This window comes from Flavobacterium frigidimaris (assembly GCF_002217275.1).
Lineage (GTDB): Bacteria > Bacteroidota > Bacteroidia > Flavobacteriales > Flavobacteriaceae > Flavobacterium > Flavobacterium aquidurense.
In genome coordinates this window covers 1-57,671 of sequence record NZ_MUGV01000018.1, presented here as the reverse complement: position 1 = coordinate 57,671, position 57,671 = coordinate 1, and the positions used below count along the sequence as shown (strand labels likewise).

The window sequence follows — 57,671 nt, the reverse complement described above, 5'->3', positions numbered from 1 at the left end:
CAGAGTAATTTCTTGGAGACTCTGTTCTTGGACTAGACATCGTTCTGTTTGTGCTCATTCTGTTTTCAGAATTTCCTCTCGGGTTATTCATATTATTTTCAGAATAATTTCTTGGAGCATCTGTTCTGGGAGTCGCAACTGTTCTGTTGGTATTCATTCTGTTTTCAGCATTTCCTCTTGAATTATTACCATTATTATCTGGATAATCACGTCTTGATTCTGCAGTTCTTTGCGTATTTTCAACTCTTGAAGGCGTACTCACTCTGTTTTGATTATCTCTCGATGGAACAGGATTTGTATTATAACTTCTGTCAGAATTTACTCTGTTTTGACTATTATCTCTGTTTGTGTTTCTTGAATCGTTACCAGAAACTCTGTCTGTGTTAGATCTGTTGTTATTGTAAACATTTGAGTTTCTACTCGTTTCTCTGCTTGCTACACGTCTTTGGTCTAATTCGTATCTATTGTTTACGTTTGAATGTCTTTGCGCAAAACTATTGTTAGGACGCATTCTTTCATATCCGTAAGTACGTCTTGATTCGTATAAAGCTGGAGCTCTGTAGCTTCTTCTGGTGTTTACATAATTGTAATGATTATTTACATTTATGCATACGTTGATGTTGTTTCTGTATCTGTAAATTGGATAAGGTCTCCATGCAGAATAATAGGTTGGGTAATAACCCCAGTTCCAGGTAGAAATATAAGGTCTGTAATTGGTTACCCAAAATGAAGTATAAATTACCGGAGCAACACTGTAAACAGGCTCATAAATATAGTTTGCGCCATATAAATAACTGTTACCAACAACCTGAACGTTTACCTGATTGTAATTATCTCTTTCTACATCAATTGTAGCAATATCCTGATACACATCACGATCAAGAACGGCCTGAATAATTACTACGTGCGTTCTGGATTCTACAGATTCTATTACTCGAAGATAATCAACCTGATCATCACCGTTTAAATCAAGATTTGATATTTGATATTTTGGATCATTTAAACGTCTTTCGAAATCCTGAAGATTAGCCGATTCTCCAAAAATGGATGCAACCGCTCTTAAATCTAAATTATCGCTGATATCTGAATTTTTCGCATATACAGTGGTTTGGCTTTGTACAGAACAAGAGCTAAGACCTATTGCTAGTAACACTAAAAAAAGTACTTTGGCTTTCATGGCAAATCATATTAAGATTAATATTCAGGGATATCCAATTACTGTGCCAGAAAAAAAAACAAAAGGTATTTCAGATGTTATAAATAATTGTATTTTAGCAACAACTAAATCTTAACCTATATGAAAAAATTATTGTTGTTTTGTTGTGCTTTTGTTTTATTTATGTCTTTTAAAACATTGACTGATAAGGATAATAAGGTGTTTTATGGTGGTTTTACATCAATGCAGGTAGACACATTATTTCAAGATAAAATTAGTATTAGAGCTATAGTTGTTGACAAAAATAAGATTTGGTACGGAGGAGACAATTCCAGATTTGGATATTATGATTTAGATAAAAAAGAAAAATTTGAAGAACATATTTATCGTGATACCTTGAAATTAGAATTTAGAAGTATTGCCCAAACTTCAAAAGATGTCTTTTTATTAAGTGTTGGTAATCCTGCATTGCTTTATTCTGTTTCGAAAAAAGATCATAAAATGAAATTGGTTTATAAAGAAGTTAATCCAAAAGTTTTTTATGATAGTATGCAATTTTGGAACGATAAGGAAGGAATTGCGATTGGTGATCCAACAGAAGATACTTTTTCAATTATTGTTACGCGTGATGGAGGAGAAACCTGGACAAAAATTTTATCGGATAAATTACCAACAAATGCTCAGGGTGAAGCAGCTTTTGCAGCAAGTAATACAAATATCGTAATCAATGGAGAGGAAACGTGGCTAGTTTCAGGAGGAAAAAAAGCCCGTGTTTTTTATTCGCCGGATAAAGCTAAAACCTGGAAAGTAGTTGAAACTCCTATTGTTCAGGGAAAAACAATGACTGGTATTTTTACAGCTGATTTTTATGATTCTAAGCACGGATTCATTGCTGGTGGCGACTACGAACTTCCAAATAAAAAATCAGGAAATAAAGCCTTTACTACAGATGGCGGAAAAAGTTGGTTATTAATAGGTCAGAATATGGGATTTGGATATGCTTCATGTGTGCAGTATGTTCCGGGAGGAAATGGTAAAGAAATCATTTGTGTAGGCTCAGAAGGAATACAGTATTCGCAAAATGGTGGCGAAAACTGGACGCAATTGTCTACTGATTCACAGTTTTTTACAATTCGTTTTATCAATAGAAATACGGCTATTGCTGCGGGTCACAATAAAGTAGTAAGACTTCGTTTTAAATAACATAAAATAATAAGCCCCCTAAATAATAAAGTAAGCATTATTATATAGGGGGCTTATCGCTGTTGTTCTTGTTTAATCTTTAGCTGCTTTATCTCGATATTGTTTTAACAACTTTCGATTAAAATCATCTTCAGATTTTTTTAGTTTTAATATCTTTTTTGCTGAAAGTATCTTTTTTAAATTGGCATTGTATTTTTCGCGCAATTGATAAAGCTCTTTATCAGTACCTTCTATTTGGCACAAAAGTGTTCCTGCTTCTTTTTCTGAAATCGAATTGATTTTATCATCATCAAGTTTATTCAGGTACATCTTCATTTTATCATGACGCAATTCATATTGTTTGTCGTCAAAAGCATTATAAATAGGCCAGAATTTCTCTGCTTCCGTTGAAGTAAGTTCAAGTTCTGTAGTCAAAAAAGATACTTTGTAAGCTTTGATTTTCTCACGCTTTTCATCTACTTTTTTATCATTTTGGGCATAAAATGAAAAAGTGATTAAGAACATAAATAACGGTAGTATGTTTTTGAATTTCATCGTTTTAAATTTTTTATTTTATTCTGAAATTAGATTTTCAATATTAGGGTTCGAAGACAAAATATCTTCAAGGGTTTCCTGTTCAAGAGCAACACCTTTGCCAATTTTATCAATGTCTTTAGTGTCAAGTTCTTTTGCTAAATCATATTGATTTAAATTCGATTGATACGATAAGTAAGTCTCTAAAGTAGCTTCGTCCAGTTCTTTTGATGTTGCATTGTAATTGTTTACTACAGGAATCATCAGTCCTATTACAATTGCTGCTGCAGCAGCCAGCGAAAGCACTTTTTTACGTTTGTAAATCGGAATTACTTTTATTTCTTTTTTCTCGTTTATTTGCTGTAAAACTTTTGCCGATAAATCATCAAAATAATGATCCGGAGTTTTAAATCCAGTTTTTATTTTCGGTTCGTTTTCTAATTTAAATGCTTTCATAATGTCTATAAGATAGGATTAGTTACAAAAGGTTTAATTTGACGTAACATATAATTCAATTTTTTTAACTGCATGATGATAAGAAGCTTTCAATGCGCCGACTGAGGTTCCTAAGATTTCTGCAATTTCTTCGTATTTTAATTCTTCAAAATATTTCATTTTAAAGACTAATTGTTGTTTTTCCGGCAAAGTGACAATTGCTTTCTGGAGTTTAATCTGAATTTCATCTCCGTCAAAATAAACATCAGCTTTTAAATTGTCGATGGTCTTGTTTTGCAATGCTTCAGATGTTATTCCGTTTAGCTTTGCTTTTTGGTTTAGAAAAGTTAGTGCTTCATTGGTGGCGATACGATACATCCAGGAAAAGAGCTTACTTTCTCCTTTAAAGCTTTTTAGATACTGAAAAACTTTTACAAAAGTATTCTGTAAAACGTCGTTGGCATCATCATGATTCAAAACAATGTTTCGAATATGAGCATACAACGGTTTTTGATAATCAGACAAGAGTTTTTGAAACGCAACATTCTGCGTCTTAGGATCTAATAATTGTGCTATAAATTCCTTCTCGTTTGTCAAGCTTTAAACATTATCTTGTTACCAACTATAAAGTTAGGAATTTTAACCTTATCTCTATTAGAATGAATTTTAAACAAAAGGTTTAATCGTCTCTACTTTTTTTTTAGAATTCCGAATCTTCTTCAGGTTTTGGAGCTGCGGGAGCGGGAGTTGCAGGTTTTGCAGTTTGTGTTTCTGTTTGAGGTTGATAAACAGGAACTTTTGCAACCGGAATTACTTTGGGTTTTGTTGGAAAATAAATTTCGGTCATTAACTTCGATGGACTTTTTGTGTCCAGTTTGCTAATGGTTAATATTTCAAGATGCGACCAGCTTAAATCCGGGATGATCTTTTCGTTATTAATAAAGGCAGTTGTTTTAGCAATTGCTTCATTTGTGTGGGTATAATCTCCTTTTAAAGTGGTTTTTACAGCTTCAAAACCATTTAGTTTTCCTGCTGTAATATCACTTCCTGCGCTTGTTGAAATTTCTTTATTTATTGGCAAACAAATTGAGATTTTTGCCAATCCGCTTGCGGTATCATAAGTGTGGTATATGATAAAAGGTTTTCCATTTGTAGATAAGCCATTTGTTTCGCTAAATTGGATTAATTTCGGAATAACAATTCTGGCATTTTTATTTATCTTTTGAATTTCGCTTGTAAAGGTTTGTTTAATATAAGCCGTCTCAATTTTTTTAACCACTCCATTTACTTTTATAGCATAAGTCTTGGTTTCATAATCCAGATTTTTATCGATATTGGCAAGACTCTTTTCAGAAATCGTTCCAATGATATTATCTGAACCACCATTTAAAGCAGTGTAAATTTTAAATAAAAAGCTCATAGTTCCTTTAGCTTTCCATGTTACTTTGGTTTTGCCTGCCAAAGTATCTTTGAATATCCAGTTGACATCAGCCTGAGTACCATCAAAATTGATTTTTTGCTGAATGCTTTCTCCGTCTTTTGTTTTAAGCGTTATTGCATTTCCTTTTCCATCAACACCTTCCCAATAAAATGAAGCGCCATTACCAGATGTTTTGTTTGGGAAAGTCATTCTTATTGTTGGATCTTCTACTGACCAGGATTCAAAATCTTCATAATTTCTAAAATCGTTTACGTAGTTATAAACTGTCGCTCGGGGAGAGTTGATAACTTTGCTTCTTTCTACAGAAAAAATCCCTTTTTGTGTGGCAACAAAAACGGTTAACGCAACTAAGCTTAATAACGATAAAAGAAATAAATATTTTAAAATCTTCATTGGTGGTAGGTTGTTTGGTGTCGTAAAGTTATAAATTTTATTACTAGTCGCACTATAGCAGAAAAAAAATAAAAGTATACTTTTGAAATGGTTCTTTCCGGTTAAAATTAATTTTAAGCAGAACGATTCAGATTCGCTTTAATTGTGAAACTTCGGTATTTATTTTATATTTTTAAATATAGAAATAATTATTGAATTACCTTTTAAAAAAGAATTTGATGACAAATAAGATGGCAATAAAAAGAAGAAAAACGATTAAGACTTTGTAATTACCTTTATAAAAAACCTTGTGCAATGCCAGATCTTTTCGATAAGCAAATATCATAACGATTACAAAGGCGATGAAAAAACAGACTGCGAATATTAATTGTCCCTGACTAAACATAGTTTAAATAATTTTTGACAAATTTAGAGAATTGTATATGAATAGTTGCTAATTTGGCTTTTCATTTCATTAAAAAACAAATTTATCTATATATGAAAAAACAACTCGACGCTGTAAAGGAATTTCATACTGCTTTTAAGATAGGACATAGCGAAACACCAATTGCAGATGTAGGCGAAACCAAAAAATATCTTCGTTATAATTTAATGAAGGAAGAAAACGAGGAGTATCTTGATGCGGTGCAAAATAATGATTTGGTCGAAATTGCTGATGCTCTCGGAGATATGATGTATATTTTATGCGGAACTATTATCGAACATGGCCTTCAGGATAAAATTGAAGCTGTTTTTGATGAAATTCAGCGTAGTAATATGAGTAAACTGGGCGAAGACGGACAACCTATTTATCGTGAAGACGGAAAAGTTTTGAAAGGCCCAAATTACTTTAAACCCGATTTTTCTAAGCTTTTATAAAAATGCCAGGTGTAAAAGTTTTAAACACATAGAAACATAGTATTTAAATGCGGAAAGAAGGTGTTCACTAGTATCAAAACACATAGCTATGTGTGAAGAAACATGTTTCTTCTTTAAACACATCACATCTATGTTTTCTATGTGTTTAAATATTCTCAATTATAGATATTGAAAAAAAAGCAAAACCCGACAAATTAGAAATCTGTCGGGTTTTTGTATTTAATATCCTTTTTAGATTATTGAACTTTAACCGTCCATCCAAAAGTATCTTCAGAAAGTTTGTTTTGAAGACTTGTTAGTTTTTCTTTTAAAAGAGAAGCATAAGAATTTTCAATTGGTGTCATTTCGTAATAAACATCCTGATAAGAGAATCCTTTGATTACACTAATAACGGCTGCAGTTCCAGCTCCAAAAATTTCTTTTAAAGATCCGTTTTTAGCCGCTTCTACTAATTCTGATACAAGAACAGGACGAACGTCTACATTCAATCCTTCTTTTTCAGCCATAGCAATCAAACTTTTTCTGGTAATACCATCCAAAATTCTTTCGCTTGTCGGAGCAGTCATTAAAGTATCGTTAATTCTAAAGAATACGTTCATTGTTCCCGCTTCTTCCAGTTTAGTATGCGTTGCATCATCTGTCCAGATAACTTGTTGAAAGCCATCTTTGTTAGCCAAATTCGTTGGGTAAAACTGTGCAGCATAATTTCCTGCCGCTTTTGCAGCTCCAATTCCGCCATTTGCAGCTCTACTATAATGCTCAGCAATAATTACTTTTACTTCGCCTCCATAATATGATTTTGCAGGAGAAAGTAAAATCATGAATTTATACTCGTCTGATGGATTTGCAATAACTCCAGGTCCTGTAGCAATCATAAAAGGACGAATGTACATACTGCTTCCGTTTCCTCTCTGAATCCATTCCTGATCGATTTTTAATAATTCATTCAAACCATCCATAAAAATAGCTTCCGGAACTTCTGGCATTGCCATACGTACAGCAGAGTTATTGAAACGTTTGTAGTTTTCATCAGGTCTAAACAACCAAACATCATTATTTTCATCTTTGTAAGCTTTCATTCCTTCGAAAATAGCTTGTCCATAATGAAAGACTTTTGAAGAAGGATCCATTAAAATAGGAGCGTACGGCTTAATGACAGGAGTTTGCCATTCCCCATTTTTAAAATCACATTCGAATAAATGGTCTGTAAAAACAGCACCAAAGCTTAAGTTTTCAAAGTCTACCGCGCTTATTTTTGACGACGTAGCTTTTCTGATTTCAATTTTGCTTGTTTGAGTTGTACTCATAATAATATATGTTTTATGTAATTTTCATCTCAAAAGAAGGACTTCTAAAGTGATGATTTGGTGTAAAATAGATTTTATTGAATGCAAAATTAAGTAAAAATATATAAATTACTTGCTAAAACTGTATTAATTACGGCCTTTAACTGCGATTTATTTATCTTATAATAAACCTAAAAAAATCGCTGGCTTTTATAAAGAATTTATGAAAAAAGTATCGTTTTTTAAGGCTTTACGCATTTGTTTTGACTAAATTTGACTAGTAAAATGGTCTGAAAAACAATAAAATCAGATTGAAAATATCGAAAAAGGTGGAAAGAGAAATAATTAAAACGCTAGATGGTTCAACGACAATTCATTTGAAAGAGTGGGATGAATGTTATCATTCCAAGCACGGTGCTATTCAGGAAGCAAAACATGTTTTTATAAAAAACGGACTTTCATTATTTGAAAAAGATCCGGTTAGTATTTTGGAAATTGGTTTTGGAACTGGATTAAACGCTTTTATTACTTTTTTAGAATCAGTTAAAAAAAATCAGAAGATTGACTATGTTGGAGTAGAAGCATATCCTGTAAATGCTGAGGAAGTTTTAGCGATGAATTATGTTGAAGAATTGGAAGCATTGAAATTTCATAACATTTTTGAGAAAATGCATAAATGCGAATGGGATAATAAAGTAGAAATTTGCGATCAGTTCTCGTTAACCAAAAGGAAACAATTTTTTGATGAAATAGACGATTTTGAAACTTTTGATTTGATTTACTTTGATGCCTTCGGATATCGTGTGCAACCAGAATTATGGAGTACCGAAATTTTTCAGAAAATGTACAATAGTTTAAAATCAAATGGTGTTTTAGTAACATATGCCGCGCGCGGAGTTGTTAAAAGAAGTATGATTTCTGTTGGTTTTACGGTCGAAAAATTAGCTGGACCTCCAGGTAAACGAGAAATGTTTAGAGCCTTTAAAAAGGTTTAATCTAGTTATTTATAACGGTTCTATATTGATTTATCCGTAGTAAGAAAACGGTTTCGTTGCTAAAGTTTTTAAAAAAAATAGTTAAAATAAAGCTTTGTATATGTTATTTGTTTAAATTTGCTGCGAGTTTAGAAATATAGATAACCCCCAAAAATCTTATTTTATTATGTCAAAAATGATGTTTGATTACACGAAATCAATACTTGAGAGAGTTAGTTTCGACCCGATACTTTTCTGCAAAGAAGTAGAAAAAGCTATCAAAACACTGTTACCTTATGAAATGGAACAATTAAAAGAATGGTTATTAAATTTCATTATTGAAAAACCAGAATTAGAACAAAGTCTACTACTGATTAAAGTATAAAAAAAGGAGCCAAATTGGCTCCTTTTTTATTTCTATTTCTTTTGTAGCGGACTAATGATTTGAACATTCTGAAAAACAATTGCTCCTTTTACAACTCCGGCAATGGTAGATCGAAGTGCGTCAATGATTTGCATTTTTAATTCGCTTTTAGGGTAAATTAAACTTACCTCGCGAGCAGGTTTTGGTTCCTTAAAATTACGAAGTTTCAGTTTGTCGGAATCCTTTAAATCCAGGGTGTGCAAGTACGGTAGTAACGTTGTACCCAAGCCTTCGTCGGCCAATTTTATCAGTGTTTCAAAACTTCCGCTTTGAATCTGAAAATTGTTTTGTTCGACATCAGTTCCGTTTTTGCATAAATTCAAAATGCCATCTCTAAAGCAATGCCCGTCCTGTAAAAGTAAAATTTCATTGATATTTAAATCGGCAACCTCAATTTCTTCTTTCTGAAAATTTGCGTGATGCTCTGGTATATAAGCAACAAATGGCTCAAAATACAAAACAATCTCTTTTATCTTTTCATCCTCAAGAGGTGTTGCGGCAATAGCAGCATCCAAATGACCATTTTTGAGTTTTACGATAATTTCATCTGTATTAAGCTCTTCTATTAAGAGTTTTACTTTTGGATATTTTTTAATGAAATTGTTCAGGAACATCGGCAAAAGCGTTGGCATAATCGTTGGAATAATTCCCAAACGAAATTCGCCTCCTATAAAACCTTTTTGTTGTTCTACAATATCTTTAATTCTATCTGCTTCGTTTACAATGTTCTTGGCCTGATTTACAATTTTCTGACCAATATCTGTAAGTTGAATAGGTTTTTTGCTTCTGTCAAAAATTAAAATATTAAGTTCTTCTTCAATTTTCTGAATCTGCATGCTTAAAGTGGGTTGCGTCACAAAACATTTTTCGGCAGCAAGTGTAAAGTTTTTGTGCTCGGCAACAGCTAACACATATTGTAATTGAGTAATTGTCATTTTGATAGTATTTTGTGATGCAAAAATAAGAAAATATAATTTTTTTTATAACTTTTTTTAAGAAGTTCCCTTAAATTTGTAGTAACTTACTGTAAAATAATAAAAATATGAAAACGAATATTTTAGGATTACCTGTAAAAGAGTCAGAATTATTGGTAAAAGAATTGAATGTATTATTGTCTAATTTTCAGGTTTACTATCAAAATTTAAGAGGAATTCATTGGAATATTAGAGGAAAACGTTTCTTTGATTTGCATGTAAAATTTGAAGAATTATACACAGATGCCCAATTAAAAATTGACATGATAGCCGAAAGAGTTTTGACAATTGGCGGAACACCGTTGCATACTTTTGATGATTATATTAAAAACAACAAATTGACAGTTGGGAAAAATATTTCAAATGATGAAAAAGCAGTTCACTTGATTGTTCATTCTTTATCAGACTTGCTTAAAATTGAAAGAGAAATCTTAAATAAATCAGCTGAAATTAATGATGAAGGAACAAATTCTATGATGAGCGACTTTATTGCAGAACAAGAAAAAACAATTTGGATGATGAACGCATGGCTTGAAGAAGAGCTGTAATTCATTGTTTATAAATAACTTATAAGCGGTCTTGTCTCTATGGATAATGCCGCTTTTTTTATGAATGTTAAATTTCTATGAAAATTTTTGCTCCGAAGCTTTGATTTTATTTGTTTAACACTATTTTTGCGACAATGAAATTAGTCGCTCGCATATTATTATTCATATTTATTGCTTTCTTAGCAACGCCTACTATTGTGACGTTGATGAAGAAAAGTAATGATACGTCTATGTTTTTCAGTTTTTCTGAAGAGGAGCATTCACATAAAGAACTTAAGGCTGCGGTTTATCCGACCATACTTCAACATGAAGTTTTGGTGCCGCTTTATATTGAAAAAAAGACTATTGTGTCTGAAAATATTGTAAAACTAGACAATATTTCTCCGAGCATATTTGCTCCACCTCCCAACTTGGTATAATACTTCCGATTATTTTAAACTAACTGTATTTATAATAAATGCAGTAGATCTTTAATGTATCCATTTTTAGTATTGTATTATGTCAAAAAAAATTAATCTTTTTGCCAACCTTAAATCTGATTTTGCTTCAGGTTTAGTGGTTTTCTTGGTGGCTCTTCCGTTGTGTTTAGGTATTGCAATGGCTTCTGGAGCGCCTTTATTTTCTGGAATTATTGCAGGTGTTATTGGTGGTATTGTGGTTGGTTTTTTAAGCCAGTCTCATATTAGTGTGTCTGGTCCGGCAGCTGGTTTAACAGCTATTGTTTTAACTGCGATCACTGATTTTGGTGCCTTCGATGTGTTTTTAATGTCTGTTTTCATTGCTGGATTAATTCAATTAGCATTAGGGTTTTTAAAAGCCGGAAGTATTTCAAATTATTTTCCAACCAATGTAATCGAAGGAATGCTTGCTGGTATCGGGATTATTATTATCCTGAAACAATTGCCACACGCTTTTGGTTATGATGCTGACTTTGAGGGTGATCAGGCTTTTATTCAAAATGATGGAAGTAATTCTTTCTCTTTTTTATACGATGTGATCAATCACATTCAATTAGGGGCCGTAGTTATTTCTTTAGTTTCACTCGTAATATTAATTGCCTGGGACAAGGTTCCTTTTTTAAAGAAATTAAAATTAGTTCCAGGAGCACTTATAGCGGTTATTTTAGGTGTAGTTTTAAATGAAGTTTTTACTTCTACAGGAAGCTCATTGGCAATTGCAAAAGAGCATTTGGTTTCTTTGCCAGTTCCAAAATCTTTTGACGAATTTAAATCAATTCTTATTACACCAAATTTTGCTGCTGTAACAAATCCGCAGGTTTGGGTAGTTGGGGTTACAATTGCTATTGTGGCTTCTATTGAAACTTTATTGTGTATTGAAGCTGCTGACAGAATGGACGTTCAAAAACGTTATACCAATACAAATGTTGAGTTAAGAGCTCAGGGAATTGGTAATATCGTGAGTTCGCTTTTAGGAGGTTTACCAATGACATCAGTTGTGGTTAGATCATCTGCAAATAATAATGCCGGTGCAAAATCGAAAATGTCATCTATTATTCACGGTGTGCTTTTATTGGTAAGTGTTTTGAGTATTCCTGCAGTTTTGAATAAAATTCCGTTAGCTACTTTGGCTACCGTTTTAATATTAGTTGGTTACAAATTAGCTAAGCCTGCAACTTTCTTCCATTTCTGGGAAAAAGGAAAGTATCAGTTCATACCTTTTATTGCAACCTTAGTATTTGTTGTCGCAACAGATTTATTGAAAGGTGTTGCATTGGGGGTTATCATCAGTATTATTTTTGTATTGAGAGGAAACCTGAAAAGAGCATACAGCTTTAAAAAGGAAGAATACGAAGACGGAGACGTTATTCATATCGACTTAGCTCAGGAAGTTTCTTTCTTAAACAAAGCAGCTATCAAGTTGACATTGAGTGAGATTCCTGAAAATTCAAAAGTTATTATCAATGCACACGATACGGAGTACATAGCGCACGATGTACTGGATTTAATTCGTGAGTTTAAAGAAACTCGTGCCATTGATGAAAATATCAAAGTAAAATTGAAGGGCTTTAAGAAAGCGTATGAGTTAGAGAATACTCCTGAAAAAGACAATCATGTTTCGATAGAACATTATTATGATGTTGCGAAGAGAGCATTGGTTAAAAAGGAAGCATCTAAAGAAAAATTTTAAACAAATTAAATAAATTAAGGTATTTCTGGATTGTGAGAAATGTCAAAAATTAGGTAACTTTACAGTAGCGTTATCTTTGATATGTTTAATCATTTAGAAATATCATTTAAAAAGAAAAAAGAATGAGAAAGTTTTATGAGCAATTATTAGAAAACAATAAAGAGTGGGTTGAAAAATCATTAGCATTAGATCCAAATTATTTTGCAGATTTAGCAAAAGGACAAACACCGCCATTATTATGGATTGGATGTTCTGACAGCCGTGTTCCTGCAAACGAAATTATTGGTGCTAAGCCAGGTGAGGTTTTCGTACACCGTAATATTGCTAATATGGTCGTGCACTCAGACATGAATATGTTAAGCGTATTAGATTATGCAGTAAATGTTTTAAAAGTAAAACACGTTATTGTTTGTGGACATTACGGTTGTGGTGGAGTAAAAGCTGCAATGGGAAATATGTCTGTTGGAATTATTGACAACTGGATTCGTCACATTAAAGATGAATACCGTTTGCACGACAAATACTTAAATTCAATTGAAGATGAAACAGAACGTTTTAATGCTTTTGTTGAAATCAATGCTAAAGAACAAGTTTACAACTTAGCAAAAACTTCGATTGTGCAGGGAGCATGGAAAAATGGTCAGGATTTAATGCTTCACGGCTGGGTTTACGGATTGAATTCAGGTTTTGTAACTGATTTAAATGTAAACATTGCTTCGAATGCTGAATTAGATGAAGTATATCAATTGAGTAATCTGTAAGAAGATATTTATTAGAATAGAAAATCGCCTCAAAAGGGCGATTTTTTTTTATTCGTTTTCGTCTAGATTTTCATTGAATGCCGATGGTAACATCGTCGGAATAAACTTTATTAAAATTGGCAATAACAAACTTCCGCCGGGAAGTAAAAAGATAGTAAGTGACGGAATCGTTTTACAGATATCCAAAAGTTGTTTTTTTACTTTTTTCTTTTCCTTGGCATCCAGGTCTCTGGTTGTAGAATAAGCCAGTAGCACCATCAATTCTTTACTCTGAACAATTTCCTTAACCAGTCTGTTTTTGTTTCTAATAATCAGTTTTACGACTGTGTGTGTCATTTGGTCGTAAAAATGTTTTACCGGATTTGAATAGTTAAAATACGGGATTTTCTTTTTATGTGTTGTTATAAACGAATTGGTAGTATCGATACTGTGTGTTACAAAATCGTCCGGAACTCTCATCATTGAACCTAACGAATACAAAAAGTAAGCTTCTTCATTTTCGACCACACCATCACTCCATAAAGCCATTCCGGCCATATCGATTAGGTAATAATGTTCTAGTTTATTGGTGAAATAATCAAGTTGCAAAGTTTCTAAGGTATCAACGGTAACTTTTGAAAATTTTGAATAGCGTATTGATGCTTCAAAAAGTTTAATCAATAAATCATCATGTTGCGATTTTACGGTTTTGGTTTTTAAGGCCAAACCAACAATACCAAGAACCGTTTCTTCAATTCGCTTTAAATATTTCTCCGGAATTGCACCATGTTCTAAATATTGTCTAAAAGCTAATACATCAATAAATAACAAAGCATTGGTTACCAAATGCGAAAAGTTTTTACTGATAATACTGTCGTTAGTCTGTACTCTCTGATCAATTATACTTTCCAGTGAAAGGGAAGGAGTATCTTTTGGAAGTAAAATTTTAAATAAACTAAATCCTTCCGGATTCATTTCTTTATAAAATTTTAAAACTTCGGTAGTAAAGTTGTCGGGTTCAGAATTTCTTTTTTCCAGACAAAAAACACCATACAAAGTATTTAATAAGGCAATTTTAGAAATCTCGGTTTTAAACCAGCCTTTTATCGGAATAGGAATTCGGGAATCAACCGAAATGATGTGACCATAAATGAAGCCGGTTGCTCTGACTTTATCATAAAACGATTCATTAGTATCAAAAGGAATGGCTTCTGAAAACTTTTGTTCGCTAAAAAACTTATCTATCCAACCTGGTGCCGATGGGTTAATCATTAACTTTTGTTTGAGGCTACAAAGCTATATTTTTTTCTCGTTTTAGAATTACTTTAAAATGAAATAACCACTAGATTTTGTGAAAAAATAGTGGTTATTGAATTTTTATTTGATGATTCCTGCGCAGGCAACACGACCGCCAGCATTTCCGGTAGGTTGTGTAGTAAAATCATCCGTTCCCTGATGTACTATTAAACCTTTTCCCAGAACATCTTTGGTTGCATCACCACAGCCTACACACCATTCGTCAGTAGTTAAAGTAATGGTTCCGTTACCTTTTGCATCAGCAGTGAAGTTTCCGATATCTCCTTTGTGATATTCACCAACTCCCCATTTTCCATGTTTTTTAAAGGTTGGATTCCAGTGTCCACCAGCAGAACTTCCGTCGGCAGCAGTACAATCTGATTTTTCGTGAATGTGTATCGCATGAACTCCGGGCTGTAATCCGGCAACTTTTGCAACAAAAGTTACTTTTCCGTTTTTCTCTGTAAAAGTAGCAGTTCCGCTTACGGTGCTATTACTTTTTGGTTCTAAATTTACCGTTATAGTTTTAGCGTCATTCGACTTTGTATTCGTCTTACAACCAATTATCAAGGCAGTAATTATGGCGAAAGAAACAATTATTTTTTTCATATGCGAGGCTTTTAAATTAAAGATTAAGTAAATTTAACATAAAAAATACGATATAAGTTAACGTCTTAAGTTAAAAAAAACTAAAACTATTAATTGTATTTTACTAAAAGTTTGAGGTTGAAGACAAAAATATTGCTTAAATTCGTAGAGGTATTTAACGAAAATTTTCCCAAATTCAATTTTCTAATTCATTAATATTTAATCTGTAACGTTATGATGAAGAATGTTTTTATCCTTGTTTTTTTAAGCGCTATACTAATTTCGTGTAAATGCAAAAAAGTAGATACAGTATCTAAACTGGAAGGAAATTGGGAATTAAATTATATTTCGGGCCCAAGAATAGCTTTTGATGGTTTGTATCCAAACAAAAAACCAACCATAAATTTTGACCTGAAAGAAAATCATATTTCAGGGAACAGCAGCTGTAATTCATTTAACGGGAAACTTGTTCTTGACGGTAATAAAATTGATTTTACGCAACCTATGGCCATGACCAAAATGATGTGTCAGGATGGTCAGGGAGAGCAGGTATTTATGAGTACTTTGCAAAAAATAACTTCATATGACGTAACAGATGAAGGCAAAACCCTGAATCTTATTTCTGGAGATATTGCAATGATGCGATTTACCAAAAAGTAATTTCTACTTAATTAACTCTATTAAATATTTATTTTATGAAAGATAAATTATCGATTTTATTAGTGTTATCTTTCTTTTTGAGTTTTCCGGTTTTAGCGCAGGAAAAAACAAAGAAAGAATTAAAAGCAGAACGAGAATTACAAAAACAAAAAGAAATTGAAGCACTTATTGATTCTAAAAATTTTGTTTTTGAAGCACAAAAAGCAACTCCGCAAGGTGGCCGACTTTTGAATTTAGATTACAATACTTATTTTTTGAAATTTAATACAGAGAAGACAACATGTGATTTGCCTTTTTTTGGCCGCGCTTATAATGTCGCATACGGCGGAGATGGCGGCATAAAATTCGAAGGTGTGCCAGAGAATATTCAAATTGAAAAAAAGAAAAAGTCGTATACGGTTAAGGCTTCTGTGAAAGGTAAAGATGATGCTTATAGCCTTATGTTTACTATTTTTTATGATGGAGGAGCATCTCTTTCTGTCACCAGTAATAACAGAGCATCGATTTCGTATGATGGAGAAATTGAAGCTCCAAAAGTTGAAGCAGATAAAAAATAAGAAGAGCGTTTTAATTTTTAATAATGATATCCCCGAATTCTTTACTTTATGCCAAAAAATACTTTTTATGTTTTGATCCAGAAACATTACTTGATAATAGTGTTTCTACTGGGAATGTTTTCGGCTTTTAGCCAGGATTTAGAACCGCGTGTATATGCTAATGTTCCAAAAAAATTAAATGTGGTAGCCGTCGGATATGCCTTCATGGATGGAAATGTATTAACAGAGCCGTCTTTGCCAATTTCTGACTTTACGATTCAGAGTCATAATTTTGCGGCAAATTACGTGAGAACATTTGGTTTGTCAGGCAAATTGGCTCGTATACAAGTTGCGTTACCTTATACTTTTATGGATGGATCGGCAAATGTAAACGGTGAGAATATAACCGGTTCAAGAACGGGCTTTGGTGATATGAAAGTACGTTTTGGAGTAAATTTATTAGGTTCGCCTGCCCTTGATAAAGCTGAATTTAGAAAATTCGAGCAAAAAACCATCTTAGGGGTAAGTCTGGTAACCTCAATCCCGACAGGAAAATATTACGATGATAAACGGGTGAATATAGGTACAAACCGTTGGGGATTTAAGCCGGAAATTGGTGTTTCACAACGATTTTCTCATTTCTATGCAGAAGTCTACGGAGGTATCTGGTTTTATACGGATAACAATGATTTTATGGGGAAAAAGTTAGAGCAAAAGCATACTTACAGTTTGCAGGCGCACGGCAGCTATTATTTCAAGAACAGCATGTGGATTGGCCTTAATACAAATTGGTTTTTTGGAGGCGAAACTATAATAAATGGTGTTTCTGATGATAGTCAAATAGACAATTGGAGAGTTGGAGCTACATTTTCAACTCCTATTGCAAAAGGGCAGACCATCAAGTTTCAATACCATGTGGGGGCTTACACCAATAATGGATTAAATTATTATGCTTTGACAGCCGCTTACCAGTATTCTTTCTTTTAAAATTTAAATAATGTAATATCTTGAAAATCAATATATTTTATAGTAAATAAATGTTTGTAAATAATTTTTAAAAAACTAAAAACCATGAAAAAATTAAGTGTTATCCTTGTTTTGGCAATTGCCTCGTTTTCGTCGTATGCTCAATCGTCCTATAAGGAAGATGTAGAATTAGTGCAGAGTATTTATGGAAAATCTAAAAGTGATCTTGTAAGACAATATATGAATTTGTCTGATACTCAGGCTGCAGCTTTTACAAAAGTGTATGACAATTATGAGATGGAGCGTAAAACTCTTGGACAAAATAAGTTACAACTAATTAATGATTATGCAAGTAATTATGCAACTCTAACAGATGAAAAAGCAGATGAGCTTGCAAAAGGGACCTTGAAGAATAATCAGGATTATGAGAAGTTGTATTCTAAAACTTATGGTCAGGCCAAAAAAGCAATAGGAGCAATAAATGCAGCAAAATTTATTCAGTTAGAGGTTTATTTACAAACTGTTATTCGCAACGAAATTCAGGAGTCTATTCCTTTTATTGGAGAATTGGATAAAACAAAAGTTAAAATGTAATTTTGAACTAAAAAAAGCGGCAGTTATAGGTTTCTATAACTGCCGCTTTTTTATTTTCAGGACTATTTATTTAGCCACTTTTACTTCATAGATAGCGTTTACCATTCCGTTGCGAGTTGCGTCCAAAGGCAATTCCCAAAACATAATCCCGCCTAATTTTTTAGTTTTCACATATTCTGTTTTTGCTTTTATAGATCTAATATCATCAGATGTAGCAAATGTTTTTGTTCCTGCGTTGTACCAGTAAGGTGCTTGCGCTTTTTCATCATAAAAATATTTCCACCCATTTGCTTCTGTATAAGTTGTAGCAAAGTTTTTAAAATCAGCACCAGGAATGTGTTCACCAGATTGATATAAACCGTTGTTGATGTTTTCGACATTTTTCCATGTTCTGGTATAAAAAGCACCACCTATGATTAATTTTTCTGCAGGAACTCCTTGTTTTAAAAGATAAGTAACCGCTCTGTCTGTTGATTCTTCATTTGGTTTTGTGCTGTATAGCGGAGTATGGTGACCTGTAACTTTAGAATATCCGTTTACCAAATCATAACTCATAATGTTTATACGATTTACAAGTGGTGCTACAGTTTTCCAATCAATAGATTCGTCTAAATATTTTTGAAAACCTCCGGCAGCAAAACTCAATTCATATTTTTTCCCTAAAGTAGAACGTAAAATTTTGATCAGCTCAGTAAAATTTGGTTTATCTGCAGCTTGATATAAATGGCCTGGAAGTCCTTCTATAGCCGGATATTCCCAGTCTAAATCTAAACCATCTACTTTAAAATAAGTACTAACTTCTTTTACTGATTTAGCAAAAGTTAATCTTCCCTCGGGAGTTGAAAATGCAGCGGAACATGGTTCGCAACCACCCCATCCACCAAGAGATAAAACAATTTTAAGTTGTGGATTTGTAGCTTTTAAAGAAACCAGGTGTTTAATGGTTATCGAATCTTTAGGAGAATCAACGCTTAATTTACCGTTTTTTAAATGGCAAAAACTAAAAATAATTTGATCCAGTTTGTTTACTTCATATTCGTTAATCAATTTGTCATCGCCGGTGTAGTAAGCAATAATATCCAATTTTTTATTTTTTTGCGCGAAAGTATTTGTTGTAAAAGTGCACAATAATAAAAAGGCAATCAGGTTAATTTGTTTCATTATTTATGTTTTTTGAGTTTTTTGAATGCTAAATATAAAACTTTTCCAATAAAGTAGCAGTGAAATAGCTTCACAGTACATAGTTGCATGCTTAGATTTTTGGCAGAGATTAATATTTTTAGTGGGATTTAAGAAAAACATTTCTTTTTGATTAAATTTACAATACATTGATTAATAGTTTTTTAAATTCTTTGTTGATTCCTGTTAACACCGTTATAAAACTAAAGCTTGTTTGAAATAATAAAAATAATAAATCATTTTACTATGAATAAATCTACCGGCTCAAGTGTATTTCAAACCAATTTTACAAAATCAGTTGCCTTACCAAGTTTAACCATAATTATTGCAATTTCATTGTTTTGTGGTTTTTTCTCAAAAGAGGCAGAGCAGTCTTTTAATTTTGTGAAAGATATTATATTCAGAAATCTGAGTTGGCTTTATGTCTTATTAGTTACTGTTTTTGTTTTGTTTTTGATCACATTGGCTATTAGCAAATTCGGTAAAATCAAATTGGGAGCAGATGATTCAGAACCAGAATATTCTTTTTTTTCCTGGGTTGCCATGCTTTTTGCTGCCGGAATGGGAATTGGTTTAATGTATTTTGGAGTAGGAGAGACGATGTCACATTATGCCACACCGGCTAATGCTAATTTAGCTGAAAATTTAAGAGCGAAAGAAGCACAGCTCTATACCTTTTTTCACTGGGGATTTCATGCCTGGTCGATTTATGGTGTAGTGGGTTTGTCTCTTGCTTATTTTGCTTACAGACATAATTTACCTTTAGCGATTCGAAGTGGTTTTTATCCTATTTTGAAAGGCAAAATCCATGGGAAATTTGGAAATATTGTTGATGTTTTTGGTTTGTGTAGTACTTTTTTCGGAATAGCAACCACACTCGGTTTCGGTGTTGTACAATTAAGTGCCGGATTAGTAAGTCTTCATTTAATTCCCGATACTGGTTTTACCTATCAGGTTATAATTGTTTTAGTAGTGATGCTAATTGCTGTTTTTTCTGCTATTTCCGGCTTAGGAAAAGGAGTTAAAAAACTAAGTGAACTAAATATTATGATGGCCGTTTTATTAATGTTGTTTATCTTGATTTGCGGACCAACGATTTACATCCTTAGTACTTTTACGGAAGGTTTAGGGCATTACATCAGCCATTTTGTATCGTTGACTTTTAATACCTACGCTTATGAAAAAGGAAGCCAGGAATGGTTTTCTAACTGGACTATTTTATATTGGGCATGGTGGATATCCTGGGCACCTTATGTTGGATTATTTATAGCTAAAATTTCTAAGGGAAGAACTATTCGCGAGTTTATTCTGGCTGTTTTATTCCTTCCTTCGTTTTTTAATTTTCTTTGGATGACCGTGTTCGGAAGCAGTGCTGTATGGATTGATGAACATGTTGCTCATGGTGCTTTAAGTGTATTTGCTAATAATCCGGATACGCTCTTGTTTAATTTCTTTACTTATTTTCCTTTAACGACATTTTTGAACGCCTTATCAATCCTAATCATCTGTGTGTTTTTTATCACTTCCGCCGATTCTGGGATCTTTATTATGAATGGGATCGCTTCTAAAGGAGCTATTAGTTCTCCGAAATGGCAAAGTGTTTTTTGGGGTGTTCTGTTATCACTTTTATCTTTAAGCTTATTGCGAACAGGTGGTTTAGCTTCACTTCAAACGATGACTTTGATTACAGCATTGCCTTTCGGAATTATTATGGCGTTGCTGTGTTATAATTTATGGAAAGCTCTGGTGGTAGACAGCGAATACAGTGAGAAAAAATATTCGCACGGAAGTCTGAATTGGAACAACAACAATTGGCGGGAACATTTAGAAAAAATTGTAACCGTTTCCCAAAAGAAAGATGTGCATAAATTTCTGAATGAAACCGTAAAAAAAGCTTTTGAAGAATTGTCTGTTGAATTGTCAAAAAACAACATTGAAGCCCATATAAATTCCTTTTCAGATCCGCAGGCAATTGAGTTGGAAATCAAATACGATCAATTGCGAAATTTTAAATATGGAGTAATGGCCCAAAGGCAAACTGTTTCTGAAACCTTAATTAATGAGAAAAACACACCGGACATCGATTCCGAAGTAATATTTCAGCCGATTACGTATTTTGGAGATCACAGAATGGGTTATGATATTCAATATTTCGGTAAAGACGGAATCATTTCAGATGTGCTAAGAGAATATGAACGCTTCTTAAATCTAAGTTCAGAAGGCGATCACGATTTGATCATGAAACCGATTAGTTAATTGTTAATTATAATTAATTGGAATATAAAATGCCACAGATTACACGATTTATAAAGATTTTTAAATCATTTTAATCCTGTAATCTGTGGCAAAACTATTTTATATGAACTTTAGTTTAACCCCACTGCTATGCGCCTCTACATTAAATGAACTTATATCACTTATTTGATGAAAAAAAAAACAAAAAAATAAACCCGCACAGTTTCGGACTTGTGCGGGTTTAAACAAATTAAAAGCTAAAAACTATTTTTGTATTAGAAGCAGTATTCGTTTTCTGCAACTAACTTAGAAGTAATTGTTTCTCTCAATGCCACAACATTTGGATTGTTTGTATATTTTGTGAAACGTTTTAATCCCATTAACATCATACGTTGTTCGTCACCTTCAGCAAAAGAAATAATTCCTTCTTTTCCTCTAGAGTTAACGATATCTACTGCTTTGTATAAGTATAATTTTGCCATAGCAATTTGCTCTTGTACTTTAGCTTCACCTTGATTTTTGGCTAATTTCTCCGTTCTTAAAATAGTACTTTCAGCCATGTAAACCTCGATTAAGATATCAGAAGCAGCCATCAATAATTGTTGGTGTGAATCTAAATCCGGACCATATTTTTGAACAGCGCTACCAGCAACCATTAAGAATACTTTTTTAAGGTTAGCGATAATTCCTTTTTCTTCAGCAAATAATTCAGAGAAATCAGGCGTATCAAAAGATGGAATTCCCATTAATTCTTCAGAAACCTTCATTGCAGGTCCTAATAAATCAACGTGTCCTTTCATTGCTTTTTTGATCAACATACCTACAGAAAGCATTCTGTTGATTTCGTTTGTTCCTTCGTAAATTCTGGCAATACGAGCATCTCTCCAGGCACTTTCCATTGGAGTGTCTTCAGAGAATCCCATTCCACCAAAAATCTGAATTCCTTCATCAGCACAAGATTGTACGTCTTCAGAAACTGCTACTTTTAAGATTGAACATTCGATAGCATATTCTTCAACACCTTTCAATTCCGCTTCCTGGTGAGAAGTTCCTTCAGCTTCACGAGCAGCAATTCTGTCTTCGATATCTTTTGCAGCACGGTAAGAAGCACTTTCTCCAGCGTATGCATTAGTTGCCATTTCAGCTAATTTAGAACGTATAGCTCCAAAAGATGAAATTGCAGTGTTGAACTGAATTCTTTCATTAGCATATTTTACTGCATTTGAAGTAACTCTACGTTGTGCATCTAAACAAGCAGCAGCCAATTTAATACGTCCAACGTTTAAAGCATTCATGGCAATTTTGAAACCGTTTCCTCTTTCAGACAACATGTTTTCAACAGGAACTTTTGTATCGTTGAAGAAAACCTGACGCGTAGAAGAAGCACGAATTCCTAATTTATGCTCTTCTTCATTCATAGAAATCCCGTTTGACGGATCGTTTTCTACGATGAAACCTGTAATGTTTTTATCATCTCCAATTCTAGCAAAAACGATGAAAACGCTACAGAAACCTGCATTCGAAATCCACATTTTTTGTCCAGTGATTGAGTAGTATTTTCCATCTTCAGATAAAACAGCTTTTGTTTTTCCTGAGTTAGCATCAGATCCTGCACCTGGTTCCGTTAAGCAATAAGCTCCAAACCATTCTCCAGAAGCCAATTTAGGAACGTATTTTTTCTTTTGTTCTTCAGTACCATAAAGTGTAATTGGCATAGTTCCAATTCCTGTATGCGCACCAAAAGCAGTTGAGAAAGATCCTGTAGCACCAGAAATGTAATCGCAAACTAACATTGTAGATACAAATCCCATTCCTAATCCGCCATATTCTTCAGGAACCGCAACTCCAAGAAGTCCTAGTTCACCAGCTTTACGCATAGATGATTCTGTATAAGCGTAATCTTTTTTCTCAAAACGATCTTTATGCGCCCATAATTCTTTGTCAACGAACTCTTTTACAGAGTCACGCATCATTAACTGCTCTTCTGAGAAATCTTCTGGTGTAAAGACATCTTCGCACTTTGTTTCCTTAACTAAAAACTGACCACCACGGGTTACGTTTTTTTCGATTGTATCTGCCATTTTGTTTTTGTTTAGATAAAAGATGAAAGAATCAAGAAGAAAGATTTTTGTCTAACTTACTTATGAAACCAGTGGTCATCTTTTGAAATTCAATTATTTTGTTTTCTATTTCTTCCGTTTTTTCTATTGATAAATAGTCATTCTGACATGCTATCAATAATTGTGTTTGTAATTCAAATGAAGATCCTAAACTAATATTCAAATAATGCTGAAAATGTTTATTTCCTCTATTTGAACCTTCTGCAATATTTGATGGCATTGAAACGGAGCATCGATTCATTTGACTAGATAAGCTGTAAGTTTCAGATTTTGGAAAAGTTGAAGTCAGTTTATAAATATCATTTGTAATATTCATTGCTAAAATCCAAATTTTCAAATTCTTAAAATTGTGTCTCATTTTTTTTGAGTCAAGTTAAGAAACTAAGATTAATAAAAGTAGGTTTTTTATTACTTTTTAAAAAATCTTGATTCTTACTTCTTCCTTCTCAAAAAAACATCTTTCCTCTTGCTTCTTTGCTCTTTCGTCTCTTTACAGTACCTCGTAAATCCCAGCACTCCCTTGTCCAGTCCCCACACACATAGAAACAATTCCGTATTTACTACCTCTGCGTTTCATCTCATCAAATAACTGAACAGAAAGTTTAGCACCAGTACATCCCAGAGGGTGGCCTAAAGCGATCGCTCCACCGTTTACGTTTACGATATCAGGGTTTAAACCTAACTCGCGAATTACAGCCAAAGACTGAGAAGCAAAAGCTTCGTTTAATTCAACCAAGTCAATATCTTTCAATTCTAAACCAGCTTGTTTTAAGGCTTTCGGAATAGCTTTTACAGGACCAATACCCATAATTCTTGGCTCAACGCCAGATGAAGCAAAATTTACTAATCTGGCAATTGGCTCAAGGTTTAATTCTTTAACCATGTCCTCACTCATGATTAAAACAAAAGCAGCACCATCACTCATTTGTGATGAGTTACCTGCTGTAACGCTTCCGTCGGCAGCAAAAACGGGTCTCAATCCAGCTAAAGCAGCAACTGATGTTCCGGCTCTTGGACCTTCGTCTTGTTTTACAACGTATGATTTAGTTTCTTTTTTTCCATTTTCATTGATGAAAGTCTGCTCAACAGTAATCGGAACGATTTGTTTGTCGAATTTCCCTTCAGCTTGTGCTTTCAAAGCTTTCATATGAGAGTTGTAAGCAAACTCATCCTGATCTTCTCTTGAGATTTTGTATTGGTTGGCAACCGCTTCAGCAGTTAAACCCATTCCCCAGTAGTAATCTTCGTGACCTGCAGCGGCAACTTTATAATCCGGAGTTGGTTTGTAACCTCCCATCGGAATAAAACTCATACTTTCGGCTCCACCAGCGATAATACAATCTGCCATTCCTGATTGGATTTTAGCAGTTGCCATTCCGATAGTTTCTAATCCGGATGCGCAATAACGGTTAACCGTTACACCAGGAACGTCTTCTACTTTTAATCCCATTAAAGAGATCAAACGTCCAACGTTAAGTCCTTGTTCTGCTTCCGGCATGGCATTTCCTACCATAACGTCGTCGATACGTTTTTTGTCGAAATCAGGCAGTTCATCCATCATAAACTGAATAGTTTCTGCTGCTAATTCGTCAGGTCTTTTAAATCTAAAAACCCCTTTTGGTGCTTTTCCTACCGCAGTACGGTAAGCTTTTACTATATATGCTGTTTTCATTTGTTTTATTTTTTAAGATTTTAGAAGAGGCAAGAGACAAGAAGCAAGAGAAAAGACAAAAACCAGTTTGGAGTCTTGCTTCTTGCATCTTTGCTCTATTTTCTAATTACGAAGTGGTTTTCCTTTAGTTAACATATACTGAATTCTCTCTAAAGTCTTACGCTCTGTACAAAGAGATAAGAAAGCTTCACGTTCGATATCTAATAAATATTGTTCAGATACTAAAGTTGCTTCAGATAAATCACCTCCGGCCATTACATAAGCCAGTTTGTTAGCGATTTTTTTATCGTGCTCAGAAATGTATTTTCCAGCTTCCATTTGGTCTGTTCCAACTAAGAACATTCCTAATGCCTGTTTACCTAAAACCTTAACATCAGTTCTTCTGATTGGTTGTGTATAACCCGCTTCTGCCATTAATAAAGCATGTTTCTTAGCTTCAGCAATCTGACGATCTTTGTTTACCACGATAACATCTTTACCATGTTGAAGAAGTCCTGTGTCAAAAGCTTCATAACCAGAAGTCGATACTTTTGCCATAGCGATTGTTAAGAAATACTCTTGAAGAACGTTCAATTCCACATCATTTTTGCGGAATAAATCTGAAGCTCTCAAAGCCATTTCTTTAGATCCACCACCACCAGGAAGTACACCAACACCAAATTCAACTAATCCCATATACGTTTCTGCAGCAGCAACCACTTTATCAGCGTGTAAGCTCATTTCGCATCCACCACCAAAAGTCATTCCGTGAGGGGCAACTACAACTGGAATAGAAGAGTAACGAACGCGCATCATAGTGTCCTGGAACATTTTGATTGCCATGTTCAATTCGTCATATTCCTGCTCAACTGCCATCATGAAAATCATTCCGATATTAGCTCCAACAGAGAAATTCGCTGCCTGGTTACCAATAACCAAACCTTGGTATTCTTTTTCAGATAAGTCGATTGCTTTATTGATAGCCTGAAGTACATCGCCACCAATAGTATTCATTTTAGATTGGAATTCTAAGTTCAGGATTCCGTCTCCTAGATCCTGAATGATTGCACCGCTATTGCTCCAAACTTTTTTGCTTTCGCGAATGTTGTTTAGGATAATGAATGAATCTTGTCCAGGAACTTTTACTTGTGATTTTGTTGGAATGTTATAGAAATAAGTTGCTCCTTCTTTTACAGAATAGAAACTTTCGCTTCCGGAAGCTAACATCTCAGTAACCCACGCAGCTGGCTCTAAACCTTCTGCTTTCATGATTTCGATTCCGTTGGCAACACCAATCGCGTCCCAAATTTCGAATGGACCATTTTCCCATCCAAAACCAGCTTTCATCGCATCATCAATTTTGTATAATTCGTCTGAGATTTCAGGAATTCTGTTTGACACATAAGCAAACATTCCAGAGAAACTCTTACGGTAGAATTCACCTGCTTTGTCTTTTCCTTTTACCAAAACTTTAAAACGATCAATTGGCTTATCAATAGTTTTTGTTAATTCTAGTGTAGCAAAACTTGCTTTTTTAGCAGCGCGGTATTCTAATGTATCTAAGTCTAAAGACAAAATATCTTTATCTACTTTTTTATAAAACCCTTGACCTGTTTTGCTTCCTAACCATTTATTTTCCATCATTTTATTGACGAAATCAGGAAGTTTAAACAATTCGTGTTGTTCGTCGTTCGGGCAGTTTTCGTAGATACCGTTGGCAACGTGTACCAAAGTATCCAAACCAACAACGTCAACCGTACGGAAAGTAGCCGATTTTGGACGACCAATTACCGGACCAGTCAATTTATCAACCTCTTCAATCGTTAATCCCATTTCTTTTACCAGGTGGAATAAACTCTGAATACCGTAAATACCAATTCTATTTCCAATAAACGCCGGAGTATCTTTAGCCACAACCGAAGTTTTTCCTAAGAATTTAGAACCGTATTCGTTTAAGAAATCCAATACTTCAGTTGAAGTTTTTGGACCAGGAATAATTTCAAATAATTTTAAGTAACGCGCAGGGTTAAAAAAGTGAGTTCCGCAGAAGTGTTGTTGAAAATCTTCGCTTCTTCCTTCGCTCATAAAATGAATTGGAATACCAGAAGTGTTTGAAGTAACCAAAGTTCCCGGCTTGCGGAATTTCTCGATTTGTTCAAAAACCAATTTTTTGATATCCAAACGCTCTACAACAACTTCAATAATCCAGTCAACATTGGCAATTTTTGCCATATCATCAGTCGTATTTCCAGTCGTGATTCGACTAGCAAATTTTTGACTGTAAATAGGAGACGGTTTCGATTTTAATGAATTCGCCAAGTGCTCGTTTACTACACGGTTGCGAACTGCTTTACTTTCAAGTGTTAATCCTTTTTTAGCTTCAGCTTCTGTCAACTCGCGTGGTACGATGTCAAGCAGTAAAACTTCAACACCAATGTTGGCAAAATGACAAGCTATTCCTGAACCCATAATTCCGGATCCAATTACAGCAACTTTTTTAATTGTGCGTTTCATAATAAGTCGTTAATATTTATTTTTTTTATTTGAATTGAAATAAGCCGTCTCCAGTAATACGAATCTGCTTATTCCTTTTCTTTATTTTCTGTTTGCGTAAATATGTTTTTGTCCTGAATCAATTCGTTGATAATTTCAGAAACTTCGATAAAATGTTTCAGTTTTTCGTCTGATACATGTTTTCTAATCGTTTCATTAAATTTCAGAACGGTATTCTTAGATAAATCTCTTTTTTCTTTTCCAAATTCGGTCAGGTAGATCAAAACACCGCGTCCGTCAGATGGATTTTTTTTGCGAACAATCAAACCTTTGTCTTCCATTGATTTTAATGTTCTGGTCAGGCTGGTGGCTTCCATTCCCATTCTTGGTCCCAAGGAAGTCGAAGGCGTACCTTCTTCCTTGTCGATACTCAAAAGCGCAAACCCGGTAGCCATTGTGGCATCGTATTTTGCAGCTTCTTCGTTATACATTCTTGAAACAGCTTGCCATGTCGCTCTCAAAATATAATCTATTGTTTTGTCTTTCATAGGTAACTATATCGATTTCAAATATAATCAAAAAATACTATGCGTGCATATTATTTTTTCATAAATTTTTGGTTAATAAATTTTTTGTTCTGGTTTTCAGTGTTTTATGGTTTTATTTTAATTGAAATATACTATTCTTTTTTGATATTTTAACAAATTAAGTGCGGTAAAAATTGTTTTATGACTTTATAACGGATTTAAATTCCGTATAATGTAAAAATTCTTGTTTATAATGCAGTATTATTATTCAATTCGTATTTAGAAAGTGCCTTTTGCAGTATTTTTTTCATTCGGGTTCGCAGGTTTTCGGGTCTCAGAATTTCGATTCCGTCTCCAAAACCCAATAAAATACGTTCCATTTCATAATTCGGAGAAATAAACAAATGCACAATAATACTTCCGTCTTCATTTTCTTTAATCAATCGCTGTGAAGAGTGCAAAGGTTTCGTCACTACATACGGCGCATTTACAGCATCAATCCAAAGTTCGATTCGCTTGGGCTGTAAGCCTGTATTTACCGTAACGCCAATTACATTTTTATAAAACAAATCGGCATCAAAATCTTCTTCTATATAAGGAAGGTTAAAATCGTAGTCGATCGCCAGGATTCTGTCCAAAGCTAAATTGGTAATCGGTTGCGAAGCTTTCTTTTTTCCCACCAAAAACCAACGGTTATTAAATTCCTTCAATATAAAAGGATGAAAGTTGAATTTGGTTTCTTCTCGCGATTTAAAAGATTTGTACGTAATCACAAGAACAACCTTCTTAATAATCGCCTGATAAATCTCGTCTAAAAAATGCAAACCTTTCAGCTTTTCGTTTTTATCCAGATAAATAACGGGTTTCGTATGCGATTTCTCCGCATAGATTTTATCCTCCAAACGCTGTAGAATATCCGAGACATCGCTAAACAAAGAGAAATCCTTAAACTGTTTCAGCATCGAAACCGTTTCGGTCAAAACATTCATATCCGTTTCCGTTAGCGGAATATCCGTTATCGAAAATTCGTCGTCTTCATATTTATAATATTTTTTATCATAAACAACAATTGGCGCATTATAACCCAGTTTTTCGCTTCGCATCAGCTGAATATCCATCTGAATCGTTCGTTTGCTAATCGGGTTTTCCCGACCCTCATATTCAAACAAAGCTTCAGAACAACATTCGATTAAATCTTCCAAAGTCCATTGCCGGTATTTATTCTGCAGACATTTGTCAATCGTTTTGTAGCGTATTAAGGCATTTTTGTTTTGTGACATAGTTTTAGGTTTTACCGCGAAGGCGCTAAGGTTCAAAGGTTTTGTTTCACGCAGATTTTGCAGATTTAAGCAGATTTTGCAGATTTTTTTTAATCATTTTAATCCTTTAATCTGTGGCTATAAAAAACTTTGCGACTTTGCTCCCGATAGCTATCGGGGATTGCGAGATTCAAATTTCCAGTATTTCAATTACGTATAATTATTTTCAGTTTTTGGGCGTGTCCCTCCGGGTCGGGCTTTCGGCTTTATCTTTTGTTCCGTTCCACTTCACAAAAGGATATCGCCTCTATCCCTCACGCTTCTTGTTCCATAAGGACATTTCTATTATTACAATATTATTTACCGTCACAATATTAATTCCCAGGGGGACAGCATGTTTCTAGAAATAATAAAACACGTTTTCATAAACCCCATCGGGGTGACATATTTTGTAATGTATTTACAGCCTAAATATCGCTCCGCTGGAGCTTTAATAATCAATTAAAGAATTCTAAAAAAATCTGCTAAATCTGCTAAATCTGCGAGAGAAAAATTTTGCGTCAAATTTTTTATAGCCACAGATTAAAAGATTAAAAGGATTAAAAAAATCTGCTTAATCTGCTTAAATCTGTAAAATCTGCGTGAAACAAAACTTTGCGACTCTGCTCCCGATAGCTATCGGGATTGCGAGATTCAAACATTCCCAACCTTAACTTAATAATTTTATTTCCTTTTCAATATTAGCTCTGGCCTTCTTTTCGTATAATTTCCTGAATTCATCCGTCTGAAAAATAAACTCATTCTCCAGAAAATGTTGCAACGCTTTCGCTCTTCCGGGTTTATATAGAAAATCAGGATAAATGCGGTATTCTTTTCTAATTTGTTCAAAATAGATTTTATAATCGTCCCAATCTCTGGCGAGTATTTTCAAATCAAAATCAATCAGCCAGTTAATATCTTCGACTTCATTATGCTGATGCAATTGTGTCGCGCAAATCATATCAAAAACCAATTTCGAATTCAAATTAGTTTCCTTCGGAAGAATCTTAATCGCATATTCAGCACTTTTCAGTTCGTTGTCTTTTTTACTGCTTATATAAATGTAATCGTGATAAAAGATCGAATACAAAACTTCATTCGGAAATTGAAGCTGATCAAAATAGGTTTCATATTCGCTAATCATATCTTGTAGATGCGTCAGATTATGATAATGCCTTGATTTTTTGGAATAAGCCTTTTCTAAATCAAGCCAATTGTGATGAATCTCATTTGCTGCAAAACCAGTGTTGGTGAGCAATTCGTTATATTTATCTTTAAGATTCATGTAGTTTTTTCTCAAAAATAACCATTCTTTTTTACTGCGCAAAATAATTGCGTAGTAAAATAAAACCTTTGTATCATCAAAAAAAGCAGTATTATGGGAAGTGAAAATATAAACAATAAATCCACGGCTAAAAATAAGTTTTTTAGAGACGAGCCAGTTTACTGCGAACAAAATCCAGATTTGCCAAAAGCCATCATCTGCGATCTTGACGGAACATTGGCTTTAATGAACGGAAGAAATCCTTTTAATGCGAGCAAATGCGATAATGATTTTCTACATTATCCGGTGGCGAATCTTTTAAAGAATTATAAAACGCTGGGATACAAAATACTGTTGGTTTCCGGAAGAGAGCATGTCTACAAAGAACCTACATTGCGTTTCCTTGAAAAACATGAAATAACATTCGATGCATTGCTTATGCGGAAAGCGAAAGACTACCGAAAAGATTCGATCATAAAAACAGAAATCTACAACGATTCGATTAAAGGGAAATACTTTATCGAATTTGTTTTAGACGACAGAAACCAAGTGGTAGATACCTGGCGAAAGGATCTGAAATTGCCTTGCTTTCAGGTTTATTATGGAGATTTTTGATCTTTTAAGATGCTGAGTTTCTATGGTACTGAGATACTAAGTTTTAGTACTGGTTAAAAAACTTTGCGGCTCTGCGACTTTGAGAGATTAAAAACACAAAAAAAAAATAAAACTTGGCGTGGTAGCGCCTTAGTGACAAGAAAACAAAACAACATGGAAACAATAAACAGAGACTTTGAAATACTAACGGATTACATACTGACTTTTTATTATTACAAATACCGCAATGTAGATCTACTTGAAGATTGGGCAATCGAACTGATCAATTCGAGTTATGAAAGTGAAGCTATTTATAATCTGGCTTGTTTCTACAAACCAATTGATTCTGACGAAGTGCAACCGTATCTGGAAGCTGTTTTGGCAGAATTGAATCTAACAGCAAAAAATAAAGAGGAGTCACAAAAATGTCATATAAGATATTTTCTAAATAAAGTTACGAAACAGGAGGATGTGAGAAGTAATCTGAAAAGAACGTTGCATTTTTCTTTCGATTTTGAGATAGACAAAGATATAGCCGAATTGTCTGCTCTTCAATATCTTTGGGATGATTTGGCAGATGGCCAGGTCAATTGGTATTGCAAAAATATTAGCCTAGACAATATAGAACAAGAAATTGTCGAAAAGGCAAAAAAATGGATGCGTGAAAATTAAGTTTAGTTTTCAGTCGCGTTCTCAGTTTTCAGGGTAGAGGCGCACAGCAGCGCGTCTCCCACAAGGTGTGCTTTCTTGGTTTAACACCAAGTGTTTTTACTCATTACCAAATTCAAAAGCCTTCAGCCGATTATTTGGTAACGTCTGCCATTACATTTTTGTTTTGCTATTTGTATTTATTAATTAGCGGTTTAGACGATCCTTTTGATATTCTCAACGGAGATACCAATGTCGATTTGAAACCTATCGATCGATTTAAACAACGATTGGGGGCTGATTTTTTGGTTTGAAAGCATAATTAAATAATGATCGAAACCGATGCGCCGTTTCCCCAACAGCCTTTTAAAGAAATACAACGAGCGTCGTTGCGAATCTTCTTTTTTGCCGCATGTTGCCGAAACAATTGCACAGTTTAAAGGAATTACTTTAGATAAAGTGTCGGAGGAAACGAGTAGGAATTCTAAAAGCTTTTTTGGGTTTTAGAATTTACTCAGCTTTTTTAACAAAAAAAAGGCAATTTAACAGATTTATAGGTTAGTTGCAGAGTAGAATATTACTAAGAAAATTATTATAAATACATTTGAAATCAATTAACCTAAAATGTGTAATTTTTTATGATAGAGAAAAAAAATGAAAAAGTAAATTCATACGATGATGTAAAAAGTAAAAAAAGACCTGCGATTCCCACAAAAGTTAAAATTGTATTATGGAGTAAATCAGCAGGCAAATGTCAGTTTGAAAATTGTCCTGAAGTTTTAAACATTGATAAAATAAAAAAAACAGATAATAATTCAGCATATATAGCCCATATATATGGATATGCAGAGGGTAGTGAAAGGTATGACAATATCTTATCTCCAAAATTAGAAATTGATATAAGTAATTTAATGCTTTTGTGTGATGGATGCCATCGCAGGATAGATGAAAAAGGTGTAGGGGAAAAAGACTATCCCGCTTCAGTTTTAATTGACATGAAAAGAATACATGAAGAAAGAATTGAATTGCTTTCTTCTATAAAACCTGATATGAATAGTCATATTGTAATTTATAAAGCAAATATAGGACAACATTCTCCTATAGTTACATATGAATCTGTTAGAGAATTTCTTTTACCAACAAATTACCCGGCTCAGAACAGGGCAATTGATTTGAGTTTTTCGGGAAGCTATTTTAGGGATAAAGATGAAAACTTTTGGAATGTAGAATTAGAAAATTTACAAAACCATTTTGATCGAGATTTATTGCCCTTGATTAATGACAAGACTATTCGTCATATTTCTTTATTTGCATTTGCGCCAATGCCACTATTAATAAAACTTGGAACGTTAATAGGTGATAAAATAGCAACAAGTGTTAAGCAATATGATAGAAATTCAGGCTCATGGAGTTTTTCAAATATCAGTATTCAAACGGAGTATAAATTATTAATAAATGAAACGGATAAAGTTGATCATGTTGCTTTAAATATTTCATTAAGTGCGACAATTAATAATGATAGAATCATTTCTGTTTTAGGGAATAATTGTAGTATTTATACTTTAACAATTGATAATCCAATTAACAGTTTTTTATTCAATAGAAATCAACTTGAAGATTTTACTATAAAAATTAGAGAAGTATTTAACAATATTAAAAAAATGCATGGTTCAAAAGTTCCGTTACATATTTTTCCTGCAATGCCAATTTCGATAGCAATTGAACTAGGTAGATATTGGATGCCAAAAGCAGATATGCCAATAATTATTTATGATGAAAACACAGCAAATGCTGGTTTTTCTAAAGCAATTGAAATAAGATAAAAATATAAAACAGATAAAAATATGTTAACTGAACAACAAAAAAATGATTTTAGCGAAATACTAGAAACTTTAGGAGAAAACCTGGATATTACAGAAACGCAATATAATGCAGCAATATCTAGCTATCAAAATGTTGGTAACTGGCTATCGAAAGAAGATTCTGAACTGAAGGCTTATAATCCGCTAATTAGACCTCAAGGCTCATTTATTCTGGGAACAATTATTCAACCTATTTGTGAAGATGATGACTTAGATATTGATTTGGTTTGCGAGTTAAGTAAAAAGAAAGATTCTTGGACACAATTTAATTTAAAAGAAATAGTTGGGAATCAATTGAAATCCCATAAAGGATTGGATGATTTATTAGATGAAGAAGGTAGAAGATGTTGGACCTTAAAATATAGAAAAGATTCCGAAAATATAAAAGAAAGATATCACATGGATATTTTGCCTGCTATTATAAGTGAAGGTTATGAAACTATCTTGAATGAATCATATAAAAGAATGTTTGATGAAAGCGATGTTAGTAAACTTTGTTTAAGTATAACCGACAAGGAAAGTAAAAACTATTATACTTCAACAATTCCAAAAGAATGGTTAAAGAGTAATCCGTTAGGCTACGCAAAATGGTTTTTTAGCAGAGCGACAATTCAAACGAATAAAATGTTTTCTATTAATGAAGCTGTTCGTCCAGTCCCAAGTTTTCAAAAAAACAGATTCCCTTTACAAAGAGTTGTCCAAATATTGAAGAGACATAGAGATATAATGTATAGAGATAGAAAAGATAAAATAGATAAACCTATTTCAGTTATAATTACAACATTAGTATCTAAAGCATATAATAAAGAAACGAATATTATTGAAGCACTAATAAATGTTATAAATAATATGGAATATTTCATTAAGGATTATAATCCAATTACTGAAAAGAGAGAGAAATATATTGAAAACCCCGTTAATAAAGAAGAAAATTTTGCAGACAAATGGAATGAGTTTCCAAAAAGAGAAGAAAATTTTTATGAATGGCTAAAAAAAGTCAAAGATGATGTTGAAAATATGACTTCACAATCTGGCTATGGATTACAAAGAATTAACGAATCAATGCAAGTGCCATTTGGAGATGAATTAATAAAAAAAACATTCAATACCTATGGTTTAAAAATAAGAAATTTAAGTGAGACAAATAGCTTGAAAGTTAATGTTGTTTCAGGTGCAATAGGCTCTGTAGGGATAAATATGAAAAAAAATAATTTTGAAGGAGTAAATGAATAACCACTATCATAAAAGAGAGCAAACAAAAACTAGGAATGGTTTTAGTTCATCTGCTCAATTATTAAAAATAAAAGAAATGTTTCCTAATATTGAAGTTGTTAAGGAGAAAGGAAATTCGTTTGAGATTAAATTTAAAATTCAACCAACTACACTAAGCCAATTTTATGATGTAAAATTAACCTATGATAAATTTACTGGTGTGAAGGTTTATGTATTGTCAGAAAATTTGGCTATTGCAAAAAATAGAACCAAATTGCCTCATGTTTATTCTTCAAAAGATCAAAGACTTTGTCTTTACTCGCCTAGTAAGAATGAATGGACTAAAGAAAAGTTTATAGTTTCAACAATTATTCCTTGGATAAGTAAGTGGTTCTTTTTTTATGAGATATGGCTAATAGATGGCGAGTGGCTTGGTGGCGGACATAATGAATATGAAGTCAAATAATGTTGCATTTTATTTCTTTTAAAATTATAAAATATTAATATTTGCAAAGAACACGCGAAAAAAGCAATTCACTTTGGGGAGGTCTCGCGAATTTGGCAAGACAATTTCAATAAAAAACAAAAAAAGCGCAAACCTCAAAAATTTGCGCTTTTCTATTTATAAGTAAAAAGGATTATTTCCCTTTCAACAATTTCTCTAAATACTCAACCTTTTCTCTTTCAGCCAAAACTAAACGTTAGTAAAGTTCCACAACTTTATTAAGAGGATTGAAAGTGCAATGATTGTTATGAGTATTTCCTTGAGCACGACTATTAGAACTATTATTCTATAAGCTATTAAAGAAATTTCATAAATTGTAAACATATGTTTTTTCTTACTTTGCTACGCGATAAAATAGTAACTTTAAAATCTTTATATTTGCATTATAAATTCATGAAACATGAACTACAAAATATCATTTCAGGAAAGAGCCAAGTTAGGCATGGAGATACTATCCAAACAATCTCCCGTTACCTTAGAAAAAGCAAGGGCGCAAGCGGAACGTTTGAGTCAGTCAAGCAAATCAAAATTGAAGAAACAGCGCTAATAAAACAGTTCTGTGATAAGAACGGTTTTTGGATTACTGCAATCAATATTAATGCTTTTATTTCTTCAGGAGCAGAACAAAAAGTTTATCTTCAAAACAAACATAAAGTAATAAAACTAAACGATAGTATTTATTATGAAACTTGGATAGATTATTTGAATAATTTATTATTAAATAATTACTTTTTCCCCGATACTGCTTATCAATTAATTGGGTTTTATGAGCAAGATAATATAGTTTACGCGGTTGTAGAACAGAAGTTTGTAGAATCTGATAGTGACACAGAATTAGAAAATGTCAAAAATTTTCTGGATCAAAATGGTTTTAAAAACACAAGAAACAACGATTATTTTAATCCAGATTTAGGAATAATTCTAGAAGATTTACATGATGAAAATGTATTGACTTTTGAAGACAACCTGTTTTTTATTGACACCGTTTTTTACATTACTGAACAATTTTATAAACCATGATAATTTAATTAAGAAGCAATCACATTCTCAACAGGCTTTGGCCTATTAAAATCATCATCCTTCCTTTTCACAAACTTCAAATAAATAAAATACTCCACAAAAGGAATAATCAAAAACAAAAGGAAAAAAAGTAATTCGTGTTTCAGTATTTCATTAAAAATAAGATCCAATCCGGCTTGTAGTTTGCGTCCCATTTCAGATTGTATGGAACGTTCGATTCGTTGAGGTTCAATTTGATCCAGTTTTTGTAAAAGCGCTTTGAATTTAACGTAATCAATATCTTTTACGTTTTTCATGTCGGCTTTGTCGTCAACGACTTTCATAAAGCCGTACACGCAGGCGCTGTACAATTCCGCCTCGTATTTTTGAAGCAAAAAGGATGTCGATGAATTCTTGAAGTTATCTACAGTTTGTAAACCGCTGTTGTTTTGTTTGATATAAAGCGCCAAAGCCTGGGTCAAAGATTTGCTCACATCTTCGGAAGAATTGGACAGCAATTGAAGCGAATGCAGAAAATCTTTTTTCTCCTTTTCAGATGAAAAAGTAGTTCCGATTGTTTTCGAATAAATATTGGCGGTTATGTTTTTGTTTTCTGATTTCAAAATAGATTTTCCTCCATACAAAAGGCCAATCATAGCAAAGAAATAAAGGAAAACAATCATAAAATACGGAATCCAGAGTTTGGCTATCCAGTTGTAATATTTTCGGTCACGTGTAAAAATGTTTTTTCGGTACAAAAAGACATTGAAAACGATTCCTATAATAAGGCCCAGAATAAGAAATAAAATCGTCCAGAACAGGAACCAACCAATATTGGGTAAAATAAATTGTTTCGAAAATTCCCAAACTTCAGACCAAACAATACTGTCGATATATTCTTTCATAGGTTTCATTTAAGTGAGATAAAAATAGTCAAAAGTTGCTTCCAAACTAAAAATAGAGTAGAAATCAATGGGTTTTATTTGTTTTAATTTTAACAAAAACAACAGAAAAAGTTATATTAAATAAAAATATACGTTACATTTGCCCTCGAATTAGTAAAAAAACAATCATATGAACCTGTCAGCAATAAAAAATAGCGGTCGTTTAGCGGGATTTCCTCCGGCTAAAGACTCAGGATGACATATGTATTTTATGGAATAGAAACGGAATTGTAGTTTCAAACTCAACATAAATAGATAAAAGCGTCCTCATCGGGACGCTTTTTTTGTTTTTAATGCCACTTCGACTCCGCTCAGTGTGACAAGAAAATTGCTGAATAGGAGAAGAAAATGATAAAAAATAACCCTTAACTAAAAATAACTAAAAAAATAATCGACCAAATGTTACATGATAAAACCAAATAGTGAAATATAATCTTGAAAAGTAATCTAATGAGAGACAGTCATTTGATACAAAAAGAAAGCTGCACGAGTATGCGGACAGGGATTTTTATGGATTTTATTTAAATGTAACTAATTGGTAATCAGTAAAATAATTTTAGAAATGATTTGGATAATTGATTTTTTCGACTTTATCTTTGCCGAAGAAAATCTGAAAAGAGAATTTCAAAAAACAACAACGATTTCAAAATATAATACAACATATAAAATGGCTTTTAATAAAAACATATATAACGAACAACTGCTAAACCCGGGATCAGATCTTGGATGTTTAACAATACAGGTGCATGAACACAGGCAATAGGATAATTATATCATATTGAATCTCATGAAGCACCTTTAACCGGGTGCTTTTTTTATGCCCAAAAATAAATGATTTCGTAGCTCAATTGGCAGAGCGCTTGACTGTTAATCAAGAAGTTGAAGGTTCAACTCCTTCCGAAATCGCTCGTTCTCTAGAAGGAACAGGTTCTTTTTTAAGGTGCTGAGGTTCTGAGTTGCTAAGGGCCTAAGGTTTTTAGGCACAAAGGGACAAAGATGCAAAGGTTTAAAAATCTTAGCACCTCAGAACCTTAGCATCTTAGAACCTTAAAAAAAAATCTGGGAAGATAACGGTGGTTGTTTACCCGCCTTGGACGCGGGAGGTTGCAGGTTCGAGTCCTGCTTCCCAGACAAATGGAAATACGCTAAAGCTGGAGAGTTAGGTCGGTCTGTAAAACCGTTGTCTTTGACTGAGTAGGTTCGAATCCTACTATTTCCACAAATTTCAGGTTGGAACCCTGAAGATTAATTAAAAGCAGGAGTGGCGGAACGGCAGACGCGGCTGACTTAGAATCAGTATTTTGAGAGTTCGTCCCGATAGCTATCGGGACTCTTCCTGTACTAGATAAAACTTTGCGACTTTGCGTCTTTGCGCGAGATTTACAAAATAAAGTTAAACAATAGCGGCGAGCAATTTTCGCGCAAAGACGCAAAGTCGCAAAGAAAAATGAGATTAGTGTCTTTGTGCCTTCGTGGCAAAAAAAAGCAGGAGTGGCGGAACGGCAGACGCGGCTGACTTAGAATCAGTATTTTGAGAGTTCGTCCCGCTAGCTATCGGGACTCTTCCTGTACTAGATAAAACTTTGCGACTTTGCGTCTTTGCGCGAGATTAACAAAATAAAGTTAAACAATAGCGGCGAGCAATTTTCGCGCAAAGACCCAAAGTCGCAAAGAAAAATAAGATTAGTGTCTTTGTGCCTTTGTGGCAAAAAAAAACACTACGCAGAATAACTGCGCAGTGTGATTTGAATATTTGTTCAGGAATTAAAACAAGTTCTTTTATAAACTGAAATTCATCAAAGGAAACTTTGATTTACAATATCAAACAAGTCCTGTTGCGTGTTTCTGTATAGCACCATTGTAGGGAACTTTCCGCGAAAGCGTATTATGTTTTTCTATGCAACTTGATTTGGAGGTTTTGATTGTTTTCCAAAAAACAATCTCACACTCTATGTGTCATGGGTTCGACTCCCATTCGCAGCAATGCGATAGCTCAGTTCGGTTAGAGCAATAGACAATTCGCAGGTTCAATTCCTGCACCGATTTTGGATCGGGAAAGTCACAGACTGAAAATCTGTATTTCCAGAGAACATCACTCTTTAAAAGATGACCAGGAAAAAAACTGATTTGTCTTTGTCAGTGAAATCAGGATTTGGGGATCCTAATTCACACTCATGATAAAACCAGTGCGAACAGAAATGTATTTTGAAATACGTTATTTCTTTTCGGTTTGATTGTTCGAGTGATTTTTTTAGAATTTAGAATCACTTTTTCAAAATAGAATTGCAAAACAATTAGCGTAAACAAATTACAAACTGTTAGTCCGTTTTTCTCGGAGGAGAGAGGCAATGAGGTTTTTTTATTTAACGAGAGAGAGAGAATAGAATATAGAATATAGAGAATAGAGGCAAGAAGGCAAGAGGGAAGAGAATAGAGCTTAGAATATAGAATATAGAGAATAGAGAATAGAGAATAGAGAATAGAGGCAAGAGGCAAGAGGCAAGAGAATAGAGCTTAGAATATAGAATATAGAATATAGAATATAGAGAATAGAAGCAAGAAGCAAGAAGCAAGAGACAAGAGAATAGAGCATAGAATATAGAGTATAGATTTATGCGGTTTCAAAACTTGAAACTTGAAACTTGAAACCTGAAACAAAATAAAACTAAAAAAAATAACCATGATTACAAGAATTAAAATCGAGGCTTACCAAGTAGGATTGGTATTCGAAAATAGAAAATTGGTAAACGTACTAGAAGAAGGATTGCACTGGATTTTTGGAAACAAAAATGTAATGATCTATGATATGAATGCAGCTTTCCAGGCGCCATTTGAGTTGAATATTTTGTTGCAGAATGAAGTATTGGCTGGAATGTTAGAAATCGTTGAGGTTGCCGATAACGAGATTGTTTTGCAATTCGTAAACGGAAACTTTAAAGGTACTTTGCAAGCGGGAAGATATGCTTTCTGGAAAGGAATCATAAAAAATGAATTCACAAAAGTGGATGTTTCTAAAATTGAAATCACAGAAAATGTCCCAGTGAATTTATTGGAGCATGCTCAATTAAGATTTTTTATTAGAAAATTTATAGTGTCAAGCAACGATAAAGCTTTGTTGTTTGTAAACGGAACTTTCCAGAAAGAATTGAAATCCGGAACGCACTACTTTTGGAATAACGCGATTACGATCGAAGTTAAAACAGTTGATGCCAGACAGCAACAAGTGGAGATTTCGGGTCAGGAATTGTTGACAAAAGATAAAGCGGGATTGAGAATCAATTTCTTTGTGAGATACCAGGTTGTTGATGTCATGAAAGCGTTGGTTGATAACAAAGACTTTGAAAAACAATTGTATGTTGCCATGCAATTGGCTTTAAGAGCTTTTGTAGGAGGATTGACTCTGGATGAATTGTTGGCGAAAAAAGATTCGATTGCCGAGGCGATTTTGGCTGAAGTAACTGCCAAAATAAACGAATTGGGATTGACGATTTCTGATGCCGGAATTCGTGATGTGATCTTGCCAGGAGATATGAAAGAAATCATGAATCAGGTTTTGGTTGCCGAGAAAAAAGCGCAGGCCAACAGTATCATGAGAAGAGAAGAAACCGCTGCAACAAGAAGTTTACTAAACACAGCAAAGCTGATGGAAGAAAACGAAATGTTGTGGAAATTGAAAGAGATGGAATACGTTGAAAAAATCGCTGATAAAATTGGAGAAATCACAATTTCAGGAGGCGGAAACGTTATTGGTCAATTAAAGGAAATCTTCGTGAAGTAAAAAAGAAACGATTAGCAGTAAATGTTGAAGCGTTTAATTAAAAATAAAATTTAAGAATGAATCATAAAATAGTATTTACGTCTGACCTTTATTTTGGTCAGACCAATATAAGTAGGGGTAGTGAGCATCCGTTTGCTTCGGTAGAAGAAATGGATTTGGCGCTCATTAAACGAAGGAATGAAAAGGTAAATGCAGAGGATATTTCTCTGATAAAGCACAAATGCTTTTAAAACTTTGCAGTTACTGAATTCCCGGAATTCCTTTGTTTTTCCCTGAGATTCTCAAGAATTTCTAAAAAGAAATACAATGCGTAACAGTACATTAAATGAATATAAAAAAGCGATTAAAATTAAATATGAGATAGAAAAAAACGGTAAATACTTTGATTATTTGCACAAACCTTCTCGTGGAAAACTTCGTGATTTTTGTTGGCTTATTTTCGAGAATAACCCAACTCAGGATGACTTAAATGTTTTTAGAAACCTATTTTCTTTAGATTTTGATCATACGAAAAAGAAAAAGTTTAAGGAGCAAAAAGACAAGTTCAGACCTATTGAAACCTTTTTTAAAGGCGAAACAGATCCGACAAATATTGATGCAATTAATATGGCAGCAATTATGGTCGATTTTGAACCGCGTCCTTTTAAAAAGTTTCACGAAAAGTGCAGACTTGAAGAAGGTAAACAAAGTGGAAATAGCAGCAAGGCTACTTCCGGAAAAAAGAATCGCAAAATAAAATGGCAGAAGCGTTATCTGGTAATCGAAAGAAACCTTCGTCAGGTAATGGCTCTTTTTTAGAAGATGATGCAAAGAGTATTGCAAAATTCAGATCAAGGCTAATGTTTTGGAAAAATATAAAAAGTATAGTTACTAATTATTTTTTACCACAGAGAACACAAAGTTTTTTATCTAACAATGCCTTAGAATACACAGAGTTCGCAAAGCTAAATTAATATAAAGCTTTGCGAACTTGCCTTTTATAAAAGCTAAGAGTAAAAAAAATTAGCGTTTATTGCGGTAAATTTTTTCTCTCCCCCAGTTTTTCTCTTCATCCCAAAATTCTAAATTGCTGTTTGCGCAATTAAAAAAGGCTGTCCTTGGGAGACAGCCTTTTCATTGGTTAATTATTTTGGAATGTTATTCGTGACCATAGATTTTAGCGTAAAGATCTTTGTAAATTTCTTTGATGATCTTACGTTTTAATTTTAGAGTAGGAGTAAGCTGTCCGCCGTCGATAGACCAAACATCCGGAGTCAACTCAAAACGTTTTACTTTTTCCCAGTTTCCAAATTTTTCATTAATCGTTTCAACTTCTTCGTCAATACGTTTGATAACTTCTGGATTCTCACTGATTTCTTTGTCAGTACTTCCCAGAGTTACTTTATGCAATTTTGCCCATTCTTTTACAAATTCAAAGTTTGGCTGAATAAATGCACCCGGCATTTTTTCGCCTTCTCCAATAACCATGATTTGCTCAATAAAACGAGATTGTTTCATGGCATTTTCAATCAATTGAGGAGCAACATATTTTCCACCAGAAGTTTTGAACATTTCTTTCTTACGGTCTGTAATTTTTAAGAAACCTTCACTGTCAATTTCTCCAATATCTCCCGTATAAAAATAACCGTCTTTTAAAGCTTCCGCCGTTTTTTCAGGATCTTTAAAGTAACCTAACATTACGTTTGGTCCTTTGCAAAGAATTTCTCCGTCAGCAGCAATTTTCACTTCTACATTGCGAATTACTTTCCCGACAGTTCCAATTTTAAATCCTTTATTTCTTTGGTCGTTTACGGCAATTACCGGAGATGTTTCAGATAAACCGTAACCTTCCATAACCGGAATTTCTGCAGCAGCAAAAACTCTTGTTAAGCGGGGTTGTAAAGCAGCACTTCCGGAAACCATTAAATCTAAATTTCCTCCCAAACCTTCTTTCCATTTACTGAAAATCAATTTGCGTGCAATTTTTAACTGAAATTCATACCAGAAACCATTGGCTCCGTACGGTTCGTATTTTAAACCTAAATCAATAGCCCAGAAAAATAATTTTTTCTTGATGCCGGTTAATTCAGTTCCTTTTGCGTAAATTTTATCATAAACTTTTTCTAAAAGTCTTGGTACAGCTGTGATTACAGTCGGGCGGACTTCTTTTAAGTTATCACTGATTTTGTCAATTGATTCTCCAAAATAAACCGAAACACCATAATATTGATAGATGTACAAAATCATTCTTTCAAAAATATGACAAATAGGCAAGAAGCTCAAAGCCGTACTTTTTCCCGGATCAAACGGAATTCTTGGTGCGCTGTCCAACACATTCGAAACAATGTTCTTGTGCGAAAGCATAACTCCTTTAGGTCTTCCTGTTGTTCCGGAAGTATAAATAATCGTGGCTAAATCGTCAGTTTGAATACTGTCTTTTCTGGCTTCAACTTCATTTTGATTGCTTTGGTCTTCTCCAAGCGCCAATAAATCACTCCAGTGTTTACAACCCGGAATTTCATTAAAAGAATATACTTCTTTTAAAGTTGGAACGTTAGCCTGTATCAATCGTACTTTTTGAAGTACTTCATCATCAGATACAAAACAGTACATACTGCCACTGTGGTTCAATATATATTCGTAATCCTCTTCAGAAATGGTTGGGTAAATTGGAACGTTCTGAGCACCAGTCTGCAGAATACCAATATCCATAATATTCCATTCGGTACGGTTATTTGAGGTGATTAAAGCGATTTTATCATCTTTCTGAACGCCCATGCGTAGCAATGCTCTCGAAACAGCATTTGCTTTTGAAATATATTCTTCGCTAGATGTTTTTTCCCAGACCCCGTCTTTTTTTGTTGCCAAAGCAACCGGAAGGTTATAAGTTTCTTGTTGATAATAGGGAAAATCAAAAAGGCGTGTGATTGAAACCATGTTTAATATGTTGAATTTTATCGCAAATTAAATAAAAAATGGGTATAATTTTTAATTTTGTGAAATTTTATGGGAAAATTTATAGGGACTCTTGAAAATCAACGAAAACGTTTTCTTTTTTGTAGTAAATTTTCGAAAAAACTAAAAATTATTTAATTTGAGGTCTGATTTTTTTTTTCAGCTTATTGAACATTATAATCCACGTAATCTTTCACTCTTTCTCCCATCAAAAACATTTTTTTCTTGGTAAAGTGAATCGAAAATTGAGAATAGATCCATTCGTTGCTATCATTTGGTCGATACCAAAATGTGTAAGACGCACTATTGAACCCTTCTTTAAAAATTGGAACGCCTTCTTCCGTGCATTCAATTCCCCAGTTAATTTTATTTTTGGATAAATCGTTTGCCTGGATAACGCCGGTTCCGTCCGGACTTAATACCGTACTTGGTTCTTTTTGCCCCATTGGTATATAAACCCCGGGAACAGGATAACCAATAGTCGTTGTAATATAACGATCACGACCGTTATGCGTGATTTTGTTGACTTCTACCTGTGAATAAGTGTTTAGGGAAATTAAAAATAAGCTAAATAAAAGTAGTTTTATAAATTTCATTCTGTGTAGGTTTAATTGTTTTTGGAGTTTAAAAAAAAATTCAGTGGCGTGAACTTTTTAGCGAATATAGTTCAAATTTTCATAGAAAAAATGAATCCCAATTACAAGAATGAACTTTTTTTTAATTTTTATTTTTCATGAAATTTATTCCGTTGAAAACTGATTTTCCAGCAATTTTTCTTTAAAATCAGACTTAAAAGTATAAGCAAATGTAACCATCAAAGCACGCGTATCTGATTTACTAGTTCGGTTATTGCTAAACAATGCTGTATTGTTTTTGTAACCGCTTTCGAGCGTGTTAAACATATCGGTAACAACTAACCCTAATCTGGCATTTCCTTTTCCTAGTTTCTGCTGGAAACCCATATCGACATTATAAATCGGAATTCTTTTTCCCTGTGGAGTTGCCAAAGCCGAATTATAATTTCCGATGACCTGAAGTTTACCGCCTTTCCATGGCACAAAATTATTGATAATTTTTCCGTACCAGCTAAAAGCATTGCTCACGATATCTTCTCCAAGATTCGATGCATTGATGTTTTGCTGAAAAGCCGTTACACTGATATTGGCATCGTAAAAACCAACTGGTTTTAGGCTGAAAATAGTTTCTAAGCCATAAGTAATGGTACTTCCAATATTTTTAGGCATTAATAAAACCACACCATTGTCCTGAAGTTCTGCATATTGCCTGATAGTATTGGTGGCGTTTCTGTAAAAAGCATTTGTTGAAAAGGAATAGTTGTTCCAGTCTTTGTTATAACTCATTTCAGCAATGTGAATAATCTCCGGTTTTAAATACGGATTTCCACTGTGCGGATTCAATGCGTCCGTAATGTCAACAAACGGATTTAAATCATCTAAATCCGGACGGTTGATACGTTTACTGTAACCAATTTTTAGAAATTCATCTGTTGCTAAATTTAATTGGGCAGAAGCCGAAGGGAAAAATTTGATATAATCATTAGTAAAACGATCACTATTCGTTTGTGTTGCTCCGGTGTTGGAAACATTTTCTGCGCGCAATCCTACATTATATTTCCATTTTGGATTTTCAGCCGTTCCTGAAAAAGAATTCAACAGACCGTAAAATGCATTTATTTGTTCGTTATAATCAAAAGTATTACTCGCAATCGGGTTGATTATGTAATCACCATTAATCATACCGGCACTTTGATATTCCGAATTAAAAAAACGGAAAGTTCCTTTATAACCTGTTTCCAGTATTGTTTTTGGTGCAATGGGCAAAGCGTAATTCACAATGGCATTTGATATATTTTCATGCTCATAATTGTGTGTTCGTTGTAAAAATACATCACCAATTTGCTCATTATATTGATCATAATTATACGTGTCAATATCCGTATTTTCTTTGTGTTTGTTGAAAGAAGAAGTAATACTGGCATTTAAACTCTTTCTCTCATCAGAAAATTTTCGATCATAACTAAAAGCCAATTCGCCTACTTTTGAACGTTCTAATTCTAAAGAATGTCTTCTGTTACTGGAGAAAAACTGATCTGCACTGGTATTGACCTGCGTATACAAAGTTTCATCATTATCCTGACTTTCCATGTTTCCAAGTGCTTCAAATGAGAAGTTGTTTTTTTCGTTGGGAGAAAAATCAATATTGAATTTCAAATTCTGCAAACCTTCCGTTCGTTCATCATTTCGGTGTTGTTTGATATAATGTTCGTCGTCAATAAAATAATTGGTGCGTTCTGCTTTTATTTCTTTGGTTCGGCCAGCGAAACGATTATCATATGCCAGGCCAAAATTCCATTTTTCTGTTTTTTGATTTAAAAGTATAGAACTGTTCGCTCTTCCTTTCGCACCAAAACCACCACCCAAAACCACTGCTCCATTAAAACCGCTTTGATTGTTTTTCTTTAATTTAATATTGATGATGCCGCTTTCTGCATTAGCATCATACTTCGCCGTTGGATTACTAATAACTTCAATACTTTCAATACTGCTTGCAGCGATCTGATCCATATTAGTAATGGCCGAATTTTTTCCGTTGATTAGAATCATTGGTGACTTACCTCTTAACGTTATTCCGCCTTCTGCATCTACAGCAACGGTCGGAATACTTTTAAGCATATCTGTCGCAGTTCCGCCAGATTGAGAAATATTCGATACAGCATTAAAAACAAAACCTTCATCTGTTTTCTGAATTTGTTTTTTTTGAGAATTGACAACAACAGCATTCAGTAAATTAGCATCATTTTCTAAAACAACCGTTCCAATAGAAACTGGATTTTTATCAATTTTGATTTTTTGAGTTCTGGTTTTGAAACCAATTAATTTGAATTGCAAAACATAATCACCTGATATTAGATTTTCTAAATCAAAATTTCCCGCAACATCTGTTACGGCATAATGGGCCACTTTTGTAGAATCACTTGCATTTTTTAAAAGTACATCTACAAATTCTACCGGAAGTTTTCCATCAGATACATTTCCTTTTATTGAGGGTGTTTTTTGGCCAAAAGAAAATTGACTACTGCTAAATAATACTATAAACAGTGAAAGTTGTTGCATCCATTTTTTCATAAGACAAAGATATTTATCCGAATAAATAGTGACCTGAAAACGGCCTTAAGATATCATTAAATTACTCTTAGATGAGATTAAGGAGTTCTTTAAGAAAATTAATTTATAAGCCATATGTATAACGATGTTTAGTCCCTAAGGAATATAATCCTTTTAGGATTTAGACATTGCTGGTAAAATCACCAACTATACTATCCTATGTGATATAGTCTTTTTGGATGTATAATAGTAACAAAAGTTTCCAATATGATAATCCGTTAGGATTTAGATATTGGTAGCAAAAACAGGGAATCACGAAGTAAGATATCCCGTAGGGATTACAAATATTTTTTAAGAGCAAAGGATTTTAATTAATAAAAAAAAGGTGTTTTTCCCCTGAAAAAAACAGGAAATAGCAGAAGCAATTTGATTTTCGCTCACTATAATTTTATCTCGTTAAAATGCGAAAGCCGAAAAGCAAACGAGTAGGCATAAATTAAAATCTAGTTAATATGGAAACAGCTTTGTATTTAGCAATGGGTTGGTGCGGAACGAAGTACCCAGGCTGGTGGAGACGCTTTTGGAAAAATCCACCACCACCTCCAGATCCGGAACCCTGGTGGACTATTACAATTATTGGTATTGGTCTCGTGGCGGGAGTTGCCGGCGGAACATTTTTTAGTACTGCAATATATGGAAATCAATTTTTCTCAGGTCAAACTGCCGTTGCTTCAGGATTGTTTGCTTTTGGTGCTTCTAATGTCATTACAGGTGTTGCCTCGGTTTTTAGAAACTAAAAAAAAATGCCTCAGCTAATAGGGATAGTGCTGAGGCATTTTTTTTATTTACTACTAATTTCACGAATTACTTACCGACTCAATTAATTCGTGCTAATTCGTGCAATTCGTGTTTAGTTTTTCTCAATCCATTTTCTTGCATTAACAAAAGCTTCATGCCAAGGCGAAACTTCGTCGTTTCTGTCTTTTGGATAATGAGCCCAGTTCCATTGGAAAGTCGAACGCTCAATATGAGGCATCATCACCAAATGTCTTCCGGTTTTATCACACATCATTGCGGTGTTATAATCAGATCCGTTAGGATTTGCAGGATAACCTTCGTAAGCATATTTCGAAACAATATTGTAGTTTTCTTCGGCTAAAGGCAAATTGAATTTTCCTTCTCCGTGAGAAACCCAAACGCCTAAAGTACTTCCGGCTAAACTAGACAACATAACCGAATTATTCTCCTGTACTTTAACAGAAGTAAAAATACTTTCGTGTTTGTTACTTTCGTTATGCAGCATTTTTCCGTGAACTTCATGTTCTGGATTAATAACTTCTAATTCCATAAACAATTGGCAACCGTTACAAATTCCAACAGATAAAGTGTCTTCTCTTTTAAAGAATTTATCCAAAGCTGTTTTTGCTTTTTCGTTGTATAAGAAAGCTCCGGCCCAACCTTTAGCAGAACCTAAAACATCAGAATTAGAGAATCCTCCAACTGCACCAATAAACTGAATATCTTCAAGAGTTTCACGACCCGAAATTAAATCGGTCATGTGAACGTCTTTTACATCGAATCCTGCCAAATACATTGCATTTGCCATTTCGCGTTCAGAATTACTTCCTTTTTCACGAATAATAGCAGCCTTAGGTTTTGGTTTCGAAGCATCGATTACCGGTTTTTTTCCTGTAAAGTGTGCTGGGAAAGTATATTGTAAAACCTGATTTTTGTAGTTTTCGAAACGTGCCTGAGCTCTTCCGTTTTTAGATTGTTTTTGATCTAATAAATACGAAGTTTCAAACCAGATATCTCTATACTTCGCAATGTCCAAATTATAAATTCCAAATTCCAAACTTGGTGTGTTTTGAACTGAACCAATTTTGAAGAATTCGATATTGTTAGCGTTTAATTTAGCTTCAACAGCTGCATCAGATTTAGCCTGGAATACAATTCCGATGTTTTCTGCGAAAAGGATTTTCAATAAGTCTTTTTCTGCGAAAGTTGAGAAATCAATTTTTGCTCCCAAGTTTACATCAGCAAAACACAATTCTAATAAAGTTGTGATTAAACCACCGCTTCCGATATCGTGACCCGCTAAAATTTGGCTTTCGCCGATTAGCTCCTGAATAGTATTAAAAGCATTTTTGAAAAAAGAAGCATCTTTAATTGTAGAAGTCTCGTTTCCGATTGTGTTTCTAATTTGTGCAAAAGAAGAACCTCCTAATTTGAAGTCATCCTGAGACAAATTGATATAATAAATGGAATCTCCGTTTTTCTGTAAAACAGGTTCCACTACTTTTCTGATATCGGTACAGTTTCCTCCAGCCGAAATAATAACCGTTCCCGGCGCGATCACTTCGTCGTTTGGATATTTTTGTTTCATTGAAAGTGAATCTTTTCCTGTCGGAATGTTGATTCCCAATTCAATTGCAAATTCTGAACAACCTTCTACTGCAGCGTACAAACGAGCGTCTTCACCTTCGTTTTTACAAGCCCACATCCAGTTAGCAGATAATGAAATTCCTTTCAAACCATCTTTAATCGGTGCCCAAACAATGTTTGATAACGATTCTGCAATAGCATTTCTGCTTCCTGCAACAGGATCAATCAAAGCCGCGATAGGAGCGTGGCCAATAGAAGTAGCAATTCCTTCTTTTCCTAAATAATCCAATGCCATAACACCAACATTATTCAAAGGCAATTGCAATGGTCCTGCATTTTGTTGTTTGGCTACTTTTCCACCTACACAACGGTCCACTTTATTAGTCAACCAGTCTTTTGATGCAACAGCTTCTAAGCGTAAAACGTCTTGTAAATATTTTTCAAAATCGGCTTTGTCGTAAGTAACAGCAGCATATTTTCTATCAATAGTTTTGTCATTCATAACCGTTTTAGGAGAGCTTCCGAAGAAATCTTCTAAAGCATAATCCATCGGTTTTGAACCATTTGATTTTGATTCGAATGTAAAACGGTGATCTCCCGTTACATCTCCAACCTGATACATTGGCGAACGCTCTCTGTTAGCAATTCTCTGTAAAGTATCAATATCTTTTTGACCAATAACCAATCCCATTCTTTCCTGAGATTCGTTACCGATAATTTCTTTTGCTGAAAGTGTTGGATCTCCAACTGGTAATTTATCCAAATCGATTAAACCTCCCGTTTCTTCCACTAATTCCGAAAGACAGTTTAAGTGTCCTCCAGCGCCGTGATCGTGAATAGAAACAATTGGATTGTTATCACTTTCTACTAAACCACGAATGGCGTTGGCAGCACGTTTTTGCATTTCAGGGTTTGAACGCTGAATCGCATTTAATTCGATTCCTGAACCAAAAGCTCCGGTATCTGCAGACGAAACCGCAGCTCCACCCATTCCGATTCTATAATTTTCTCCACCAAGAATTACGATTTTATCGCCTTCTTGTGGTTTCTTTTTAATTGCCTGATCTAATTTTCCGTAACCAATTCCACCCGCTTGCATGATTACTTTGTCATAACCAATTTTACGATCGTTTTCTCCGTGTTCGAAAGTTAAAACGGAACCAGTAATAAGCGGTTGCCCAAATTTATTTCCAAAATCAGAAGCTCCGTTTGAAGCTTTGATCAAAATATCCATTGGAGTTTGGTACAACCATTTTCTCTCTTCAACAGCATTTTCCCATTTTCTGTCATCATTCAAACGAGAATAAGAAGTCATGTAAACTGCAGTTCCTGCTAATGGCAATGAACCCTGACCACCAGCTAAACGGTCACGAATTTCTCCTCCTGATCCTGTTGCTGCTCCGTTAAAAGGCTCTACAGTTGTTGGGAAATTGTGTGTTTCTGCTTTTAGAGATAAAACAGAATCAAATTCTTTTATTTCGTAAAAATCAGGTTTGTCAGCTGTTTTTGGTGCAAACTGCTGCACTTTTGGTCCTTTTACAAAAGCCACGTTGTCTTTGTAAGCAGACACAATATCGTTAGGATTTTCCTGTGATGTTTTTTTGATTAATTTGAAAAGAGAAGTTTCTTTTTCTTCACCATCAATTACAAAAGTTCCGTTGAAAATTTTGTGACGACAGTGCTCTGAATTCGCTTGTGAGAAAGCAAAAATCTCAGAATCCGTTAGTTTTCTTCCTAATTTTACAGCTAGATTATCCAAGTAATCTACTTCTTCCTGGCTTAAAGCCAAGCCTTCTACTTTGTTATATGTTGCAATATCATCGATTTCCAGAATTGGTTCCGGCTGTACATTGATAGTGAAAATTTCCTGATCTAATTGAGTAAACTTTTGAAAAAGCATTGGATCAAAATCAGTAAAATCAGCCGTTGCCGGATGAAATTCTTCAATTCTGATGATGCCCGGAATACCCATGTTTTGAGTAATTTCTACAGCATTTGTACTCCAAGGTGTGATCATAGTGGCGCGGGGACCAACAAAAAAATCCGACAGCGCGGATTTTTCGATCTTATTAGAGTTGGCAAAAAGCCAGTTTAATTTTGAAATGTCTTGAGCCGAAATTTCGTTTTGCGTTTGTACCGCGAAAACAGTTTTGCTTTGGTTTTCAAAGAAATGGATCATTGTGATGTGTAGTTTGTTGTATTGAAGGTGCAAATTTAGTGTAAATAAATAGTAAGCGCAAATTTGCAAACAAAGTCTTTTAATGTTTTTTTACCACTAAGACACAAAGGCATAAAGTTTTTTTGTTTCACGCAGATTTTGCAGATTTAGACGGATCTGAATTCATTATAATTTTATTAAAATCTGCGTGAATTTTTATTCCGTTTTAGTATCTGCTTTATCTGCAAAATCTGCGGGAGCAAAAAAATCTCGTAAACGTGTAATTCCGATAAATATCGAAGTAAAGTTTTATTTTATTCCTGCAATCTTTTTTATTGCTTTGCTATATTCTTTTTCAGCTTTAAGACTGCCATCGTCAATTATCTCAATATTATAATCATAAATTTTGAAATTTTTGATTTTGTAAAATGCTGCCCAATTTTTACCAGAGTTCACATGACTCTCAATAATTTTATATTTTGAATTATAACTAGGGTTTTTTATTTCTTCAAAGCCAATTACTCTTTTAAAATTATTCGTTTGGGGATTGTATAAGTATAAATTGTAAGTCCAATTGCTTCTTACATCAGAAATATTTTGGATTAAAACATCTTTAATTTTGTCATTATTGAAATCTTTAAACTCAATTTCCTGGACTCGACTAAAAATAGAGTCTTTTATTAAAGTTGAATTTTTTCCATTAATTTTTTGATTGATAATTAAAATCGAATTTTTATCATTTTCATAACCATCTTTTTCATTATCAAAGTTTATCAGTTTAATTGTAATTCCCTTGTCTTTATAAATAGAATCACATTTGATTATAGTTGTATTTTGGGCCAATGTATAACTGAAAGTAAAAAGGGATATTATTGATAAAAAAGATGATTTCATAATTATAAAGGAAGTGAATCTGAATTTAAATTCTTACTTAGGAAAAATAGCACTCTGATAAGCACCCAAATCCGGAGGAGAAGTTCTCGTCGCTCCAATAATATCCAACGGAATTATATAGGCCTGATTTCCTTTGGCGAAAGCGGAAGAGGTTTTATCAATGTTGAATTTATTCTGAGAAACATTATAAAATTTTGGATTTTCATTCAAAATAATTTGATTGTAATGAACAGCATCCGTTTTAAATTGATAATCGGGATTCGTGGTTGAGCTATTGAATTTCAACAAACAATTATTCAATTGATAAACAAATGGAACAGCTGTACTTTTGTTCAAATTAAATTCATTGGTATTCGAGCCATAAATAATACAATTATTAAAAGTGGCCTGAGTCAACGGATTCGTTTCGGGAGTCGCGCCGGCCAGAGTATTGCTCAGGTTTACCGCGAAGTGTGTACTGTTTTGCCAGTTATTGTTAAAAGTACAATGTGTGAAACTGTAATTACCTCCGTAAACACAAGATAAACTCGCTACACCAGTATAATTAATTACGATATTTTCTCCTGCTATTCGGGCATTTTGAGCCAGAATTCCATATTCGACACAGTTGTAAATCTGCGTATTTTTGATGGAAACAGTTGTTGCGTCCTGATTTTTGAAAGACAAACCAGTTACAGCATTTTTTAATGTTAAATGGTTTATGGAATGATTGGTGCTTCCGTCAGCCAGTATAACTGAATTCCATTGTCCGGGAATATCAGCATAAAGTGATTCAAGCCTGTCGCCTTCAAAAATAACTTCGTTTTCTAAATTTTCAGTTGTTGATTTAGTTCCGCTGATCTGAAGAGAAGCTTTTTTGTCTACATAAAGACCAGAATTAGCATGAAAATGTACACGTGCTCCGGCTTCAAAAGTGACTGTTTTGTTTTCAGGAACTCCGGCATATCCGTAGATTACATAAGGTTTCTGTTTTGTGAAAATTAGTTCATTTCCGTTTACAGCATCATTTTCATCCAAATAAAAGCCATCAACATCTTTCCCGTCAATTTTAATTTTTTCCTTCGTTCCATCCGGATTTTGCTTCGGATATAAAAAAACAGCATCCTGAATTAAAGTCACTAAAGCTACTTGTTGCAGATTCACTCCACTGTCAAACTGAATTTCATCAGTATATAAAAAATCAGCCGGATTGGCATCCGTAATATCTGCAGTAGTTTCTACAAAAATGTACAAACTGTCTTTGGCTAAAAGGGTAACATTATTGAAAATTTTTCCATTGTTGCCAGTCATTCCGTCAACGGTCATACGGTATTTAGAATTTAATCCTTTTTTGAGTTGAATAATCGGTATCGAAATATCATTTTTACTTCTATTGTAAACTTTAACCTGATAAGTGCTCGAACCGATATTTTTGAAAACAGTATCCAGATAAACGGTATCTTGTGAAAACTTTAAATCTCCAGTGCTGGCAACGGTATCAAAATCAGTTCGACAAGAACTGAAAGCTAAAATTAAGCCGAGAATGAAGAGTGCAAAATAGTGACGCATTTGAATGGGGTGTTTTTTTGCTACAGATTTGCTTCGCCCGTTCGCTATCGCTCGGGTCACAGATTTAAATGATCTTTTCCATTCTTTACGAATAAATCTAATCTGTGTTAATCTGAGAAATCTGTGGCAAATATTTTTAATCGCTTTGTAAAAATAACAAAAAACTTACATGCTCGAAGATGATTTTTAATATTAGAATTCGATTTTCTAATTTGTATCTCATCTTTTCTTTAATTTTACGATTTTAAAGCCTATTCTAAATGAATTATACAAAAGAGCAAATAGTAGAGCGTTGCAATCAGTTTTCTAAAAACACGTTGATGGAAACGCTAAAAATTGAATATATCGATGCTGGCGAAGACTTTTTAACTGCAAAAATGCCTGTAAATCCAAGCGTTCATCAGCCAATGGGCTTGTTGCACGGCGGAGCTTCAGTTGCTTTGGCAGAAAGTGTAGGAAGTGCAGCATCATTCTTCTTTATCGATCCCAGAGAACAAGAAGTTCGCGGCATCGAAATTTCGGCCAATCACTTAAAAAGTATTCGTGAAGGTTGGGTTTTTGGAACTGCCCGAATCATTCATAAAGGAAGAAGTATCCATCTTTGGGAAATTAAAATTACAGATGAAGCGGGAAATCTAATTTCGCTTTGCAAACTAACCAATATGGTTTTGGATAAAAAGAAAACCGAATAAAAATATGAACGACTTTTTCTCTACTATAAGAAAACATCAGGAGCAAAAATTGCCTTTTGTAATTTATTCTAAACCTAATTCGTCAAGTGTTTTTGCTCTTTTGCAGCAGGATAACACCGTGTATAAAGTCACAGATTATAGTGAAAAAGGTTTTGTTTTTGCTTCTTTTGATGAAAAACAGCTCATATTGATTCCGGAGAATGAATCGAAAATTATAAGTGCAGAACAAACTACCGGTAATTTTGATTTTAATGATATTGAAGACCCGACTTTCGATTCAGAAACAAAAATGCAATATGAAGCTTTAGTCGAAAAGGGAATTCAGGCGATTACGAATGAAGAATTCAAAAAAGTAGTTTTGTCAAGAAGCGAAAGTATTGAGTTGAACGATTTTGATTTTATTATCACATTCAAACGTTTAATTCATTTATATCCATCGACTTTTACGTATTGCTTTTCGCATCCTGAAATTGGATTCTGGATTGGAGCAACTCCGGAACAATTATTAAAAGCAAGCGAAAGTGTTTTTGAAACAACAGCATTGGCCGGAACACAAAAAGCTAACGCAGAAGAAGAGATTTCCTGGCAGCAAAAAGAAAAAGACGAACAGCAATACGTAACCGATTTTATTATAAAAAGATTGCGCGAAGTGGCCTCTTCTGTAAATGTAACAAAACCGTACAGCATCAAAGCGGGATCGATCTGGCATATTAAAACTGATATTTCAGGAGTTTTAAAGGAGAATTCTACTTTAAAAGAAGTTATTGATACGTTGCATCCAACGCCAGCCGTTTGTGGATTGCCAAAGAAAAAAGCAAAAGCATTTATCCTTGAGAATGAAAATTACGACAGAACTTTTTATACAGGCTTTCTGGGCGAATTGAATAGTAGTTTTGCCCACAAAGCAGTAAGTTCTGATTTGTTTGTAAATTTACGCAGCATGCAAATTAAGGACAATAAAGCCATTTTGTACATGGGATGCGGTATTACAAAAGAAAGTATTCCTGAAAAAGAATGGGAGGAAAGCGTTAATAAATCCATGACAATGAAAAGAGTTTTGAATATAAAAAAGAATAATAATTGTTAAAAAGTTTCAAGTTTCAGGTTTCAATTTGTTGGAACGTAAAACCTGAAACTTGAAACCTGAAACTTGAAACAAAAAAAATGAAATTAGATATACTAGCCTTTGGAGCACACCCTGACGATGTAGAATTGGGTTGTGCCGGAACCATTTTAAAAGAAGTTTCACTGGGAAAAAAAGTGGGAATTGTAGATTTAACCCGAGGAGAGTTGGGTACCAGAGGAACAGCAGAAACCAGAGATGAAGAAGCGAAAGCCGCCGCAAAAATATTAGGGGTTTTGGTTCGTGAAAATTTGGCCATGCGTGATGGTTTTTTCGTTAATGATGAAAAGCACCAGTTGGAAGTTATTAAGATGATCCGAAAATATAAACCGGAGATTGTATTGTGTAATGCAATTGAGGATCGCCATATCGATCACGGAAAAGGAAGCAAATTAGTTTCTGACGCTTGTTTTTTATCCGGATTGATGAAAATAGAAACTGTTGTTGATGGTGAAAAACAAGAAGCCTGGAGGCCGAAAGTGGTTTATCATTATATTCAGTGGAAAAACATCGAACCAGATTTTGTTGTAGACATTACAGGCTTTGAGGATAAAAAAGTAGAAGCAATTGCAGCTTATAAAACACAATTTTATGATCCAAATTCTAATGAACCTGCAACACCAATTACAAGTAAAAACTTTTTTGAAAGCTTAAATTACCGTGCGAAGGACTTAGGAAGACTTGTTGGGAAAGATTTTGCTGAAGGTTTTACGGTTGAAAGATGTTTGGCAGTCAATAGCTTAGAAAATTTGATTTAAAAAGATGAATTTTTTTTTAATTTTTTCTTTGTAGAAGTAAACCTTTGTTGTATATTTGCAACCGCAAAGAAAAATGGTGGTTGTAGCTCAGCTGGTTAGAGTATTGGTTTGTGGTGCCGAGGGTCGCCGGTTCGAACCCGGTCAGCCACCCAGAAATTTAAAGCCTTGAAGAAATTCAAGGCTTTTTTTGTGTCCTTAATTTTTTTACCAAAACCTGTGAAGTAAAAAAAAAATTTACCGCAAAGTTCGCAAAGTGTTTTTTTATTGGTGTGTTTGTGCTATGTTTTTAAGTTCGCAAGGCTTTATGAATAAAAATTTGCGAACCTTGCGTAATTCCTTTGTGCACCTTGCGGTTAAGTACCTCAATCTTGGATTTCAAAATTGGAATTTAAAGAAAATTTACCGCCAAGTTCGCAAAGTGTTTTTTTATATATTGGTGTGTTTATGCTGTGTATTTAAGTTCGCAAGGCTTTATGAGTGAAAATTTGCGAACCTTGCGTAAAACCTTTGCGAACCTTGCGGTTAAGTACCTCAATCTTGGATTTCAAAATTGGAATTTAAAAAAATTTACCGCAAAGTTCGCAAAGTGTTTTTTTATTGGTGTGTTTATGCTGTGTATTTAAGTTCGCAAAGCTTTATGAGTAAAAATTTGCGAATCTTGCGTAAAACCTTTGCGCACCTTGCGGTTAAGTACCTCAATCTTGGATTTCAAAATTGGAATTTAAAAAAATTTACCGCAAAGTTCGCAAAGTGTTTTTTTATTGGTGTGTTTATGCCGTGTATTTAAGTTCGCAAGGCTTTATGAGTAAAAATTTGCGAACCTTGCGTAAAACCTTTGCGCACCTTGCGGTTAAGTACCTCAATCTTGGATTTCAAAATTGGAATTTAAAAAAAATTATCGCAAAGTTCGCAAAGTGTTTTTTTTATTGGTGTGTTTATGCCGTGTATTTAAGTTCGCAAGGCTTTATGAATAAAAATTTGCGAACCTTGCATAAAACCTTTGCGCACCTTG

General features: G+C 33.9%; 52 protein-coding genes, 5 tRNA genes and 1 pseudogene (1 of these 58 running past the window's edge). 32 read left to right on the top strand and 26 right to left on the bottom strand.

All coding sequences use genetic code 11. The features are described 5' to 3' along the window. Window positions 1-1,177, bottom strand: partial view of a hypothetical protein gene (locus B0A65_RS10880; RefSeq protein WP_074658788.1) — the 5' portion only. The gene continues 143 nt to the left of window position 1, outside the view; the window shows 1,177 of its 1,320 coding nt (coding positions 1-1,177); its start codon is at window positions 1,175-1,177; its stop codon lies off the left edge, out of view. Window positions 1,178-1,297: 120 nt separating this feature from the next. On the opposite strand from B0A65_RS10880, the gene B0A65_RS10875 reads away from it, so the two are divergent. Beyond that, window positions 1,298-2,359 carry a WD40/YVTN/BNR-like repeat-containing protein gene (locus B0A65_RS10875; protein WP_074658786.1) on the top strand — a complete coding sequence of 354 codons (1,062 nt, stop codon included), beginning with the start codon at window positions 1,298-1,300 and terminating at the stop codon, window positions 2,357-2,359. A 72-nt stretch (window positions 2,360-2,431) separates the two neighbouring features. Here the strand turns inward: B0A65_RS10875 and B0A65_RS10870 are convergent, their stop codons facing one another. The 5 genes from B0A65_RS10870 to B0A65_RS23515 form a co-directional block, all read right to left on the bottom strand. Continuing rightward, the gene (locus B0A65_RS10870; protein WP_074658784.1) at window positions 2,432-2,893 is read right to left on the bottom strand and encodes a sensor of ECF-type sigma factor; all 462 of its coding nucleotides are present in this window, start codon (window positions 2,891-2,893) and stop codon (window positions 2,432-2,434) included. A gap of 18 nt (window positions 2,894-2,911) precedes the next feature. After that, window positions 2,912-3,328 carry a hypothetical protein gene (locus tag B0A65_RS10865; RefSeq protein ID WP_074658782.1) on the bottom strand — a complete coding sequence of 139 codons (417 nt, stop codon included), beginning with the start codon at window positions 3,326-3,328 and terminating at the stop codon, window positions 2,912-2,914. A gap of 33 nt (window positions 3,329-3,361) precedes the next feature. Then, complete coding sequence (locus B0A65_RS10860) at window positions 3,362-3,904, bottom strand: RNA polymerase sigma factor (protein WP_074658780.1); 543 nt, start codon at window positions 3,902-3,904, stop codon at window positions 3,362-3,364. Between the two features lie 103 nt (window positions 3,905-4,007). After that, window positions 4,008-5,141 (bottom strand): SRPBCC family protein, encoded by a 1,134-nt coding sequence (locus B0A65_RS10855; protein ID WP_074658778.1) that lies wholly within the window; start codon window positions 5,139-5,141, stop codon window positions 4,008-4,010. A gap of 196 nt (window positions 5,142-5,337) precedes the next feature. Then, on the bottom strand, window positions 5,338-5,526 hold the full coding sequence (locus B0A65_RS23515) for a hypothetical protein (protein ID WP_074658777.1): 189 nt from the start codon (window positions 5,524-5,526) through the stop codon (window positions 5,338-5,340). A 92-nt stretch (window positions 5,527-5,618) separates the two neighbouring features. On the opposite strand from B0A65_RS23515, the gene B0A65_RS10845 reads away from it, so the two are divergent. Continuing rightward, complete coding sequence (locus B0A65_RS10845) at window positions 5,619-5,999, top strand: pyrophosphohydrolase domain-containing protein (RefSeq protein ID WP_074658775.1); 381 nt, start codon at window positions 5,619-5,621, stop codon at window positions 5,997-5,999. Window positions 6,000-6,235: 236 nt separating this feature from the next. Here B0A65_RS10845 and B0A65_RS10840 read toward each other — a convergent pair whose 3' ends face one another. Next, a complete protein-coding gene (locus B0A65_RS10840) occupies window positions 6,236-7,306 on the bottom strand; it encodes a branched-chain amino acid aminotransferase (protein ID WP_026984671.1) in 1,071 nt (356 codons plus the stop codon). Window positions 7,307-7,614: 308 nt separating this feature from the next. Between B0A65_RS10840 and mnmD the strand changes: the two genes are divergently transcribed. Both mnmD and B0A65_RS10830 read left to right on the top strand, forming a co-directional pair. After that, the gene (gene mnmD / locus B0A65_RS10835) at window positions 7,615-8,280 is read left to right on the top strand and encodes a tRNA (5-methylaminomethyl-2-thiouridine)(34)-methyltransferase MnmD (protein WP_074659229.1); all 666 of its coding nucleotides are present in this window, start codon (window positions 7,615-7,617) and stop codon (window positions 8,278-8,280) included. A 166-nt stretch (window positions 8,281-8,446) separates the two neighbouring features. Next, complete coding sequence (locus B0A65_RS10830; protein ID WP_074658774.1) at window positions 8,447-8,644, top strand: hypothetical protein; 198 nt, start codon at window positions 8,447-8,449, stop codon at window positions 8,642-8,644. Window positions 8,645-8,676: 32 nt separating this feature from the next. Here B0A65_RS10830 and B0A65_RS10825 read toward each other — a convergent pair whose 3' ends face one another. Beyond that, window positions 8,677-9,618 carry a LysR substrate-binding domain-containing protein gene (locus B0A65_RS10825; protein WP_074658773.1) on the bottom strand — a complete coding sequence of 314 codons (942 nt, stop codon included), beginning with the start codon at window positions 9,616-9,618 and terminating at the stop codon, window positions 8,677-8,679. Window positions 9,619-9,725: 107 nt separating this feature from the next. Here B0A65_RS10825 and B0A65_RS10820 point away from each other — a divergent pair, with 107 nt between their 5' ends. From B0A65_RS10820 to can, 4 genes are all read left to right on the top strand, one after another. Then, window positions 9,726-10,205 (top strand): Dps family protein, encoded by a 480-nt coding sequence (locus B0A65_RS10820; RefSeq protein WP_074658772.1) that lies wholly within the window; start codon window positions 9,726-9,728, stop codon window positions 10,203-10,205. A 134-nt stretch (window positions 10,206-10,339) separates the two neighbouring features. Next, window positions 10,340-10,624, top strand: coding sequence for a hypothetical protein (locus tag B0A65_RS10815; protein WP_074658770.1), 285 nt, complete (start codon window positions 10,340-10,342; stop codon window positions 10,622-10,624). Window positions 10,625-10,703: 79 nt separating this feature from the next. Further along, complete coding sequence (locus B0A65_RS10810) at window positions 10,704-12,353, top strand: SulP family inorganic anion transporter (protein WP_074658768.1); 1,650 nt, start codon at window positions 10,704-10,706, stop codon at window positions 12,351-12,353. Between the two features lie 122 nt (window positions 12,354-12,475). Next, complete coding sequence (gene can / locus B0A65_RS10805; protein ID WP_074658766.1) at window positions 12,476-13,114, top strand: carbonate dehydratase; 639 nt, start codon at window positions 12,476-12,478, stop codon at window positions 13,112-13,114. 48 nt (window positions 13,115-13,162) lie between these two features. Here can and B0A65_RS10800 read toward each other — a convergent pair whose 3' ends face one another. Further along, on the bottom strand, window positions 13,163-14,365 hold the full coding sequence (locus tag B0A65_RS10800; RefSeq protein ID WP_074658764.1) for an LETM1-related biofilm-associated protein: 1,203 nt from the start codon (window positions 14,363-14,365) through the stop codon (window positions 13,163-13,165). A 105-nt stretch (window positions 14,366-14,470) separates the two neighbouring features. Then, window positions 14,471-14,998, bottom strand: coding sequence for a superoxide dismutase family protein (locus tag B0A65_RS10795; protein ID WP_074658762.1), 528 nt, complete (start codon window positions 14,996-14,998; stop codon window positions 14,471-14,473). A 213-nt stretch (window positions 14,999-15,211) separates the two neighbouring features. Here B0A65_RS10795 and B0A65_RS10790 point away from each other — a divergent pair, with 213 nt between their 5' ends. The 4 genes from B0A65_RS10790 to B0A65_RS10775 all read left to right on the top strand — a co-directional run bounded on the left by B0A65_RS10790 (window position 15,212) and on the right by B0A65_RS10775 (window position 17,733). Next, the gene (locus B0A65_RS10790; protein ID WP_074658760.1) at window positions 15,212-15,637 is read left to right on the top strand and encodes an META domain-containing protein; all 426 of its coding nucleotides are present in this window, start codon (window positions 15,212-15,214) and stop codon (window positions 15,635-15,637) included. A gap of 35 nt (window positions 15,638-15,672) precedes the next feature. Beyond that, entirely contained in the window at window positions 15,673-16,194 is a 522-nt protein-coding gene (locus tag B0A65_RS10785; RefSeq protein WP_074658758.1) for a DUF4251 domain-containing protein, read from the top strand. Between the two features lie 48 nt (window positions 16,195-16,242). Next, window positions 16,243-17,160, top strand: a complete 918-nt coding sequence (locus tag B0A65_RS10780) for a transporter (RefSeq protein ID WP_074658756.1) — start codon at window positions 16,243-16,245, stop codon at window positions 17,158-17,160. Between the two features lie 84 nt (window positions 17,161-17,244). Continuing rightward, on the top strand, window positions 17,245-17,733 hold the full coding sequence (locus B0A65_RS10775) for a hypothetical protein (RefSeq protein WP_074658755.1): 489 nt from the start codon (window positions 17,245-17,247) through the stop codon (window positions 17,731-17,733). Window positions 17,734-17,799: 66 nt separating this feature from the next. Here B0A65_RS10775 and B0A65_RS10770 read toward each other — a convergent pair whose 3' ends face one another. Continuing rightward, window positions 17,800-18,894, bottom strand: coding sequence for a glycoside hydrolase family 18 protein (locus B0A65_RS10770; RefSeq protein WP_074658753.1), 1,095 nt, complete (start codon window positions 18,892-18,894; stop codon window positions 17,800-17,802). A gap of 264 nt (window positions 18,895-19,158) precedes the next feature. Between B0A65_RS10770 and B0A65_RS10765 the strand changes: the two genes are divergently transcribed. Beyond that, a complete protein-coding gene (locus B0A65_RS10765; protein ID WP_074658751.1) occupies window positions 19,159-21,168 on the top strand; it encodes a BCCT family transporter in 2,010 nt (669 codons plus the stop codon). Between the two features lie 254 nt (window positions 21,169-21,422). On the opposite strand, the gene B0A65_RS10760 is transcribed toward B0A65_RS10765, so the two are convergent. The 7 genes from B0A65_RS10760 to B0A65_RS10730 all read right to left on the bottom strand — a co-directional run bounded on the left by B0A65_RS10760 (window position 21,423) and on the right by B0A65_RS10730 (window position 30,521). Further along, window positions 21,423-23,228 carry an acyl-CoA dehydrogenase family protein gene (locus B0A65_RS10760; RefSeq protein ID WP_074658749.1) on the bottom strand — a complete coding sequence of 602 codons (1,806 nt, stop codon included), beginning with the start codon at window positions 23,226-23,228 and terminating at the stop codon, window positions 21,423-21,425. Window positions 23,229-23,259: 31 nt separating this feature from the next. Then, complete coding sequence (locus B0A65_RS10755) at window positions 23,260-23,625, bottom strand: four helix bundle protein (RefSeq protein ID WP_074658747.1); 366 nt, start codon at window positions 23,623-23,625, stop codon at window positions 23,260-23,262. Window positions 23,626-23,757: 132 nt separating this feature from the next. After that, window positions 23,758-24,939, bottom strand: a complete 1,182-nt coding sequence (locus B0A65_RS10750; RefSeq protein WP_026984655.1) for a thiolase family protein — start codon at window positions 24,937-24,939, stop codon at window positions 23,758-23,760. A gap of 102 nt (window positions 24,940-25,041) precedes the next feature. Next, window positions 25,042-27,432 (bottom strand): 3-hydroxyacyl-CoA dehydrogenase/enoyl-CoA hydratase family protein, encoded by a 2,391-nt coding sequence (locus B0A65_RS10745; protein ID WP_074658746.1) that lies wholly within the window; start codon window positions 27,430-27,432, stop codon window positions 25,042-25,044. A gap of 68 nt (window positions 27,433-27,500) precedes the next feature. Further along, window positions 27,501-27,959: a MarR family winged helix-turn-helix transcriptional regulator gene (locus B0A65_RS10740; RefSeq protein ID WP_074658744.1), complete on the bottom strand. Its 459-nt coding sequence runs from the start codon at window positions 27,957-27,959 to the stop codon at window positions 27,501-27,503. Window positions 27,960-28,186: 227 nt separating this feature from the next. Continuing rightward, entirely contained in the window at window positions 28,187-29,218 is a 1,032-nt protein-coding gene (locus tag B0A65_RS10735; protein ID WP_074658743.1) for a helix-turn-helix transcriptional regulator, read from the bottom strand. A gap of 688 nt (window positions 29,219-29,906) precedes the next feature. Further along, window positions 29,907-30,521, bottom strand: coding sequence for an HD domain-containing protein (locus B0A65_RS10730; RefSeq protein WP_074658741.1), 615 nt, complete (start codon window positions 30,519-30,521; stop codon window positions 29,907-29,909). Between the two features lie 93 nt (window positions 30,522-30,614). On the opposite strand from B0A65_RS10730, the gene B0A65_RS10725 reads away from it, so the two are divergent. The 5 genes from B0A65_RS10725 (at window position 30,615) to B0A65_RS10695 (ending at window position 35,282) form a co-directional block, all read left to right on the top strand. Then, the gene (locus B0A65_RS10725; RefSeq protein ID WP_074658740.1) at window positions 30,615-31,115 is read left to right on the top strand and encodes a phosphatase domain-containing protein; all 501 of its coding nucleotides are present in this window, start codon (window positions 30,615-30,617) and stop codon (window positions 31,113-31,115) included. Between the two features lie 153 nt (window positions 31,116-31,268). Continuing rightward, window positions 31,269-31,766: a hypothetical protein gene (locus tag B0A65_RS10720; protein ID WP_074658738.1), complete on the top strand. Its 498-nt coding sequence runs from the start codon at window positions 31,269-31,271 to the stop codon at window positions 31,764-31,766. A 614-nt stretch (window positions 31,767-32,380) separates the two neighbouring features. Next, window positions 32,381-33,565, top strand: a complete 1,185-nt coding sequence (locus tag B0A65_RS10705; protein ID WP_083370405.1) for an SAVED domain-containing protein — start codon at window positions 32,381-32,383, stop codon at window positions 33,563-33,565. 21 nt (window positions 33,566-33,586) lie between these two features. Next, window positions 33,587-34,837, top strand: a complete 1,251-nt coding sequence (locus B0A65_RS10700) for a nucleotidyltransferase domain-containing protein (RefSeq protein ID WP_074658735.1) — start codon at window positions 33,587-33,589, stop codon at window positions 34,835-34,837. Then, entirely contained in the window at window positions 34,830-35,282 is a 453-nt protein-coding gene (locus tag B0A65_RS10695; protein ID WP_074658734.1) for a hypothetical protein, read from the top strand. Before B0A65_RS10700 ends, B0A65_RS10695 begins: the two co-directional genes overlap by 8 nt. A gap of 172 nt (window positions 35,283-35,454) precedes the next feature. Here B0A65_RS10695 and B0A65_RS23655 read toward each other — a convergent pair. After that, window positions 35,455-35,568, bottom strand: a pseudogene (locus tag B0A65_RS23655) (transcriptional regulator); the annotation flags it as partial. Between the two features lie 146 nt (window positions 35,569-35,714). On the opposite strand from B0A65_RS23655, the gene B0A65_RS10690 reads away from it, so the two are divergent. Next, window positions 35,715-36,341, top strand: coding sequence for a putative polyvalent protein kinase domain-containing protein (locus tag B0A65_RS10690; protein ID WP_074658732.1), 627 nt, complete (start codon window positions 35,715-35,717; stop codon window positions 36,339-36,341). Between the two features lie 8 nt (window positions 36,342-36,349). On the opposite strand, the gene B0A65_RS10685 is transcribed toward B0A65_RS10690, so the two are convergent. Then, the gene (locus tag B0A65_RS10685; RefSeq protein WP_123890318.1) at window positions 36,350-37,225 is read right to left on the bottom strand and encodes a hypothetical protein; all 876 of its coding nucleotides are present in this window, start codon (window positions 37,223-37,225) and stop codon (window positions 36,350-36,352) included. Window positions 37,226-37,826: 601 nt separating this feature from the next. Here B0A65_RS10685 and B0A65_RS10680 point away from each other — a divergent pair. From B0A65_RS10680 to B0A65_RS10655, 7 genes are all read left to right on the top strand, one after another. Continuing rightward, complete coding sequence (locus B0A65_RS10680) at window positions 37,827-38,027, top strand: hypothetical protein (RefSeq protein WP_123890316.1); 201 nt, start codon at window positions 37,827-37,829, stop codon at window positions 38,025-38,027. 70 nt (window positions 38,028-38,097) lie between these two features. Further along, window positions 38,098-38,170: transfer RNA gene (locus B0A65_RS10675), tRNA-Asn, on the top strand. Between the two features lie 153 nt (window positions 38,171-38,323). After that, window positions 38,324-38,395: transfer RNA gene (locus B0A65_RS10670), tRNA-Pro, on the top strand. Window positions 38,396-38,400: 5 nt separating this feature from the next. Then, a tRNA-Tyr gene (locus B0A65_RS23265) sits at window positions 38,401-38,483 on the top strand. 36 nt (window positions 38,484-38,519) lie between these two features. Next, window positions 38,520-38,605 (top strand) — tRNA-Leu (locus B0A65_RS23260). Window positions 38,606-39,944: 1,339 nt separating this feature from the next. Next, window positions 39,945-41,042, top strand: a complete 1,098-nt coding sequence (locus tag B0A65_RS10660; protein ID WP_074658724.1) for an SPFH domain-containing protein — start codon at window positions 39,945-39,947, stop codon at window positions 41,040-41,042. A gap of 306 nt (window positions 41,043-41,348) precedes the next feature. Continuing rightward, a complete protein-coding gene (locus B0A65_RS10655) occupies window positions 41,349-41,840 on the top strand; it encodes a hypothetical protein (protein WP_242670267.1) in 492 nt (163 codons plus the stop codon). Window positions 41,841-42,179: 339 nt separating this feature from the next. Here the strand turns inward: B0A65_RS10655 and B0A65_RS10650 are convergent, their stop codons facing one another. The 3 genes from B0A65_RS10650 to B0A65_RS10640 all read right to left on the bottom strand — a co-directional run bounded on the left by B0A65_RS10650 (window position 42,180) and on the right by B0A65_RS10640 (window position 47,122). Continuing rightward, a complete protein-coding gene (locus B0A65_RS10650; protein ID WP_074658722.1) occupies window positions 42,180-43,958 on the bottom strand; it encodes an AMP-dependent synthetase/ligase in 1,779 nt (592 codons plus the stop codon). A 182-nt stretch (window positions 43,959-44,140) separates the two neighbouring features. Further along, a complete protein-coding gene (locus B0A65_RS10645; protein ID WP_074658720.1) occupies window positions 44,141-44,572 on the bottom strand; it encodes a hypothetical protein in 432 nt (143 codons plus the stop codon). Window positions 44,573-44,716: 144 nt separating this feature from the next. After that, the gene (locus B0A65_RS10640) at window positions 44,717-47,122 is read right to left on the bottom strand and encodes a TonB-dependent receptor domain-containing protein (protein ID WP_074658718.1); all 2,406 of its coding nucleotides are present in this window, start codon (window positions 47,120-47,122) and stop codon (window positions 44,717-44,719) included. 491 nt (window positions 47,123-47,613) lie between these two features. Here B0A65_RS10640 and B0A65_RS10635 point away from each other — a divergent pair, with 491 nt between their 5' ends. Further along, the gene (locus B0A65_RS10635; RefSeq protein ID WP_074658716.1) at window positions 47,614-47,898 is read left to right on the top strand and encodes a hypothetical protein; all 285 of its coding nucleotides are present in this window, start codon (window positions 47,614-47,616) and stop codon (window positions 47,896-47,898) included. Window positions 47,899-48,011: 113 nt separating this feature from the next. Here the strand turns inward: B0A65_RS10635 and purL are convergent, their stop codons facing one another. The 3 genes from purL to B0A65_RS10620 all read right to left on the bottom strand — a co-directional run bounded on the left by purL (window position 48,012) and on the right by B0A65_RS10620 (window position 54,086). Beyond that, the gene (gene purL, locus B0A65_RS10630; RefSeq protein ID WP_074658714.1) at window positions 48,012-51,665 is read right to left on the bottom strand and encodes a phosphoribosylformylglycinamidine synthase; all 3,654 of its coding nucleotides are present in this window, start codon (window positions 51,663-51,665) and stop codon (window positions 48,012-48,014) included. A gap of 288 nt (window positions 51,666-51,953) precedes the next feature. Next, on the bottom strand, window positions 51,954-52,538 hold the full coding sequence (locus B0A65_RS10625) for an XAC2610-related protein (RefSeq protein ID WP_074658712.1): 585 nt from the start codon (window positions 52,536-52,538) through the stop codon (window positions 51,954-51,956). Window positions 52,539-52,571: 33 nt separating this feature from the next. Beyond that, on the bottom strand, window positions 52,572-54,086 hold the full coding sequence (locus B0A65_RS10620) for a hypothetical protein (protein ID WP_074658710.1): 1,515 nt from the start codon (window positions 54,084-54,086) through the stop codon (window positions 52,572-52,574). Window positions 54,087-54,346: 260 nt separating this feature from the next. Between B0A65_RS10620 and B0A65_RS10615 the strand changes: the two genes are divergently transcribed. The 5 genes from B0A65_RS10615 to B0A65_RS23255 all read left to right on the top strand — a co-directional run. Continuing rightward, window positions 54,347-54,778, top strand: coding sequence for a PaaI family thioesterase (locus B0A65_RS10615; protein ID WP_074658708.1), 432 nt, complete (start codon window positions 54,347-54,349; stop codon window positions 54,776-54,778). A 4-nt stretch (window positions 54,779-54,782) separates the two neighbouring features. After that, the gene (locus tag B0A65_RS10610) at window positions 54,783-55,865 is read left to right on the top strand and encodes a chorismate-binding protein (RefSeq protein ID WP_074658706.1); all 1,083 of its coding nucleotides are present in this window, start codon (window positions 54,783-54,785) and stop codon (window positions 55,863-55,865) included. Between the two features lie 77 nt (window positions 55,866-55,942). Then, window positions 55,943-56,659 (top strand): bacillithiol biosynthesis deacetylase BshB1, encoded by a 717-nt coding sequence (bshB1, locus tag B0A65_RS10605; protein ID WP_074658704.1) that lies wholly within the window; start codon window positions 55,943-55,945, stop codon window positions 56,657-56,659. Between the two features lie 76 nt (window positions 56,660-56,735). Then, window positions 56,736-56,809 (top strand) — tRNA-His (locus B0A65_RS10600). A 564-nt stretch (window positions 56,810-57,373) separates the two neighbouring features. Further along, window positions 57,374-57,671: hypothetical protein (locus B0A65_RS23255; RefSeq protein WP_207556420.1), on the top strand; the 298-nt coding region annotated here is incomplete at its 3' end.

What these genes read in the sequence shown, in the direction of transcription:
- B0A65_RS10875 (WP_074658786.1), top strand. Translation starts at nt 1,298, where the DNA reads ATGAAAAAATTATTGTTGTTTTGTTGTGCTTTTGTTTTATTTATGTCT.
- B0A65_RS10870 (WP_074658784.1), bottom strand. Translation starts at nt 2,893, where the DNA reads ATGAAATTCAAAAACATACTACCGTTATTTATGTTCTTAATCACTTTT.
- B0A65_RS10865 (WP_074658782.1), bottom strand. Translation starts at nt 3,328, where the DNA reads ATGAAAGCATTTAAATTAGAAAACGAACCGAAAATAAAAACTGGATTT.
- B0A65_RS10855 (WP_074658778.1), bottom strand. Translation starts at nt 5,141, where the DNA reads ATGAAGATTTTAAAATATTTATTTCTTTTATCGTTATTAAGCTTAGTT.
- B0A65_RS23515 (WP_074658777.1), bottom strand. Translation starts at nt 5,526, where the DNA reads ATGTTTAGTCAGGGACAATTAATATTCGCAGTCTGTTTTTTCATCGCC.
- B0A65_RS10845 (WP_074658775.1), top strand. Translation starts at nt 5,619, where the DNA reads ATGAAAAAACAACTCGACGCTGTAAAGGAATTTCATACTGCTTTTAAG.
- B0A65_RS10840 (WP_026984671.1), bottom strand. Translation starts at nt 7,306, where the DNA reads ATGAGTACAACTCAAACAAGCAAAATTGAAATCAGAAAAGCTACGTCG.
- B0A65_RS10830 (WP_074658774.1), top strand. Translation starts at nt 8,447, where the DNA reads ATGTCAAAAATGATGTTTGATTACACGAAATCAATACTTGAGAGAGTT.
- B0A65_RS10825 (WP_074658773.1), bottom strand. Translation starts at nt 9,618, where the DNA reads ATGACAATTACTCAATTACAATATGTGTTAGCTGTTGCCGAGCACAAA.
- B0A65_RS10820 (WP_074658772.1), top strand. Translation starts at nt 9,726, where the DNA reads ATGAAAACGAATATTTTAGGATTACCTGTAAAAGAGTCAGAATTATTG.
- B0A65_RS10815 (WP_074658770.1), top strand. Translation starts at nt 10,340, where the DNA reads ATGAAATTAGTCGCTCGCATATTATTATTCATATTTATTGCTTTCTTA.
- B0A65_RS10810 (WP_074658768.1), top strand. Translation starts at nt 10,704, where the DNA reads ATGTCAAAAAAAATTAATCTTTTTGCCAACCTTAAATCTGATTTTGCT.
- can (WP_074658766.1), top strand. Translation starts at nt 12,476, where the DNA reads ATGAGAAAGTTTTATGAGCAATTATTAGAAAACAATAAAGAGTGGGTT.
- B0A65_RS10800 (WP_074658764.1), bottom strand. Translation starts at nt 14,365, where the DNA reads ATGATTAACCCATCGGCACCAGGTTGGATAGATAAGTTTTTTAGCGAA.
- B0A65_RS10795 (WP_074658762.1), bottom strand. Translation starts at nt 14,998, where the DNA reads ATGAAAAAAATAATTGTTTCTTTCGCCATAATTACTGCCTTGATAATT.
- B0A65_RS10790 (WP_074658760.1), top strand. Translation starts at nt 15,212, where the DNA reads ATGATGAAGAATGTTTTTATCCTTGTTTTTTTAAGCGCTATACTAATT.
- B0A65_RS10785 (WP_074658758.1), top strand. Translation starts at nt 15,673, where the DNA reads ATGAAAGATAAATTATCGATTTTATTAGTGTTATCTTTCTTTTTGAGT.
- B0A65_RS10780 (WP_074658756.1), top strand. Translation starts at nt 16,243, where the DNA reads ATGCCAAAAAATACTTTTTATGTTTTGATCCAGAAACATTACTTGATA.
- B0A65_RS10775 (WP_074658755.1), top strand. Translation starts at nt 17,245, where the DNA reads ATGAAAAAATTAAGTGTTATCCTTGTTTTGGCAATTGCCTCGTTTTCG.
- B0A65_RS10770 (WP_074658753.1), bottom strand. Translation starts at nt 18,894, where the DNA reads ATGAAACAAATTAACCTGATTGCCTTTTTATTATTGTGCACTTTTACA.
- B0A65_RS10765 (WP_074658751.1), top strand. Translation starts at nt 19,159, where the DNA reads ATGAATAAATCTACCGGCTCAAGTGTATTTCAAACCAATTTTACAAAA.
- B0A65_RS10760 (WP_074658749.1), bottom strand. Translation starts at nt 23,228, where the DNA reads ATGGCAGATACAATCGAAAAAAACGTAACCCGTGGTGGTCAGTTTTTA.
- B0A65_RS10755 (WP_074658747.1), bottom strand. Translation starts at nt 23,625, where the DNA reads ATGAGACACAATTTTAAGAATTTGAAAATTTGGATTTTAGCAATGAAT.
- B0A65_RS10750 (WP_026984655.1), bottom strand. Translation starts at nt 24,939, where the DNA reads ATGAAAACAGCATATATAGTAAAAGCTTACCGTACTGCGGTAGGAAAA.
- B0A65_RS10745 (WP_074658746.1), bottom strand. Translation starts at nt 27,432, where the DNA reads ATGAAACGCACAATTAAAAAAGTTGCTGTAATTGGATCCGGAATTATG.
- B0A65_RS10740 (WP_074658744.1), bottom strand. Translation starts at nt 27,959, where the DNA reads ATGAAAGACAAAACAATAGATTATATTTTGAGAGCGACATGGCAAGCT.
- B0A65_RS10735 (WP_074658743.1), bottom strand. Translation starts at nt 29,218, where the DNA reads ATGTCACAAAACAAAAATGCCTTAATACGCTACAAAACGATTGACAAA.
- B0A65_RS10730 (WP_074658741.1), bottom strand. Translation starts at nt 30,521, where the DNA reads ATGAATCTTAAAGATAAATATAACGAATTGCTCACCAACACTGGTTTT.
- B0A65_RS10725 (WP_074658740.1), top strand. Translation starts at nt 30,615, where the DNA reads ATGGGAAGTGAAAATATAAACAATAAATCCACGGCTAAAAATAAGTTT.
- B0A65_RS10720 (WP_074658738.1), top strand. Translation starts at nt 31,269, where the DNA reads ATGGAAACAATAAACAGAGACTTTGAAATACTAACGGATTACATACTG.
- B0A65_RS10705 (WP_083370405.1), top strand. Translation starts at nt 32,381, where the DNA reads ATGATAGAGAAAAAAAATGAAAAAGTAAATTCATACGATGATGTAAAA.
- B0A65_RS10700 (WP_074658735.1), top strand. Translation starts at nt 33,587, where the DNA reads ATGTTAACTGAACAACAAAAAAATGATTTTAGCGAAATACTAGAAACT.
- B0A65_RS10695 (WP_074658734.1), top strand. Translation starts at nt 34,830, where the DNA reads ATGAATAACCACTATCATAAAAGAGAGCAAACAAAAACTAGGAATGGT.
- B0A65_RS10690 (WP_074658732.1), top strand. Translation starts at nt 35,715, where the DNA reads ATGAAACATGAACTACAAAATATCATTTCAGGAAAGAGCCAAGTTAGG.
- B0A65_RS10685 (WP_123890318.1), bottom strand. Translation starts at nt 37,225, where the DNA reads ATGAAAGAATATATCGACAGTATTGTTTGGTCTGAAGTTTGGGAATTT.
- B0A65_RS10680 (WP_123890316.1), top strand. Translation starts at nt 37,827, where the DNA reads ATGATTTGGATAATTGATTTTTTCGACTTTATCTTTGCCGAAGAAAAT.
- B0A65_RS10660 (WP_074658724.1), top strand. Translation starts at nt 39,945, where the DNA reads ATGATTACAAGAATTAAAATCGAGGCTTACCAAGTAGGATTGGTATTC.
- B0A65_RS10655 (WP_242670267.1), top strand. Translation starts at nt 41,349, where the DNA reads ATGCGTAACAGTACATTAAATGAATATAAAAAAGCGATTAAAATTAAA.
- B0A65_RS10650 (WP_074658722.1), bottom strand. Translation starts at nt 43,958, where the DNA reads ATGGTTTCAATCACACGCCTTTTTGATTTTCCCTATTATCAACAAGAA.
- B0A65_RS10645 (WP_074658720.1), bottom strand. Translation starts at nt 44,572, where the DNA reads ATGAAATTTATAAAACTACTTTTATTTAGCTTATTTTTAATTTCCCTA.
- B0A65_RS10640 (WP_074658718.1), bottom strand. Translation starts at nt 47,122, where the DNA reads ATGAAAAAATGGATGCAACAACTTTCACTGTTTATAGTATTATTTAGC.
- B0A65_RS10635 (WP_074658716.1), top strand. Translation starts at nt 47,614, where the DNA reads ATGGAAACAGCTTTGTATTTAGCAATGGGTTGGTGCGGAACGAAGTAC.
- purL (WP_074658714.1), bottom strand. Translation starts at nt 51,665, where the DNA reads ATGATCCATTTCTTTGAAAACCAAAGCAAAACTGTTTTCGCGGTACAA.
- B0A65_RS10625 (WP_074658712.1), bottom strand. Translation starts at nt 52,538, where the DNA reads ATGAAATCATCTTTTTTATCAATAATATCCCTTTTTACTTTCAGTTAT.
- B0A65_RS10620 (WP_074658710.1), bottom strand. Translation starts at nt 54,086, where the DNA reads ATGCGTCACTATTTTGCACTCTTCATTCTCGGCTTAATTTTAGCTTTC.
- B0A65_RS10615 (WP_074658708.1), top strand. Translation starts at nt 54,347, where the DNA reads ATGAATTATACAAAAGAGCAAATAGTAGAGCGTTGCAATCAGTTTTCT.
- B0A65_RS10610 (WP_074658706.1), top strand. Translation starts at nt 54,783, where the DNA reads ATGAACGACTTTTTCTCTACTATAAGAAAACATCAGGAGCAAAAATTG.
- bshB1 (WP_074658704.1), top strand. Translation starts at nt 55,943, where the DNA reads ATGAAATTAGATATACTAGCCTTTGGAGCACACCCTGACGATGTAGAA.